Origin of the sequence: Ralstonia sp. AU12-08, assembly GCF_000442475.1 — a bacterium.
GTDB classification, from domain to species: Bacteria; Pseudomonadota; Gammaproteobacteria; order Burkholderiales; family Burkholderiaceae; genus Ralstonia; species Ralstonia insidiosa.
On the sequence record NZ_ASZV01000018.1, the window covers coordinates 57672 to 104243 of the forward strand.

Annotated in this window: 44 protein-coding genes and 2 tRNA genes (1 of these 46 cut by a window edge); 19 read left to right on the top strand and 27 right to left on the bottom strand. The window is 63.1% G+C overall.

Translation table 11 applies throughout. The features are described from left to right. Positions 1 to 70, bottom strand: partial view of an efflux RND transporter periplasmic adaptor subunit gene (locus C404_RS41050; RefSeq protein WP_021194598.1) — the beginning only. It extends 1160 nt beyond the left edge of the window; the window shows 70 of its 1230 coding nt (coding positions 1-70); it begins with the start codon at positions 68 to 70; its stop codon lies off the left edge, out of view. A 196-nt stretch (positions 71 to 266) separates the two neighbouring features. Between C404_RS41050 and hpnD the strand changes: the two genes are divergently transcribed. Continuing rightward, positions 267 to 1100, top strand: a complete 834-nt coding sequence (gene hpnD, locus C404_RS41055; RefSeq protein ID WP_021194599.1) for a presqualene diphosphate synthase HpnD — start codon at positions 267 to 269, stop codon at positions 1098 to 1100. On the opposite strand, the gene C404_RS41060 is transcribed toward hpnD, so the two are convergent. The 3 genes from C404_RS41060 to C404_RS0129860 form a co-directional block, all read right to left on the bottom strand. Beyond that, on the bottom strand, positions 1101 to 2303 hold the full coding sequence (locus C404_RS41060) for a DUF1501 domain-containing protein (RefSeq protein WP_021194600.1): 1203 nt from the start codon (positions 2301 to 2303) through the stop codon (positions 1101 to 1103). Positions 2304 to 2328: 25 nt separating this feature from the next. Further along, on the bottom strand, positions 2329 to 3945 hold the full coding sequence (locus tag C404_RS41065) for a DUF1800 domain-containing protein (RefSeq protein WP_021194601.1): 1617 nt from the start codon (positions 3943 to 3945) through the stop codon (positions 2329 to 2331). Between the two features lie 80 nt (positions 3946 to 4025). After that, positions 4026 to 4490, bottom strand: a complete 465-nt coding sequence (locus C404_RS0129860) for a hypothetical protein (protein ID WP_235180646.1) — start codon at positions 4488 to 4490, stop codon at positions 4026 to 4028. Positions 4491 to 4676: 186 nt separating this feature from the next. On the opposite strand from C404_RS0129860, the gene ompR reads away from it, so the two are divergent. The 4 genes from ompR (at position 4677) to C404_RS41085 (ending at position 8219) form a co-directional block, all read left to right on the top strand. Next, positions 4677 to 5399 (top strand): osmolarity response regulator transcription factor OmpR, encoded by a 723-nt coding sequence (ompR, locus tag C404_RS41070; protein WP_004627064.1) that lies wholly within the window; start codon positions 4677 to 4679, stop codon positions 5397 to 5399. Between the two features lie 34 nt (positions 5400 to 5433). Beyond that, positions 5434 to 6795, top strand: a complete 1362-nt coding sequence (locus tag C404_RS41075) for an ATP-binding protein (RefSeq protein WP_021194603.1) — start codon at positions 5434 to 5436, stop codon at positions 6793 to 6795. Positions 6796 to 7071: 276 nt separating this feature from the next. Then, positions 7072 to 7620: a peroxiredoxin gene (locus tag C404_RS41080; protein WP_021194604.1), complete on the top strand. Its 549-nt coding sequence runs from the start codon at positions 7072 to 7074 to the stop codon at positions 7618 to 7620. An 80-nt stretch (positions 7621 to 7700) separates the two neighbouring features. Further along, complete coding sequence (locus C404_RS41085; RefSeq protein WP_021194605.1) at positions 7701 to 8219, top strand: carboxymuconolactone decarboxylase family protein; 519 nt, start codon at positions 7701 to 7703, stop codon at positions 8217 to 8219. Between the two features lie 72 nt (positions 8220 to 8291). Here C404_RS41085 and ispF read toward each other — a convergent pair whose 3' ends face one another. Further along, positions 8292 to 8798: a 2-C-methyl-D-erythritol 2,4-cyclodiphosphate synthase gene (ispF, locus tag C404_RS41090; RefSeq protein WP_021194606.1), complete on the bottom strand. Its 507-nt coding sequence runs from the start codon at positions 8796 to 8798 to the stop codon at positions 8292 to 8294. Next, on the bottom strand, positions 8795 to 9562 hold the full coding sequence (ispD, locus tag C404_RS41095; RefSeq protein ID WP_021194607.1) for a 2-C-methyl-D-erythritol 4-phosphate cytidylyltransferase: 768 nt from the start codon (positions 9560 to 9562) through the stop codon (positions 8795 to 8797). Before ispD ends, ispF begins: the two co-directional genes overlap by 4 nt. A 457-nt stretch (positions 9563 to 10019) precedes the next feature. Here ispD and mfd point away from each other — a divergent pair, with 457 nt between their 5' ends. The 3 genes from mfd to serB all read left to right on the top strand — a co-directional run bounded on the left by mfd (position 10020) and on the right by serB (position 15634). Next, positions 10020 to 13451, top strand: a complete 3432-nt coding sequence (mfd, locus tag C404_RS41100; protein WP_021194608.1) for a transcription-repair coupling factor — start codon at positions 10020 to 10022, stop codon at positions 13449 to 13451. A 38-nt stretch (positions 13452 to 13489) separates the two neighbouring features. Beyond that, the gene (gene argE / locus C404_RS41105; protein WP_021194609.1) at positions 13490 to 14674 is read left to right on the top strand and encodes an acetylornithine deacetylase; all 1185 of its coding nucleotides are present in this window, start codon (positions 13490 to 13492) and stop codon (positions 14672 to 14674) included. Positions 14675 to 14776: 102 nt separating this feature from the next. Beyond that, positions 14777 to 15634, top strand: coding sequence for a phosphoserine phosphatase SerB (serB, locus tag C404_RS41110; RefSeq protein ID WP_021194610.1), 858 nt, complete (start codon positions 14777 to 14779; stop codon positions 15632 to 15634). Between the two features lie 83 nt (positions 15635 to 15717). On the opposite strand, the gene C404_RS41115 is transcribed toward serB, so the two are convergent. From C404_RS41115 to phaC, 9 genes are all read right to left on the bottom strand, one after another. Then, a complete protein-coding gene (locus C404_RS41115; RefSeq protein WP_021194611.1) occupies positions 15718 to 16929 on the bottom strand; it encodes a cystathionine beta-lyase in 1212 nt (403 codons plus the stop codon). Positions 16930 to 17002: 73 nt separating this feature from the next. Continuing rightward, positions 17003 to 17752 (bottom strand): hypothetical protein, encoded by a 750-nt coding sequence (locus tag C404_RS41120; RefSeq protein ID WP_031329279.1) that lies wholly within the window; start codon positions 17750 to 17752, stop codon positions 17003 to 17005. Continuing rightward, entirely contained in the window at positions 17727 to 18911 is a 1185-nt protein-coding gene (gene bktB, locus C404_RS41125) for a beta-ketothiolase BktB (RefSeq protein ID WP_021194613.1), read from the bottom strand. The genes C404_RS41120 and bktB overlap by 26 nt, the downstream gene beginning before the upstream one ends. A 99-nt stretch (positions 18912 to 19010) precedes the next feature. Further along, positions 19011 to 20372 (bottom strand): 30S ribosomal protein S12 methylthiotransferase RimO, encoded by a 1362-nt coding sequence (gene rimO, locus C404_RS41130; protein ID WP_031329281.1) that lies wholly within the window; start codon positions 20370 to 20372, stop codon positions 19011 to 19013. 84 nt (positions 20373 to 20456) lie between these two features. Next, entirely contained in the window at positions 20457 to 21437 is a 981-nt protein-coding gene (locus C404_RS41135; protein WP_031329282.1) for a tRNA dihydrouridine synthase, read from the bottom strand. A 210-nt stretch (positions 21438 to 21647) separates the two neighbouring features. Next, complete coding sequence (gene phaR, locus C404_RS41140; RefSeq protein ID WP_021194616.1) at positions 21648 to 22202, bottom strand: polyhydroxyalkanoate synthesis repressor PhaR; 555 nt, start codon at positions 22200 to 22202, stop codon at positions 21648 to 21650. 406 nt (positions 22203 to 22608) lie between these two features. Further along, complete coding sequence (locus tag C404_RS41145) at positions 22609 to 23349, bottom strand: 3-ketoacyl-ACP reductase (protein ID WP_021194617.1); 741 nt, start codon at positions 23347 to 23349, stop codon at positions 22609 to 22611. Positions 23350 to 23460: 111 nt separating this feature from the next. Then, on the bottom strand, positions 23461 to 24642 hold the full coding sequence (locus C404_RS41150; RefSeq protein WP_021194618.1) for an acetyl-CoA C-acetyltransferase: 1182 nt from the start codon (positions 24640 to 24642) through the stop codon (positions 23461 to 23463). A gap of 86 nt (positions 24643 to 24728) precedes the next feature. Then, positions 24729 to 26525 carry a class I poly(R)-hydroxyalkanoic acid synthase gene (phaC, locus tag C404_RS41155; protein ID WP_031329283.1) on the bottom strand — a complete coding sequence of 599 codons (1797 nt, stop codon included), beginning with the start codon at positions 26523 to 26525 and terminating at the stop codon, positions 24729 to 24731. A 266-nt stretch (positions 26526 to 26791) separates the two neighbouring features. On the opposite strand from phaC, the gene C404_RS41160 reads away from it, so the two are divergent. Continuing rightward, positions 26792 to 27004 (top strand): hypothetical protein, encoded by a 213-nt coding sequence (locus C404_RS41160; RefSeq protein WP_021194620.1) that lies wholly within the window; start codon positions 26792 to 26794, stop codon positions 27002 to 27004. A gap of 12 nt (positions 27005 to 27016) precedes the next feature. Here the strand turns inward: C404_RS41160 and pgeF are convergent, their stop codons facing one another. Both pgeF and C404_RS41170 read right to left on the bottom strand, forming a co-directional pair. Continuing rightward, a complete protein-coding gene (gene pgeF, locus C404_RS41165; RefSeq protein WP_021194621.1) occupies positions 27017 to 27826 on the bottom strand; it encodes a peptidoglycan editing factor PgeF in 810 nt (269 codons plus the stop codon). Continuing rightward, positions 27810 to 28922 (bottom strand): RluA family pseudouridine synthase, encoded by a 1113-nt coding sequence (locus tag C404_RS41170; RefSeq protein WP_021194622.1) that lies wholly within the window; start codon positions 28920 to 28922, stop codon positions 27810 to 27812. Before C404_RS41170 ends, pgeF begins: the two co-directional genes overlap by 17 nt. A 15-nt stretch (positions 28923 to 28937) precedes the next feature. On the opposite strand from C404_RS41170, the gene C404_RS41175 reads away from it, so the two are divergent. Continuing rightward, positions 28938 to 29783: an outer membrane protein assembly factor BamD gene (locus C404_RS41175; protein ID WP_031329284.1), complete on the top strand. Its 846-nt coding sequence runs from the start codon at positions 28938 to 28940 to the stop codon at positions 29781 to 29783. Positions 29784 to 29854: 71 nt separating this feature from the next. Here the strand turns inward: C404_RS41175 and C404_RS41180 are convergent, their stop codons facing one another. The 3 genes from C404_RS41180 to C404_RS0129865 all read right to left on the bottom strand — a co-directional run bounded on the left by C404_RS41180 (position 29855) and on the right by C404_RS0129865 (position 33052). After that, the gene (locus C404_RS41180; protein WP_021194624.1) at positions 29855 to 31972 is read right to left on the bottom strand and encodes an ATP-dependent DNA helicase; all 2118 of its coding nucleotides are present in this window, start codon (positions 31970 to 31972) and stop codon (positions 29855 to 29857) included. A 75-nt stretch (positions 31973 to 32047) separates the two neighbouring features. After that, a complete protein-coding gene (locus C404_RS41185) occupies positions 32048 to 32251 on the bottom strand; it encodes a DUF465 domain-containing protein (protein WP_021194625.1) in 204 nt (67 codons plus the stop codon). A gap of 36 nt (positions 32252 to 32287) precedes the next feature. Continuing rightward, positions 32288 to 33052 (bottom strand): hypothetical protein, encoded by a 765-nt coding sequence (locus tag C404_RS0129865; protein ID WP_031329286.1) that lies wholly within the window; start codon positions 33050 to 33052, stop codon positions 32288 to 32290. Between the two features lie 110 nt (positions 33053 to 33162). Between C404_RS0129865 and C404_RS41190 the strand changes: the two genes are divergently transcribed. Together C404_RS41190 and C404_RS41195 are read left to right on the top strand one after the other, a co-directional pair. Beyond that, positions 33163 to 35499: a Tex family protein gene (locus C404_RS41190; RefSeq protein ID WP_021194627.1), complete on the top strand. Its 2337-nt coding sequence runs from the start codon at positions 33163 to 33165 to the stop codon at positions 35497 to 35499. A gap of 201 nt (positions 35500 to 35700) precedes the next feature. Beyond that, positions 35701 to 36141, top strand: coding sequence for a hypothetical protein (locus tag C404_RS41195; RefSeq protein WP_021194628.1), 441 nt, complete (start codon positions 35701 to 35703; stop codon positions 36139 to 36141). Between the two features lie 82 nt (positions 36142 to 36223). Here C404_RS41195 and C404_RS41200 read toward each other — a convergent pair whose 3' ends face one another. After that, positions 36224 to 38128 carry a potassium transporter Kup gene (locus tag C404_RS41200; RefSeq protein WP_031329288.1) on the bottom strand — a complete coding sequence of 635 codons (1905 nt, stop codon included), beginning with the start codon at positions 38126 to 38128 and terminating at the stop codon, positions 36224 to 36226. A 395-nt stretch (positions 38129 to 38523) separates the two neighbouring features. Here C404_RS41200 and C404_RS0129870 point away from each other — a divergent pair, with 395 nt between their 5' ends. Further along, positions 38524 to 38763: a hypothetical protein gene (locus C404_RS0129870; protein WP_031329289.1), complete on the top strand. Its 240-nt coding sequence runs from the start codon at positions 38524 to 38526 to the stop codon at positions 38761 to 38763. Positions 38764 to 38780: 17 nt separating this feature from the next. Here the strand turns inward: C404_RS0129870 and C404_RS41205 are convergent, their stop codons facing one another. Next, positions 38781 to 39815, bottom strand: a complete 1035-nt coding sequence (locus C404_RS41205; protein ID WP_031329290.1) for a quinone-dependent dihydroorotate dehydrogenase — start codon at positions 39813 to 39815, stop codon at positions 38781 to 38783. A 233-nt stretch (positions 39816 to 40048) separates the two neighbouring features. On the opposite strand from C404_RS41205, the gene C404_RS41210 reads away from it, so the two are divergent. From C404_RS41210 to C404_RS41230, 5 genes are all read left to right on the top strand, one after another. Continuing rightward, positions 40049 to 40125 (top strand) — tRNA-Met (locus C404_RS41210). A gap of 29 nt (positions 40126 to 40154) precedes the next feature. After that, positions 40155 to 40231, top strand: a tRNA-Met gene (locus C404_RS41215). Positions 40232 to 40427: 196 nt separating this feature from the next. After that, complete coding sequence (locus tag C404_RS41220) at positions 40428 to 41015, top strand: NUDIX hydrolase (RefSeq protein ID WP_021194632.1); 588 nt, start codon at positions 40428 to 40430, stop codon at positions 41013 to 41015. A 25-nt stretch (positions 41016 to 41040) separates the two neighbouring features. Continuing rightward, positions 41041 to 41787 carry a leucyl/phenylalanyl-tRNA--protein transferase gene (aat, locus tag C404_RS41225; protein WP_021194633.1) on the top strand — a complete coding sequence of 249 codons (747 nt, stop codon included), beginning with the start codon at positions 41041 to 41043 and terminating at the stop codon, positions 41785 to 41787. Further along, entirely contained in the window at positions 41774 to 42535 is a 762-nt protein-coding gene (locus tag C404_RS41230) for an arginyltransferase (protein WP_031329291.1), read from the top strand. The genes aat and C404_RS41230 overlap by 14 nt, the downstream gene beginning before the upstream one ends. A 3-nt stretch (positions 42536 to 42538) precedes the next feature. On the opposite strand, the gene C404_RS60455 is transcribed toward C404_RS41230, so the two are convergent. The 5 genes from C404_RS60455 to C404_RS41250 all read right to left on the bottom strand — a co-directional run bounded on the left by C404_RS60455 (position 42539) and on the right by C404_RS41250 (position 45548). Then, a complete protein-coding gene (locus C404_RS60455; RefSeq protein WP_167313478.1) occupies positions 42539 to 42706 on the bottom strand; it encodes a hypothetical protein in 168 nt (55 codons plus the stop codon). A 14-nt stretch (positions 42707 to 42720) separates the two neighbouring features. Further along, positions 42721 to 43035, bottom strand: coding sequence for a TM2 domain-containing protein (locus C404_RS41235; RefSeq protein ID WP_021194635.1), 315 nt, complete (start codon positions 43033 to 43035; stop codon positions 42721 to 42723). A 69-nt stretch (positions 43036 to 43104) separates the two neighbouring features. Then, positions 43105 to 43386, bottom strand: coding sequence for a hypothetical protein (locus tag C404_RS41240; RefSeq protein ID WP_021194636.1), 282 nt, complete (start codon positions 43384 to 43386; stop codon positions 43105 to 43107). Then, complete coding sequence (locus tag C404_RS41245; protein WP_021194637.1) at positions 43383 to 44792, bottom strand: LutB/LldF family L-lactate oxidation iron-sulfur protein; 1410 nt, start codon at positions 44790 to 44792, stop codon at positions 43383 to 43385. Before C404_RS41245 ends, C404_RS41240 begins: the two co-directional genes overlap by 4 nt. 30 nt (positions 44793 to 44822) lie before the next feature. Beyond that, positions 44823 to 45548 carry a (Fe-S)-binding protein gene (locus C404_RS41250; RefSeq protein ID WP_021194638.1) on the bottom strand — a complete coding sequence of 242 codons (726 nt, stop codon included), beginning with the start codon at positions 45546 to 45548 and terminating at the stop codon, positions 44823 to 44825. 240 nt (positions 45549 to 45788) lie between these two features. Here C404_RS41250 and C404_RS41255 point away from each other — a divergent pair. After that, positions 45789 to 46572 (top strand): IclR family transcriptional regulator (locus tag C404_RS41255; protein ID WP_021194639.1); only part of this gene is annotated, 784 nt, incomplete at its 3' end.

Below are 46572 nucleotides of genomic sequence, written 5' to 3' on the forward strand. Positions count from 1 at the left end.
CAAGCGTGTCGGAGGAACCGGTGGAGTCGGAATGCAGGTACGACGGATACATCGCAGGCACGGCGGGCATGACACGCTCTCAGTAAATAACTGACCGGTCAGTAATATACCCACGGCAATGCGCAGGGTCAACGACACGGCGTGGTCTGATTGACTTTTATTGCTGACCGCTTGGCAGCGGCCTCTCGCATGCTGCACTGCAGCGCCATGTAGAATGGCCGCCCAGCTTATCTTCCGACATCACGTCCACCGCGACGGCCTCTCCCGTGACCCCCGACGACTACTGCGCCGACAAGGCCGCCCCGCCCGGCAGCGATGTGTACTACAGCGTATTGTTTCTGACGCCCGAGCGCCGCCGCGCGACCATCGCGCTGGAAGCCGTGCGCCGTGAACTGGAAGATGCCGTGCGTGATGCGACCGACCCGGCCGTCGTGCAAACAAAGCTGCAATGGTGGCGCCTGGAGTTGGCCCGACTATTCGAAGGACGCCCCGAACACCCCGCCACCAAGGCGCTGCAACCGCACCTGTCAGCCTATGACATTGGCGCAGTGCACCTGGGCGAACTGCTGGCAGGCGTAGAGGCCGACGCCATGCAGAACCGCTACCTGGACTGGCCCAACCTGCGTCGCCATGGCGATCAGGTAGCCGGTGTGGCGGGCCGACTGGCTGCACGCATCGCCGGCCACACGCATGCGCGCACGCTGGAATTCGCACGGCTGCTGTCGCTGGCCGAGCAGTTGGTCCACTTCATTCGCAACCTGGGGGAAGACGTGCGCCACAACCGCGTCTACGTTCCCGTGGACGAACTGCAGCGCTTCAACGTACCGGCGGCCGACCTGTTCAACCGCCGCTATGCAGAGGGCTTCAAGCCGCTGATGGCGTTCCAGGCCGAGCGTGCCCGCACGACCTACAAGGAAGCCCTGGCCGCATTGCCCGCTGAAGACCGCCGCGCCCAGCGCTCAGCGCTGATCCGCGGCGTGCTGGCCATGCGGCTGCTCGATGAGGTGGAGGCGGACGGCTTCCAGGTGCTCACGCAGCGCACCGACCTCACGCCGCTGCGCAAGCTATGGCTGGCCTGGAAGACACAAATCCGCGGCTGATCAGGCCTTGATGAGGTCGAGCGGGGCGAACCGCCCGGCAAGCACGGACTGGGAATCCATTCCCCACCAGCGCTCCAGCACCGTCGCGTAAAGCGAGCGGAAATCGACCGATGGATCGAGATTGCCGCCGCCATCCAGCCGCTCCAGCATCGGCCCCTGCCCGGCCAGTCCACCCTTCACACGACCGCCTGCCACGAAATGCGCAGCGGCGGTGCCATGGTCCGTGCCATTGTTCAGGTTCTCACGTGGGCGGCGACCGAACTCGGAATACGTCACGATCAGCGTGTCGTTCCAGCGCCCCAATTCCGTGAGCGCGCTCTTGAGCGAGGCAATGCCATCGCCCAACTGTTTCAGCAGATTCGCCTGCGTGCCCTGCTGGTTCGTATGCGTATCAAAGCTGCCCAGCGACAGGCACACCACGGCCACATCGGCCCCGCCATGTCCGGGCGCGGCCACCACCTGCATCGCCGCCTTGATCGAGTTGCCGAAGCCGCCATCCGGGAAGTGCGTCTGGAACGCAAACTTGCCCGCCTTCGGACGCAGCCCGTCGGCCGCTTTGACGATATCCGCCTCGACTTTCAGCACGTGCTCAAGCGTGGCATTGCCCATGGCGTGAGACGGCATCGCCAGCTTCGCGTCGTTGAGGAACGCGTCCGGATTGGCCAGCGCCACCGCCCGGGAGCCGCCATCGAGCGGGCCAAGATCCGCAGTGCCAATGATCACACCGTCCGCACCGAACGAAGCCGGCACCGGCCGTGCAGCAAACGCGCGCGTCAACCAGCCTTCTCGCAGGTATTGATCCGAGCGCGACGCCGTATCCCAGATCTCGATCGAGCGAAAATGCGAAAGATTCGGCTGCGGATACGACAGCCCCTGCACCACCGACAGCTCACCCGCCTGCCACAGCGGCATCATCCCCTGCAAAGACGGGTGCAGGCCGTAGCGGTCATCGAGTTGCAGCACCTGCTCGCGCTTGATGGCGATACGCGGGCGCAGCGCGTAGTACTGCGCACTGGTGTACGGCACGACAGTGTTCAAGCCGTCGTTGCCGCCCTTGAGCTCAATGAGAATCAGCAGATTGCCGTAGCCCTTGCGCCCGCCCTGATCCCGCTGCCCCTGCGCAAAGACAACGCCAGGGATGCCAGATGCGGCGCCACCAAGGCCGAGCATGGCGCCAGCCTTCAGAAAATCGCGACGTTCCATGATGTGTGCTCCTGCAGAGATGGCGTTACTTCAATTGGTAGGCGGGGTCCATCATCAGCGTGCGCAGGTACGCGGTACCAGCCAGCTTGACGGGGATGGGTGCGGTGGGCTCGATCGGCAGCACAGCGCGCTGGATCGAAATGCGCGGCCCAAGCTGCGGCGGGTCATCCCCATCCGCCCCAAACTGCGCCAGCCACTTGGCCGAGTTGAACGACACCATCGTCTGCGACTGGGCCAGCTTGAAGCGCCCCTCCTGGCCCATGCCCTTGAGCGCCTGCCCCAAGCCCTGCACGGCGCCGCCTTCCTTCAGGTCTGCACGCATGGCCGCCACCATCACGCCGGGCTTCTGCTGCTGGGCCTGCTGTGCCGGCGCCTTCATCTCGGTCGAACGGAACAACTGATCGAGAAACTGCTTGCGCCCCAGCAGCGTGGTCGAATTGATCCACGCATCGCCGCCCGGCCAGCCCTTCACGTTGGGCGGTGCCATCAGGTTCTGCCCAAGCTGGGCAGACTTGATCGCGAACGGCGTCGGGTCGGAGTACTGCACGTTGAATTCCTTGAGCGTGCCGACAATCATCTCCACCGGAGACTTCACCAGCGTCGCGCGCGTCTGCGGTGCCCAGAAGGCCGGCGTCATGAACAGCTCGCGCAGGGCAACCTTGATGTCGTAGCCGCTTGAGCGGAACGCATCGGCCACCCGCTGCACTTGCGCCGCGTCCGGGTCAGGTGAAACGAACTCGCGCCACAGCTTGGTCGCAATGAAGGTGGCCGTCTCGGGGCGGGACAGCAGGATGTCGAGCATCTGGTCGCCGTCGTAATCGCCGCCCTGGCCGAACACAGTCTTCACGCCAGTGTCGTGGATCTGCGGGCGCCAGAGGTAGGCAAAGTCGTGATCACGGTCGATGCTCCAGCCCGTGTAAGCACGCGCGGCTTCCTTGATGTCCTGCTCGGTGTAGTGGCCCTCGCCCAGCGTGAAGAGCTCCATCACCTCGCGGGCGAAGTTCTCGTTCGGCTTGCCCTTGCGGCTCTCGGCGCCATCCAGGTAGATCAGCATCGCCGGGTCTTTGCCGATGGCGTGCAGCATCGTGCCAAAGTTGCCGACCGCGTCCTGGCGCAGCAGCACGTTCTGCCGGTACATCAACTGCGCAAACGGCACCTTCTGCGTACTGGACACGAAGTGGTTGTGCCAGAACAGCGTCATGCGCTCGGTCAGCGGCGACGGCGTCTTGATCATCTCGCCCATCCACCAGGCACGCAGTTCCAGCTCGTGCGCAGCGTTCTTCTGGCGCGCGGCCTTGCGGGCGTCTTCGTCGGGCAGCTTGTTGTAGGGGATGATCGGTTCGTCGACCCACGTCGGCGGCGGCGTAGTGGCAACCTTGCCCGTCTGGGCGAGCACGCGGTCGATGGCCTCGCGGTGCGTCAATCCGGCGTACGTATCCAGTTCGCTCTCAGACGGCGAAAAACCGATACGGGTGAGGAAATAGCGCGCGTCTTCGCGGTCCAGGCGCTGCTCGTCTGCAGCGGGTGCCACGGGCCGCTTACTGTGGCGATGCGGCTTGTCCTGCGTCGCCGCCTGCGCGGGTGGAAGTGAAAGAACGCCAGCGGCTGCCAGCGCCAAGAAAATCGTGCCACGTACTCGCATGTCGGTCCCCCGAGTCGACCCTACTGCCCCTTTGCTGCTTTTGCCGGGGCAGCGACTACGCGCCGTTCCTCGGCCCTTACCTAGCCGCCACGGTGATAGATGTCCCGCGTGACGTCATAGATGTTCTGACGCAACTGCTTGCGTTCCTCGGGTGACAGCTTGCGCTGCGGGGGTGGCGACGACCGGCCGTCGTTCTCGGCTCGGCGGTTTTCCATGGCGGCGGCACGGCGACGGCGTTCATCCGCCTCGTTACCGCGCGCCCCACCTTGGTTCCCGCCCTTGTGCGGCGCGGCGGCCTCGAAAAAGTTGCCGCCGTTGAATCGACCGAACCCGTTTCCGCCGCCAAATCCACTGGGGGGCGCATTGTGCGGCCCACGTGCCTGTGCCGGCAGATACGCCAGGCAGAGGGCGGCAGCACACGCCGTCAGCGCCAAGCGCTGCCGGAAACTTGCTGATCGATCCGTCAAAAGAGAGAGAGAAGCCACGTCCATGTTGCTGGAAACCGATGCGCCATGCATCATTGCGCGACAATCGATATCAGGCAACCGCATTGCACGCCAGTCCCCTTTATGGGGGTCAACATTATTTGACCCCATCTAAGGAACCGCCAAGGCAGTGTAGCCGTGCCTCCTACAGACTGTTCGTGTGGCCCGGTAAATAATGTAACCGTCTGTTTCAATTGGGGTTCTGCCGCGCCACGAGCCTCTGTTTTTGTCGTTACCATTAGCGCCATGGAAAATTCTGGTCAAAAGATTCTCGTCGTCGACGACGATCCCCGCCTGCGCGATCTGCTGCGCCGCTACCTCGGGGAGCAGGGCTTCACCGTGCTGGTGGCGGAAAACGCCACCGCCATGAACAAACTCTGGCTGCGTGAGCGCTTCGACCTGCTCGTGCTCGACCTCATGATGCCGGGAGAAGATGGCCTGTCGATCTGCCGTCGCCTGCGCGGCGCGAACGATCAGACGCCCATCATCATGCTTACCGCCAAGGGCGAAGACGTGGATCGCATTGTCGGCCTCGAAATGGGCGCCGACGATTATCTGCCCAAGCCCTTCAACCCGCGCGAACTGATTGCACGCATTCACGCCGTACTGCGCCGCCGTGGGCCCGCCGAGATTCCGGGTGCGCCGTCGGAAACGCCCGAAACCTTCGCCTTTGGCGATTTCGTGCTGAACCTGGCCACGCGTACGCTCAAGAAGAACGACGAAGAGATCACGCTCACGACGGGCGAATTCTCCGTGCTCAAGGTGTTTGCGCGCCATCCGCGCCAACCCCTATCGCGCGAAAAGCTCATGGAAATGGCGCGCGGCCGTGAATACGAAGTCTTCGACCGCAGCCTGGACGTGCAGATCTCGCGCCTACGCAAGCTGATCGAGCCTGACGCCAGCAACCCGCGCTTCATCCAGACGGTCTGGGGCCTGGGCTACGTGTTCATTCCTGATGGTGCCAAGTAAGGGCGCCAAGTAACCCCTCTCTTCCGCAACCGACTTGCGCATTCCGCGTCCGGCCGCGCTGCGGCATCTGTTGATCAGTGTGTTTGGTTCGCTGTTCTGGCGAACCTTCATGCTGATCGCTCTGCTCATTGCGATCTCGCTGGGCGTCTGGTTCCAGAGCTTCCGCATTTTCGAGCGTGAACCACGCGCGCAGCAGATCGCCATGCAGGTGGTCAGCGTGGTCAAGCTCACGCGGGCGGCGCTGCTGTATTCCGACCCGGCGCGCCGGCGCTTCCTGCTGTTGGACCTCGTGCAAAACGAAGGCATCAAGGTCTACCCGCGTGAGAAGGAAGACGAGTACCGCGAGCCGCACACCAACCCCTATCTGACGCAACTCGTCCAGCAGGAAATCCGCAACCGGCTGGGCGCCGAAACGGTGATCGCCACGGCGGTCAACGATATTCCGGGCGTGTGGGTGAGCTTCCAGATCGAAGGCGATGACTACTGGGTTGCCATCAGCCCGGATCGTTTCGAGCACGTACCGGGGCTGCAATGGCTGTGGTGGTCGATGGCGGCATTGGTGCTGTCCGTGCTGGGCGCGGCATTCATCACCTCGCGCGTGAACCAGCCGCTCAAGCGTCTGGCCGACACGGCGCGTGCCATCAGCGCGGGCGACGACCCGAAAGCACTGCCGGAAGCCGGTGGCACCGAAGTGGCGCAAGCGAATCACAGCTTCAACCAGATGGTGCGCGACCTCAAACAGCTCGAGGCCGACCGCGCCGTCATGCTGGCCGGTATCTCGCACGACTTGCGCACGCCGCTCACACGCTTGCGGCTGGAAACTGAGATGAGCCCCGTCGACGAACAAACGCGCGAGCTGATGGTGGCCGACATCGAGCAGATGGACGCCATCATCGGTCAGTTCCTCGACTACGCGCGCCCTTCCAGTGAGATGCAGGAAGAGGTGGATCTGACCGAACTCGTGCGCGACACGGCACCGGTGTATTCGGCGCACGACGACATCGATCTCACGCTCAAGCTCGCACCGCAGGCCATCGCCCGCTGCAACCGGATGGAAACGCAGCGCATTCTCGACAACCTGATTGAGAACGCACGCCGGTACGGCAAGACGCCCGGCACCGGCCGCGCCGACATCACGGTTAGCACCGTGCTGCAGAACAACGAGGTGGTGTTGTGCGTGGCCGATCGCGGCGCCGGTGTGCCCGTCGATCAGCTTGGGCTGCTCACGCGACCGTTCTACCGGCTCGAATCTGCCCGCAGCGAGGCCAAGGGGGCCGGGCTCGGCATGTCGATCGTCAATCGCATCCTGCAGCGCAGCGGCGGTCGGCTGGTGCTGGAGAACCGCACACCACCGGAAACCGGGCTGGTCGTCAGCGCCTGCTACACGCGCTACTGATCCGCGCCGCTCAGGCACACCCCCTGCTTCTCACGGCTGTCATGCCCGGCGACTAGCGTGGTCGAATCAGCATGCCCTGCGTATCTGCTATGACGGCCGTTGAGATTATCAACTAGCCGGTTACGAGATCGTCAACCATACTCCAGCCGGCAGGCTGCGCTCTCCCGCCGCCGCGTTCTTCGTCTCTCCGTTCCCCTTCTCCCCGTTGCCGGGCCGGCGGCGAGAGTCTGCGTTTGCAAGCTCTGTTTCCCCACTGCACAACTTCAGGAGGCGCTCATGAAGACCATTGGTGACAAGCTCGAACCGTTCAAGGTCGTCGGCGTCAAGCCGGGGTTCAATCATCACGAGGAAGGCGGCCAGTCGGCGTTCGAAGACATCACCGAGACCTCGTTCCCCGGCAAGTGGAAGGTCATCTACTTCTATCCGAAAGACTTCACCTTCGTCTGCCCGACCGAGATCGTCGCCTTCGCCAAACTCAACGGCGATTTCGAAGACCGCGACACCGTGGTGCTGGGCGGCTCGACTGACAACGAGTTCGTCAAGCTCGCATGGCGCCGCGAGCACAAAGACCTCGACAAGCTCAACCAGTGGTCCTTTGCCGACACGACCGGCGCCCTGATTGATCAGCTCGGCGTACGCGAACATGAGGCCGGCGTTGCATTGCGTGCAACGTTTATCGTCGACCCGGACAACGTCATCCAGCACGTGTCGGTCAACAACCTAAACGTGGGCCGTAACCCGGATGAAGTCCTGCGCATTCTCGATGGCCTGCAGACCGACGAACTGTGCCCGTGCAACCGCGCGGTTGGCGGTGCCACGCTGTAATCGCCACGCAAGGCACGCCGAATCGAAGCCCGCCTTGCGCGGGCTTTCCTTTTTCCAGCCACCGCCGATAGGAGCAGCCGATGGAATTCCTGCAGACGATAAAAGGCTTGATACCCGACTACGCCAAGGACATCCGCCTGAATGTAGACGGCACGATCGCGCGGTCTTCACTCGAGGGCACGGATGCGGTGGGCGTGGCGCTCGCGGCAGCCTTTGCCGCGAAGAGCAAGGTGCTGACCGAAATCATCCGCAATGCCGGCGTGCTGTCGCCCGAGGAGACGACTGGCGTGCTCACCGCGGCGGCGCTCATGGGGATGAACAACACGTGGTATCCGTTTGTTGAGATGGCCGACGACGCCGACCTGAAAACACAGCGCGCCGAACTCCGCATGAACGCCTACAGCAGCCACGGCGGCATCGACAGACGGCGCTTTGAACTGTATGCCCTGGCAGCGTCCATCGTCGGCAAATGCCACTTCTGCGTGAGCTCCCACTACAAGCTGCTCAGGGAGCTGGGCATGAGCACGCAGCAATTGCGCGACGTTGGGCGCATCGCTTCGGTCATCAACGCGGCAGCCATCGTGATTGCGGCCGAATAGACCATCACGCTCCACAAACGAAAACGGCAGCGCCGGAGCAATCCGGGCTGCCGTTTTTCGTCAAGCGACACTTCAGTCTTGATCGGCGGCTTCCGCGCGATAGATCAGCACCACGGCCTGCGCGACGATGCCCTCTTCCTTGCCTTCGAAGCCGAGCTTCTCGTTGGTCTTGGCCTTGACGTTACAGCGCTCGGGCGCAATGCCGAGGTCTTCTGCCAGGTTGGCAACCATGCCCGGCACGTGCGGTGCGAGCTTCGGCTTCTGTGCGATGACGGTGGCGTCGACATTGCCCACGGCATAGCCAGCCTTGCGCACACGCTGCATGGCTTCACGCAGGAGCACGCGGCTGTCGGCACCCGCAAAGGCGGGATCGGTGTCAGGAAAGTGGCGGCCGATATCGCCCAGGCCAGCGGCACCGAACAGCGCGTCTGTAATGGCGTGCAGCAACGCATCGGCATCGGAATGGCCGAGCAGCCCGCGCGTGTGAGGAATGTCCACGCCGCCGAGAATCAGCTTGCGGCCTTCTACCAAGGCGTGTACGTCGTAGCCCTGGCCAATGCGGATATCCATCCAGTTCATGCTTGCGATGCCTTGTGAGGTTTGTCTTGTGCGTGCTGCGTGAGGATGGCCTCGGCCAGCGCGAAATCGTCGGGGTACGTCACCTTGAAGTTGCGCAGCGCGCCGGGCACCAGCAACGGCTTGTGGTCAGCCGCCTCAATGGCACTGGCCTCATCGGTAACGATGCGTTGTTGCGCCAGTGCCTCGCGCAACGCGCGCTCCAACAGGCCAAGTGGAAACATCTGCGGTGTTTGCGCTTGCCACAGGCCATCACGCTGTACCGTGGCACCGATGTGCTGCTCGGCGTCTGCACGCTTGAGCGTATCGGCCACTGGCAGCGCGAGGATGCCACCGACGGCCTGCGAGCCCTCACCCTCCACCGCGGCGACCAACCGCGCAATCAGCGCAGGTGTCAGACCTGGGCGGGCGGCATCGTGCACGAGCACCCAATCGTCGTCGTGCGCACCCAGCCCGCGCAACGCTGCCAGCCCATGCATGACCGACGCGTGGCGCGAATCACCGCCGCAATCCACTTCGACTAGCTTGGGTGCATCGAAACCGCCATCGGGAAAACGCTGCACGAGCGGTTGTGCGCCCGGCGTCGTCACGATCAACACAGAATCGATCTCGGGGCTTCCCAGAAAGGCTTGTGCGGTGTGCCACAACATCGGCCGTCTGGCGATCACCTGATATTGCTTGGGCAAATCGCCGCCGGCGCGCGAGCCGGTGCCGGCTGAGGGAATCAGCGCAAAACGGCGTCGGCCTGGGCGGGAAGGTTCGGACATGGAGTGCAAGAGATCAGCGTGGATGCGGCGTTTGCACGGTTTTTGAGCCGTCACCAGCATGTAATTCGCGCGGATTTTATAATAGCGGCCAGTGTTAGGGCCTGTCGTCACGAGAAACGTGCGCGCGTTGACCCGAGCCGGGGCCAGCTACGCGAAGGGCAACGCCGCAAAGGGTCATTCCCTTTGCAAGGTGCCCGACAAAGTAGATGGCCCCCGAATTTTGGAAAATGCAGGGTCAACCCGGAGGGCAAGGGTAATTTGGGCCGCACGGCGTCGTTGCGGCCGGCTTGCTTGGAGTGACCAAGCGGCGCCGCCCACGCCTAGCCCTGCGACCCAAATTAGCCTTGCGCGCGCACGTTTCTCGTGACGACAGGCCCTATGACACCCCGCCTGCAAACGCCGGCGGGGTGTCGTGCTTTGCCTTGCCGACCGGTCCTACAAGAACCCGACGTCTCCCATGTCCGATTTCTCGCTTTCTGCCCTGCCCGCCGTCAAACCGGGGGCGCGCTTCGTATTCAGCGGCCTGCAAGGCGCGGCAGATGCCCTGCTGCTCGCACGGTACCTGGAGCAGCATCGCGCTGCCGTACCCATGCTGGCGGTAGTTTGTGCCAACGCCGTTGACGCCCAGCGCCTGGCGGAAGAGCTGCGCTGGTTTGCCCCGCAAGCGCGCGTAAAGCTGCTGCCGGACTGGGAAACGCTGCCGTACGACAACTTCTCGCCGCACCAGGACTTGATCTCCGAACGGTTGGCCACGCTGCATGACCTGCAGAACGGCGCGTGCGACATCCTGCTTGTGCCGGCATCGACGGCATTGCAGCGCATCGCGCCGCCGTCGTTCCTGGCGGCCTACACGTTCTTCTTCAAGAAGGGCGAAAAGCTCGACGAGGCTGCGCTCAAAGCGCAGTTCACGCTGGCCGGCTACGAGCACGTCAGCGCCGTCATGCGCCCCGGCGAATACTCTGTGCGCGGCGGCCTGATCGACCTGTTCCCGATGGGCTCGCCGCTGCCGTATCGGCTCGACCTATTCGGCGACGAGATCGAGACCATCCGCTCGTTCGACCCCGACACGCAGCGCAGTCTCTACCCCGTAAACGAAGTGCGCCTGCTACCGGGCCGCGAGTTCCCGATGGACGAGGCCTCGCGCACCGCCTTCCGCGGACGCTGGCGCGAGGTGTTCGAAGGCGACCCGACGCGCTCGCCCATCTACAAAGACATCGGCAACGGCGTGCCCTCGGCCGGTATCGAGTACTACCTGCCGCTGTTCTTTGAAGAGACCGCCACGCTGTTCGACTATCTGCCGAGCGCCACGCATCTGGCCTTCATTGGCGACATCGAAGCCGCCGTGCGCCGCTTCTGGGCCGACACCACCCAGCGCTATAACTTCATGCGCCACGACCGCGAACGGCCGTTGCTGGAGCCCGGCGCGTTGTATCTGGATGAGGAAGCGTTCTTCGTGGCGGCCAAGCCGCATGCACGTCTGGTGTTGCGCGCCGAGCCTGGCGATGCACCGCTCTCGCTGCCGCTGCCCAATGTCGCCGTCAACCGCCGCGCAGAAGACCCGCTGGTCAACCTCGAAGCGTTCCTGATGCGCAGCAACTGCCGCGTGATGATCTGCGCAGAATCCGCCGGCCGCCGCGAAACGCTCGCGCAGATGTTCGCCGCCAGCGGTTTGCATCCGGAAGGCGTGGCCGACTATGCCGACCTGATAAGCGGCGACGCCAAATTCGTGTTGGGCGTGGCACCGCTGTACCAAGGTTTTATCCTCGGAGATGAGCGCATCGCCATCATCACCGAGACCGAGCTGTACGCGCAGACCACGCGCCGCGCCGGCCGCCGCAAGCAGGAACAGGCCACCGCCGTCGATGCCATGGTGCGCGACCTGGCCGAACTGAAGATCGGTGACCCAGTGGTGCACAGCGAACATGGCATCGGCCGCTACCAAGGGCTCATCTCCATCGACATGGGCAACGGCGAGGAGGAGTTCCTCCACCTCGACTACGACAAGGGCAACAAGCTCTACGTGCCGGTGCACCAGTTGCATGTGATCTCGCGCTACTCCGGCGCCGATCCGGAAACCGCGCCGCTGCATTCGCTCGGCTCCGGCCAGTGGGAGAAGGCCAAGCGCAAGGCTGCGCAGCAGATTCGCGACACGGCGGCAGAGCTGCTGAACCTGTACGCGCGCCGCGCGTTGCGCCAGGGCTTTGCCTTCCCGCTCACGCCCGAGGACTACGTCAAATTTGCCGAGAGCTTCGGCTTTGAAGAAACGCCCGACCAGGCCGCTGCCATCGCCGCCGTCATCGCCGACATGACCTCGGGCAAGCCGATGGACCGCCTCGTCTGCGGCGACGTCGGTTTCGGCAAAACAGAAGTCGCCCTGCGCGCCGCGTTCGTGGCGGTGATGGGCGGCAAGCAGGTCGCCATCCTCGCGCCGACCACGCTGCTGGCCGAGCAGCACTACCAGACACTGGTCGACCGCTTTGCCGACTGGCCCGTGCGCATTGCCGAGATTTCGCGCTTCAAGAACAAAAAGGAAATCGACGGTGCCATCGAGGCCATCAACGCCGGCACCATCGACATCGTGATCGGCACGCACAAGCTGCTTTCGCCGGACGTCAAGTTCGATCGACTCGGCCTCGTCATCATCGACGAAGAACACCGCTTTGGCGTGCGCCAGAAGGAAGCGCTCAAGACGTTGCGCGCCGAGGTGGACGTGCTCACGCTCACGGCGACGCCGATCCCGCGCACGCTGGGCATGGCGCTGGAAGGCCTGCGCGATTTCTCGGTGATTGCCACCGCGCCGCAAAAGCGCCTGGCCATCAAGACCTTCCTGCGCCGCGAAGAAGACGGCGTGCTGCGCGAGGCCATCCTGCGTGAGCTGAAACGCGGCGGGCAGGTCTACTTCCTGCACAACGAAGTCGAGACCATCGAGAACAAGCGTGCCAAGCTGGAAGAGCTGATTCCGGAAGCGCGCGTGGTGGTCGCCCATGGCCAGATGCACGAGCGCGAACTCGAGCGCGTGATGCGCGATTTCGTGGCCCAGCGTGCCAACATCCTGCTGTGCACGACCATCATCGAAACCGGCATCGACGTGCCAACCGCCAACACGATCCTGATCCACCGCGCCGACAAGTTCGGCCTGGCGCAGCTGCACCAGTTGCGCGGCCGCGTCGGACGCTCGCACCACCAGGCGTATGCGTATCTGCTGGCACATGACCTGGACGGCCTGACCAAGCAGGCGCAGCGCCGGTTGGAAGCCATTCAGCAGATGGAAGAACTGGGTTCAGGCTTCTACCTGGCGATGCACGATCTGGAAATTCGCGGCGCTGGCGAGGTACTGGGCGACAAGCAGTCGGGCGAGATTTCCGAGATCGGCTTCCAGCTCTATACCGACATGCTCAACCAGGCGGTGAAGTCGCTCAAGGCAGGCAAGGAGCCCGACCTGATGGCGCCGCTGGCCGCCACCACCGAGATCAACCTCGGCACACCTGCCCTGCTGCCGCAGGACTATTGCGGCGACGTGCAGGAACGCCTGTCGCTCTACAAGCGCCTGGCCAACTGCGAGAGCGGCGAGACCATCGACAACATCCAGGAAGAGCTGATCGACCGCTTCGGCAAGCTGCCACCACAGGCACAGTCGCTCATCGAAACGCACCGCTTGCGCATAGCTGCCGTGCCGCTGGGCATCCGCAAGATCGACAAGGGCGCGGAGGCGGTCACGCTGCACTTCATACCCAACCCGCCGGTGGATGCGATCAAGATCATCGACCTCGTGCAGAAGAACCGGCAGATCAAGCTTGCCGGCCAAGACCGCCTGCGCATCGAGAACATCCCCGCTGAGACCGCCGCGCTGGCGCAGACGATTCGCCATGCCATGCGGCAATTGAGCTGATGCGCTAGCATCGCCGAATCAAAAGATAAGGACACACCATGAGCACCGCTCTCTCTACGCTCGACTGGGCCCGCAAGCTGGTCAGTTTTGACACTACCAGCCGCGGCTCCAACCTCGCCCTGATCGAAACCGTGCGCGACTACCTGCGCGGCGTCGGCCTTGAATCGCACCTCTCGCATAACGACGAGGGCAACAAGGCCAACCTGTTCGCCACCATTCCGGCGGCGGACGGCAGCGTACAAGGCGGCATCGCGCTGTCAGGCCATACCGATGTGGTGCCGGTCGACGGCCAGAAATGGGACAGCGATCCGTTTAACTCGGAAGTGCGCGACGGCAAGCTGTACGGGCGCGGCACGTGTGACATGAAGGGCTTCATCGCGTCATCGCTCGCGCTGGTGCCGTCGCTGCTGCAGGCCAAGCTGCGCGAGCCGGTGCACCTGGCGCTGTCGTACGACGAAGAAGTCGGCTGCGTTGGCGCGCCGCGCATGATCGAAGACCTGATCGCGCGCGGCATCAAGCCTGCCGGCTGCATCGTCGGCGAGCCCACCTCCATGCGCCCCATCGTTGCGCACAAGGGCATCAATGCTTACCGCTGCCGCGTGCATGGCCGCGCCGCGCATTCGTCGCTCACGCCACAGGGGGTGAACGCCATTGAGTACGCCGCGCGCATCATCTGCTTCGTGCGCGATCTGGCCGATGAATTCCGCGCTCAGGGTCCGTTTGATGAGGCGTTTGACGTGCCGTTCACCACGTCGTCCACAGGGCTGATCAACGGTGGAATCGCGCTCAACACGATCCCCGCACTGTGCGAATTCGTGTTCGAGTTCCGCAACCTGCCGGGCGTGGATGCACCCGCCATCCGCGCGCGCGTGGAGCGCTACGTGCGCGAAACCATCGAGCCCGCCATGCAGCGCGAGCACCCGGACGCCCGCATCGAACTGGCCGAGATTGCCGCTGCACCGTCGCTGGATGCCTCCGAGCAGGCCGCCATCACGCAGCTCGTGCGCGTGCTGACCGAAGACAACGACAAGCGCAAGGTTGCCTACGGCACCGAGGCCGGCTTGTTCCAGCGCGCCGGCATTCCGGCCGTGCTGTGCGGCCCCGGCAACATTGAGCAGGCGCACAAGGCCAACGAATACGTGGAGCTGGCCCAGCTCGACGCCTGCGATCGCTTCCTCGCCAAGGTCGCCCACAGCCTGACGGCGGAGACGGCCTCCGCCTGAAATTTGTGCTGCGCACGCCTCACCTTTTGGTGGGGCGCATTCCTACCGGGGGCTTCGCTACAATAGCGCGCTTCCCCGGCGCATCCTTCCTCCCGTCCTCCCATGCCTGTCGTCCTGCAAAGCCTGTCGCCGCTGTCTACCGGCGATATCGAGTCCGTCCGCAGCCTGTTCGGCACCGCCGCCTTTGAAATGCGCGCGCCCAACGTTGCCGCCATCGAATGGGTGCACGAGTTGCCCAGCGAATTACGCGTCCAGCTCGACGCCATCTGCGCCAACCTGAAGCTGGACTACGCGTGGATTCCCGACGAATGGACGTTCGGTGATTTCCGCGTGCTGGCGATGGACATGGACTCCACGCTCATCACCATCGAGTGCATCGACGAGATTGCCGACTTCTGCGGGCTCAAGCCGCAGGTGGCCGCCATCACCGAAGCGTCGATGCGCGGTGAGATCAAGGATTTCAACGAGAGCCTGACGCGCCGTGTCGAGCTGCTCAAGGACCTGGATGCGAGCGTGCTGGAACGCGTCTACAACGAGCGTCTGCAACTCTCCCTGGGCGCAGAAAAGATGCTCAAGGCCGTGCAGGCCATGGGCATCCGCACGCTGCTGGTGTCGGGTGGTTTCGAGTTCTTCACCTCGCGCCTGCAAGAGCGCCTGGGGCTCGACCGCACGCGCGCCAATACGCTGGAGATCGTGGACGGCAAACTGACCGGCCGCGTGCTCGGCGAGATCGTCAATGCCGACGTGAAGGCGCAGACGCTCAAGGCGTTCTGCGAGGACATGGGCGTGACGCCGCATAACGCCATCGCCATGGGCGACGGCTCGAACGACTTGAAGATGATGGGTGTCGCCGGTTTATCGGTGGCGTTCCGTGCCAAGCCTATCGTGCAGGCGCAGGCCGACGTGGCGTTCAACGTTGTCGGCTTGGATGGGTTGCTGAATCTCTTCCCGCAGCAGTAAGGCACCAACCACCGGTTGAAGAAATCAAAACGGGGCGCAACCTGTGCGCCCCGCTCATCGCCCTGAAGGCTGCCCCGACCAGATCAAGCCCGCAGGTGCGTCTCCATCGCCTGCTTCAGATCGGCGATCAAATCGCGCGGGTCTTCCAGGCCGATATACAGGCGCACGAAACCACCCGCGTTCTCCCAATCGGCCGGCGGCCAGGCCGTAGCCGTGCGCATCGACGGGATGTTGTACGGCAGTGCCAGGCTGTTCGCCCCGCCCCACGAAAAGCCGATCGCAAAGTAACGCAGCGCCTCGATAAAAGCATCGATCTGCGCCTGCGAGTAACGCTCGTGCAGCACGATAGAAAACAGGCCGCTGGCACCGGTAAAGTCGCGCCTCCAGTTCTCATGGCCCGGGCAATCAGGCAGCGCCGGGTGCAGCACGCGCACGACCTCGGGCCGCTCGGCCAGCCATTCGGCCACTTCACGCGCATGGGCATCGTGCGCAGCCAAGCGCGTCGGCAAGCTCGGCAGGCCGCGCAGTACGAAATAGCAGTCGTCCGCCGAGACCCCCCAGCCCATGCGCATCCGCGTGGCCAGCAGCTTGTGGTGCAGCGCCTCGTCGTTGGTGATGGCAGCGCCCATGAGCACGTCGCTGCCGCCAGACTGGTACTTGGTCAGCGCCTGCACGGAGATGTCGATGCCGTGCGCAAACGGCTGGTAGTACACGCCGCCGCTCCAGGTGTTGTCGATCGCCGTGATGGCACCTGCCGCACGAGCCACCTCGGCAATGGCTGTGCAGTCGGGGACTTCCATCGTCACCGAACCCGGTGCTTCCAGCCACACCAGCTTGGTGTTGTGACGGATCAGGTCAGCAATACCGGCGCCGATCATCGGGTCGTAGTAGCGCACGGTGATGCCGAACTGGCGTGCCATCCATTCGCCATGGTCGCGGTTCGGACCGTAGGCATTGTCTGGGATCAGCACGTCGTCGCCAGACTTGATGAGCGCGAAGTACACCAGCGAAATCGCCGCCAGGCCCGAGGGCAGCAGCAGCGCATGCGAACCGCCTTCGATCTGCGCCAGCGCCTGGCAAAGCGCGTCGGAGGTCGGCGTGGCATGCAGGCCGTAACGCCAGTGCACCACACTGCCGCTACCGAAAGCACGCATATCGGCGAGGTTCTTGAACACCACGGTCGAGGCGCGATGCGTAGCGTGCGAGAACGCGGCAAAACCCGGCGGGACATTCAGGTCCGGATGCACAGCCAGGGTTGCGGGAAACTTGGGCGGGAGCTTGGTATCGTCGTTCACGAAAGATTCCTGGTGAGTGGCGTACGTGCAGCCGATCTGGCAGATTGGTGCTGCGGGCAACTGACCCGGCAGCTTACCAGTGCGCGCTGGATCGCGCGGGATTGACTGGCGGCAGCACCGGTGCCGGGGCGATCTGCCCAGGTGCGGCGGGCACCAGTGGCCTGGCTGGCGTCACTGCATTACTGTTGGCGGAGGCATCGTACGGAGGGATCACCACCACGGCGACCGGCCGCAACACAAACGGCAGCGTACTGCCGCCGTGTGCGACATCCGTCCAGGTGCCATGCACGATGCCGTGCGTGTCGATGGCGCCTTCCCATGTGCCGGTGACGTTCGTACCGTCGTCGGACTCTTCCATCAGGAAGCCGCCGTTTTCATATTCGCCAGTCACGAGGCGCACGCCCGGCCCTTTGCCCGCTGTGTACTCGCCGTGGACGCTGTCGATCTCACCGGGCTTGCGGCCGAGGCGCATGTGGATCGGCACATCACCGATGACACCGGTATAGACGGGATATTTCGCGTAGTCGGGCTGGGGCTGCAGCACCTGAGGTTGGGCCGTCTGGGCGGAGAACCCATTACCGGCCTTGGCAGCACGTCGCTTGTCGCCATCCGCGATGGCACGGTTCAGACCGAGGTCGCCCGGCTGCACGTTGGCGCCGCCGGTCGACACGTCATAGCCGTTGTTGGCAGCCGGCGTCTGGGCAGACGCCGTTGTCACACCTACGGCGCCCAGGGCCAGCACCAGCGCGAGCAACGCGCCGGCCGGCCCAGTCGGGCGCGCAATCAGAAGAAAGCGTTCAGATGCGTTCGAACACCGCCGCAATGCCTTGTCCTCCACCAATACACATGGTCACCAGTGCGTAGCGACCACCAATGCGCTGCAGCTCGTGCAGCGCCTTCACCGTAATCAGGGCGCCCGTTGCGCCGATCGGATGGCCGAGCGAGATGCCCGAGCCGTTCGGGTTGACCTTGGCTGGGTCCAAGCCCAGTTCCTTCGTCACGGCGCAAGCCTGCGCGGCAAACGCCTCGTTGGCTTCGATCACGTCCAGATCCTTGACCGACAGGCCGGCACGCTCCAGCGCGCGGCGCGTCGCCGGCACCGGGCCGATCCCCATGATCTTCGGATCAACGCCAGCATGGCCGTACGACACCAGGCGCGCCAGCGGCTTCAGACCACGCGCCTCGGCCACCGAACGCTCCATCAGCACCAGTGCCGCGCCGGCATCGTTCAGGCCCGAGGCATTGCCCGCCGTAACCGTGCCGTTTTCCTTGGCGAAAACCGGCTTGAGCTTGGTCATGTCGTCGATGGTCGCGTCGTGGCGGACGTGCTCATCGGTATCGAACTGGATGTCGCCCTTGCGTGACTTGATCGTCACCGGAACGATCTGGTCCTTGAAGTAGCCGGCCTGGATGGCGCGCGAGGCACGCTGGTGCGATTCCAGCGCGGTCTGATCTTGCTGCTCGCGGCTGATGCCGAATTCGCGGGCGACGTTTTCCGCCGTCACCCCCATGTGGATGGTGTGGAACGGGTCGTGCAGCGCGCCGAGCATCATGTCGACCATCTTGGCATCGCCCATGCGCGAGCCCCAGCGGGCCGCGGGTGCCAGGTACGGCGCGCGGCTCATGCTCTCGGCACCACCGGCGATAGCGATATCGGCGTCACCCAGCAGAACGGTCTGCGCAGCGTTCACCACTGCCTGCAGACCGGAGCCGCACAGGCGGTTGACGTTGAATGCGGGCGTTTCAGCCGACACGCCGCCGTTCACAGCCGCCACGCGAGAGAGGTACATGTCGCGGGGCTCGGTGTTGATGACGTGGCCGAACACCACGTGGCCGACCTCTTCGCCCTTCACACCGGCACGGGCCAGTGCCTCGCGCACGACCAATGCACCCAGTTCGCACGGCGCCACATCCTTCAGGCTGCCGCCAAACGTCCCGATTGCGGTACGAACGCCGCTGACCACCACCACTTCACGTGCCATTGCTGTCTCCATGCAATTGAAAAATGAATGGCGGTCAGTATAAACGCACGACCGTTCGCAAAATTTTAGGTAAAACTACGTAAGCTCACCTGGCCGGCCTCAAACTTCGCCCCACAGGTCGTGGCCGTCGGCGCCGGTGATCTTGACCGACACGAAATCGCCAGCCTTGTAGCGCTTGTAAGGCTTGGACGGCGGCGCGATGTAGACCAGACCGTCAATCTCCGGCGCATCTGCCGACGAGCGGCCGATACCACCTTCCTGATTCACCTCGTCCACCAGCACGCGCAGCGATTTGCCGACTTTGCGCTGCAGACGGCGGGCCGACACACGCTCCGCCACTTCCATGAAGCGCGCGCGGCGCTCTTCACGCACCTCATCGGGCAGCGCGCCCGGCAGGTCGTTGGCGGTCGCACCTTCCACCGGCGAGTAGGCGAAGCAGCCCACGCGGTCCAGTTCGGCTTCGGCGATGAAGTCGAGCAGCGTTTGAAACTCTTCTTCCGTCTCCCCCGGGAAACCGGCAATGAACGTGCTGCGGATGGTCAGCTCCGGGCACACCTCGCGCCAGGCACGGATGCGATCGAGCGTTTTCTCTGCATTGGCCGGGCGCTTCATGCGCTTGAGCACGTCCGGGTGGGCGTGCTGCAGCGGCACGTCAAGGTACGGCAGCACCTTGCCTTCGGCCATCAGCGGCATCACTTCGTCCACGCTCGGGTATGGGTACACATAGTGCAGGCGCACCCAGGCGCCGTATTGCGAAGCCAGTTCGCCCAGCGCAGCTACCAGCTCGGTCATGCGCGTCTTGAGCGGTCGGCCATTCCAGAAGCCCGTGCGGAACTTGACGTCAACACCGTAGGCGCTGGTGTCCTGCGAGATGACCAGCAGTTCCTTCACGCCGGCCTTCAACAGGTTTTCTGCCTCCAGCATCACTTCCGCCACCGGGCGCGAGACCAGGTCGCCGCGCATCGACGGGATGATGCAGAAGCTGCAGCGGTGGTTGCAGCCCTCGGAAATCTTCAGATATGCGTAATGCTTGGGCGTGAGCTTGATGCCTTGCGGCGGCACGAGGTCGATGAACGGATCGTGCGGCTTGGGCAAGTGCGTGTGCACCGCTTCCATCACTTCGCCCAGCGCATGCGGGCCGGTCACGGCCAGCACCTTCGGGTGCACGCTGGTGATGATGTCCTGGCCCGCAGCGTCCTTCTTGGCGCCCAGGCAGCCCGTGACGATCACCTTGCCATTCTCGGCCAGCGCTTCGCCAATGGCATCCAGGCTTTCCTGCACTGCCTCGTCGATGAAACCGCAGGTGTTGACGACCACCAGGTCCGCCCCGCCGTACGTGCCGGAAATCTCGTACCCCTCCGCGCGGAGCTGGGTAATGATTTGCTCGGAATCGACCAAAGCCTTTGGACAACCAAGCGAAACGAAGCCAACTTTCGGGCTCTGGGTACTAACGTCGGACATGGGGACAACCTGATGTGGGGAGTATTTGTGCCGCGCGTTTGACACGTACTTGGTATGTACATGAGCGCCGCGCGGATACGCATTTTACCCTGCCGGAGCCGTCTGCCGGCCACCCTGATGCAGCGCGTGCTCAATCACGCGTTGGATTTCCATCGGGTCCTGCAGGCGCCGGATGGCATCGTGCAACTCGGCCGCCTGCGGCCACGTCCGTTTCAGGTAGCCGAGCCATAGCTTGACCCGGCCATGCTCGTGCTTCGACAAGATGCGCGCGTGCAGCTTCTTCAGATAGTCGGCAAGAAAACCCAGCACAATCGGCCATTCTGCGGCGGAGGGGTCCGGCTCCATCCGCCCGCGAATACGCTGAGCCAGGAACGGATCGGACACGGCACCGCGGCCAATCATCACGTCATCGCAACCGCTGACGGCGCGGCAGCGCTCCCAATCGCCCACGGTCCAGACTTCGCCATTCGCAATGACGGGCACGGGCACGGCATCCGCGATACGCGCAATCCACTCCCAATGGGCTGGCGGGCGATAGCCATGATCGCGCGTGCGGGCATGCACAACCAGCGACGCCGCACCACCTTCTGCCAAGGCGGTCGCACACTCGATCGCGCGCGACGTATCGGAAACACCCAGGCGCATCTTGGCCGTCACCGCAATGTTCTGCGGGACAGCGGCCCGCACCGCCGCCACGATCGTGTGCAGCACTTCCGGCGTATCAAGCAGCATGGCACCGCCGCCGTGCCGATTCACCACTTTGGCCGGACAGCCGAAGTTCAGGTCGATCCCGTGCGGTGACAAAGTCGCGGCGTACGCGGCGTTCCGGGCAAGCCATTCCGGGTCGCTGCCCAGAAACTGAACGACCATCGGCGTGCCGCTGGCGGTGTAGCCGCCGTTGGCGATTTCGGGCGTCTCGCGCTCGTAGGTGCGCAGGGGCAGCAAGGAGCCTGTCACCCTGACAAACTCGGAGACACATCCATCGAAGCCACCGGCGCGGGTCAGCGTGTCACGCATGACGAAATCCGCGACGCCCTCCATCGGGGCAAGCAACAAGCGGCTCATGCGAAAGCGGCCAACCGGTCAATGTGCCGGAAGCTGGGGTTGAACATGGGAATAACCGAAGCGGGAATCGAGATTTTGAGGTGATGCGCAAAGCGCACGCATCAGCCTCTGAGGCCGCGCATTTTACCCTGTCGCCTCATTCCCATCGCCCCCCCAAAAAAAAAGGCGAACCGCCGCGCGATTCGCCTTTGTCCGCCAAGCTGGCCCGACTTACTTCTTCTCGGGCGGCTGGTTGAACGGGAACGTCCCGAACATGTTCTTGGCCTGGCTCTGCATCTGCTCCTGCATCTGCACGAACAGGTTTTTGCTCTGCTCGATGTAGTTGCTCATCATGCCTTGCATCATCGGCCCCTGCATGTTCATGAACTGCGACCACATGTCGGGGTTGAAGCTGTTGCCGCTGTAGAGATCCTTCGAGTTCTCGGCCAGCTTGCTCTGGATATCGACGAACGCCTGGATGTTCTTTTCCAGGTACGTGCCCATCATCCCCTGCATGGCATTGCCGTAGAAACGGATGATCTGCGCAAGCATCGAGCCGGAGAACATCGGCACGCCGCCGGTTTCCTCTTCCAGGATGATCTGCAGCAGGATGCTGCGGGTCAGATCTTCGCCGGACTTCGCGTCAACCACGCGAAATTCCTCGGTCTCCATCACGAGCTGCTTGACGTCTGCGAGCGTGATGTAAGTGCTGGTCTGGGTGTCGTAGAGCCGGCGGTTAGGATATTTCTTGATCAGCCGTTCGGTGCCCTTCTTGCTGGTGGCCATCATGCCTTTCCGTGTTGGCGATGCTGCTGCGGTGCAGCCGATGCAGTGCGAAATGACTGCACCAAGCGGTGCAGCAAAATACGCGGTTGCCCGGCTATTCCGATCTGCGTAGGAATGTGGCAACGCAGATGCATCCGGTTATGATCGGACGCCCCGTGTCTCCCTGCGGAGCGCCTCCGTGATTGGATTCTATGCGGATCGCCATGCAAAGAAAAGGCGACCTCCCCCGGTAAAAACCCGCAGCATTTTGATACGGTTGATGCACCCAAATGCGTATCGAAGCGCAACGCGAATACGCTGCTGCGACGCACTTGAGCATCGCAGCACCGAATGGGTAAAAACAGGTTGCGGGGGAAAAATTGCTGCGCCCATGCTGCAGCAAGACCGCAGCATGGGCGTTTGAAGGTCAGCCCATGTGCAGGCCGCCGTTGAGGGAGAAGTCAGCGCCGGTGGAGAAGCCCGACTCTTCGGACGCCAGCCATGCGCAGATCGAAGCGATTTCCGTCGGCTCACCCAGGCGCTTAACCGGGATCGTACCGACGATCTTATCGAGCACATCCTGACGAATCGCTTTCACCATGTCGGTCGCGATATAGCCTGGCGACACGGTATTCACCGTCACGCCCTTGGTCGCCACTTCCTGCGCCAGTGCCATCGTGAAGCCGTGCAGGCCAGCCTTGGCCGTCGAGTAGTTGGTCTGGCCAAACTGCCCCTTCTGACCATTCACCGACGAGATGTTGATGACGCGACCCCAGCCACGATCCACCATGCCGTCGATCACCTGCTTGGTCACGTTGAACAGCGACGTGAGGTTGGTGTCGATCACAGCGTCCCAGTCAGCGCGGGTCATCTTGCGGAACACCACGTCGCGCGTGATGCCGGCGTTGTTGACGAGGACATCCACCTCGCCCACTTCAGCCTTGACCTTGTCGAACGCGGCCTTGGTCGATTCCCAATCGCCGACGTTGCCTTCTGACGGAACGAAATCAAAGCCCAGCGCCTTCTGCTGCTCGAGCCATTTTGCCTTGCGCGGCGAATTCGGGCCGCAACCTGCGACGACGATGAAGCCGTCGCGCGCCAAGCGCTGGCAAATCGCCGTTCCGATGCCGCCCATGCCGCCGGTGACGTATGCAATGCGTTTGGTCATGTCCACTCCTAGTCCTTGTTATTGGAACCGCCCGAGTTTTTCTCAAGCGGAGATGCTTCGGATCGGCGCACACCGCTTTCGTTCAGCGCGCGCCGATAACACTACAAAGATTTACGGACGCTCGACTGCCAGCGCCACGCCCATGCCGCCACCAATACACAGCGAGGCCAGGCCCTTCTTCGCATCGCGCTTCTGCATTTCGTGCAGCAGCGTGACCAGAATGCGGCAGCCCGACGCGCCGATGGGGTGACCAATGGCAATCGCGCCGCCATTGACGTTCACCTTGGACGTATCCCAGCCCATCTGCTGATGCACGGCCAGTGCCTGCGCGGCAAACGCCTCGTTGATCTCCATCAGGTCCAGATCGTTCACCGACCAGCCGGCGCGCGACAGGCAACGCTTGGACGCCGGCACCGGGCCCATGCCCATCACTTTCGGGTCCAGGCCAGCGCTGGCGTAGGCACGAATGGTGGCCAGCGGGGTCAGGCCCAGTTCCTTGGCCTTGGCCGCAGACATCACGACCACAGCAGCAGCGCCATCGTTCAGGCCCGAAGCATTGGCCGCCGTAACGGTGCCAGCCTTGTCGAAGGCGGGCTTCAGGCCAGCCATCGAGTCCAGCGTCGCGCCGTGGCGAACGAATTCGTCCTGCGCGAAAGCGATCGGATCCCCCTTGCGCTGCGGGATCAGGATCGGAACGATTTCGTCGTTGAAGCGGCCCGACTTCTGCGCGGCTTCTGCCTTGTTCTGCGAGGCCACGGCAAACTCGTCCTGCGCCTCGCGCGTGATGCCGTATTCCTTGGCGACGTTCTCAGCGGTGATGCCCATGTGGTACTGGTTGTAGACGTCCCACAGGCCGTCCACAATCATCGAGTCGATGAGCTTCGCGTCGCCCATCCGGAAACCGTCACGCGAACCCGGCAGTACGTGCGGTGCGGCGGACATGTTCTCCTGGCCGCCGGCCACAACAATATCCGCGTCGCCTGCAATGATGGCGTTGGCCGCCAGCATCACGGCCTTCAGGCCCGAGCCGCACACCTTGTTGATGGTCATGCCCGGCACCATGTTGGGCAGCCCGGCCTTGATGACGGCCTGGCGCGCCGGGTTCTGGCCCGAGCCGGCGGTCAGCACCTGCCCCATGATGACTTCGCTCACCTGGTCCGGCGAAACCTTCGCACGCGAGAGCGCCTCGCGAATCACGGTTGCACCCAGATCCGGGGCGGCGATCTTCGCCAGCGAACCACCAAACTTGCCTACAGCGGTACGAACCGCCGATACGATCACAACATCGGTCATTTGCTTACCTTCCACAGTCGAAAGAGAGTCGGGGACACCGTCGGTGGCCGCAGCCGCGACGGCAACGGGGGATCATGCGCGCGATCTTACGCTTTCTGTTTGACGTAACGGCCGGGTGCGGGCTCGATCTCCGAGTAGTCCGCATTGCCATAGCGTTTGGGGGCGGCCTTTTGTGCGCCAGCGTGTGACGCTAGCCAAGCCGACCAGTCGGGCCACCAGCTGCCCGGGTGCTCTTTGGCGCCCTCGAACCACGCATCGGCGGTCTCGGGCAGTTTGGTATTGATCCAGTGCGAACGCTTGTTGGCCGCGGGCGGGTTGATGACGCCAGCGATATGACCCGAGGCACCCAGCACGAAGCGCCGTTTGCCCTTGAGCAGCGGCACCGACGCATATGCGGATTGCCACGGGACGATATGGTCCTCGCGTGAGCCGTAGATGTAGACCGGCGCATCGATCTTGCCGAGGTCGACAGGCGTGCCGCCCACCGTCAGCTTGCCCGGCTCCTTCAGGTCGTTCTGCAAGTACGTATGGCGCAGATACCAGCAGTACCACGGCCCCGGCAGGTTGGTCGAATCGCCGTTCCAGTACAGCAGGTCGAACGGTGCGGGCGTCTTACCCTTCAGATAGTTCTCGACCACGTAGTTCCAGACCAGATCGTTCGGGCGCAGGAACGAGAAGGTGTTTGCCAACTCCACGCCGCGTAGCAAACCAGGGCCAGTCGGAGCATTTGCGCCGATGGTCTGCTCGCGCATCTCCACCTGGGCTTGATCGACGAAGACGTCAAGGATGCCGGTGTCGGTAAAGTCCAGCAGCGTCGTCAGCAGTGTCAAGCTCGCTGCCGGGTGCTCGCCACGCGCGGCCAGAACGGCCAGTGCCGTGGAGAGAATCGTGCCGCCCACACAGAAGCCCAGTACGTTGATCTGGTCCTGCGCCGAGATCTCACGTGCCACGCGAATGGCCTCAATCGCGCCGCCCTCGATGTAGTCCTCCCAGGTGCGCGAGGCCATGCTGATATCGGGGTTGCGCCACGACACCAAGAACACCGTGTTGCCCTGCTCCACCGCATAGCGCACCAGTGAATTGGCGGGCTGCAAATCGAGGATGTAGTACTTGTTGATGCAAGGCGGCACGAGCAGCAGCGGCTTGGCATAGACCTTGGCCGTCAGCGGCTTGTACTGGATGAGCTGGAAGTAATCGTTCTCGAAAACGACCGCGCCTTCGCTGTTGGCCACGTTGCGGCCGATCTCGAACGCCGTCTCGTCGGTCTGCGAAATCTTGCCGCGCTCCATGTCCTGCAGCATGTTCAGGATGCCGGTACGCAGCGATTCGCCGCGCGATTCGAGCAGTTGCTTCTGCGCCTCGGGGTTCGTCGCAAGGAAATTGGACGGCGACATGGCGGCCGTCCATTGCGACACGGCAAAACGCACGCGCTCACGGGTCTTGGCGTCGGCCTGCACGGCATCGGCCATTTCCATCAGCGTACGGGCGTTGAGCACGTAGAAGGCTGCGGCATAGCCGTAGAGCGGGCTCTTGCGCCAGGCCTCGTTAGAAAAACGGCGATCGGACGGTGCAACAGCATCGGCGCTATCGCCGGTGCTCATATGGCGCCAGATCTGAAGCCACTCCTCGAGGTATTTCTGCTGGATTTCAGCCAGACGCTCCGGCGGGATCAGTGCGAAGGGCACGGCGCCCTCGCCCATCATCTGAGCGCCATTGAACTGGCCAAGGCCGGGAGCGGCAGCGCCTGGCTGCGCGAATGCGCCAGCGTAGGCCTGCCATTGCTTGAACTGCTCAGCCCATTGCGCCGGATCCGGCAAGCCCTGCCAGGGGGCTTGGGTGTGGGCGCTAGATGCTTTGGAAGATGCGGATTGACGCGTTGCCATAGTGCCCTCATGCATGCGATACGCGCCGTTCCGGGTGGTTATGCGGCGCAAATCGCAGTATTCCGGGGCATTGTTGCCTTGCCGTTTCAAGGCTGTCAATCGGAGTTGACCGATGATTGCCTGTAAACCGTGATCCAGTAAGGGTTTTGCCGAATCCGCCTGGGCGCGGCGTGCTTGAATGGCTAAGCACGGTGGCGGGCTATGGTCCAGCCGATGCAATTTCGTGCGAGACTGCCCCATTGCGCAAACGCCGGGCGCCTTCCGCCATGTATATCGTCGCCATTGGCTGGCTTTACGTTGTCCTGATGATGTCCTTGACTGAGCAATCGTGGATTGCCGGCATCGGCACATTCATCCTGTACGGCGTGGCGCCGCTGTCGCTCTTCTTGTGGATTGTCGACTCGCCGGCACGCAAGCGGCGCAGACGAGCGCGGGAAGCAGAGAATGACGCCGCCGCATCCAGCGACGGCGCCAACTGACGTCAATCAACGTTATTCCGCGCGCCAGATCAGGGTGGCCATGCGGCCAGTCGTGCGCTCCCGGCGATACGAGTAGAAGCGATCGGCGTCCGTCATCGTGCACAAGCCGCCACCGTACACATCCGTACAACCGACACGTGCCAGCCTCAGCCGGGCCAGCGCATAGAGATCGGCGAAGAACTTTCCTTCCGACACGCCCTTCACGAATGCCGCTTCGGTAGCCGGCAATTCATCCGGCTGAGCCGCATCGATGAAGGCTTGCCGCACTTCCGCGCCAACCTCGAAGCATGATGGGCCGATCGCAGGGCCCAGCCATGCCAGCCATGTCGGATCAGCCTCCTGACCGCAGGCACGCAGCCGTTGCATCATCGCGTCGACCGTGCGCTCAATCACGCCACCGCACAGCCCACGCCAACCGGCATGCGCCGCCCCGACCGTCACGCCACGCGCGTCGCTTAGCAGCACAGGCAGGCAATCGGCCGTCATGACCACACAAACGCGATCGCGCCAAGACGCCACTGCGGCATCAGCCACCACCGGTGCCGACACGTTGGTGAGTTGATCCAGGTCCGCCACGCCAGTGCCGTGCACCTGCTCCATCCACACCGGCTCAGCAGGCACGGCGGCACGCAGGATGCGGCGATTCTGTTCGACGGCATCCGGCGTATCGCCCACGTGTCGGCCCAGATTCAGGCCACCCGGCAGGCCGCCGGCCAGACCGTAAGGGCCGGTGCTGACACCACCCAGCCGCGTGGTCGCCAGCGCCTTGACGCGTGGATGTGCCGGCCAGTCGGGGATGATCCAATCAGTTGAAATCGACATCGGGGTCCAGGTCCAGGGCTTCCATCAGCTCTGCGAAATCGTCGGGCACCTCGGCCGTCCAATGGACCGACTTGCCAGATGCAGGGTGTACGAGCCCAAGGCGCACCGCGTGCAGCGCCTGCCGCGCAAACGGCACCGGCAACTGCGCCTTGATCGTCTGCGGTTTGCCGCGACGGAAGTTACGCGTGTAGACCGGATCGCCCAGCAACGGGTGCCCCTCGGACTCAAAATGCACGCGAATCTGATGCGTACGGCCGGTCTCAAGCTGGCAGCGCACCAGCGACACCTGCGCACGCCCCAGGTCCACCACGTCAAGTGTCTTGAAATGCGTACGCGCCTGCTTACCGCTGGCCGTCTCGATGATGGCCATGCGGGTGCGGTCGCGAGGATCACGGCCGATCGGCGCATCGATGGTGGCCTCTTCTGGCGTTTCACCCCAGACCAGCGCCAGATAGGTCCGCTTGACCGTGCGCGCTTGCAACTGACGCACGAGATCGGTCTGTGCAGGCAGCGTGCGGGCGACGACCATCAGGCCGGAGGTTTCTTTATCGAGACGGTGCACGATGCCAGCGCGCGGCAATTGAGCGGCATCGGGATAACGATGCAGCAAGCCGTTGAGCACCGTGCCGTTCCAGTTGCCTGCAGCCGGGTGCACAACCAGGCCGGCCGGCTTGTTGATGACGAGCAGCGTGTCATCTTCGTAGACGACATCTAGGTCGATCGGCTCGGCCACGAAGGCGTTCTCATCGGCCGCGCGTTGTGGCACGACCTCGATGCGAGCGCCGCCGGATACCGCCGCGCGCGGGCGCACCGCCGCGCCATCCATGCGCACGGCACCGGCGTCGATCCATTGCTGCAGGCGGCTGCGCGAGTAATCGGGCAGCAGCTTGGCCAGCGCCTTATCCAGGCGCTCTCCGTGCAGAACTTCAGGAACCTCCACGACGATCGGCTCAGCCGCCTCTGCGCCACCGACGGCAGGCAGATCGAGTGCCTCATCATCAAGCGCGTCTTCGGTTTCTTGCGAAGTGATGGAAACGTCAGCCGCTGCGTCGTCTGACGCGGGGCTTGGGCTATAATCCTTGATGCGATTTTTCATTGAGAAAAGGTGCCCATGTCGGTCACGAGCGTAAAGCAGGCGCGTTTTGGAGTACGAATCCGCGCACAAATCGGAGCAGTGTTGGCGGTAGGGTTTGCATGCCTGACCATTTCGGCCTGCGGCATCCTGCCAGAACAGCAAGACGAAACGGCTGGCTGGTCAGCCAACAAATTATATTCTGAAGCGAAGGAATCGCTCGATGGCGGCGACTACGCCAAGGCCGTCAAGTACTACGAAAAGCTCGAAAGCCGCTATCCGTTCGGCCCGTTTGCTCAGCAAGCGCAGATCGAAACCGCCTACGCCAACTACAAGGATGGCGAAACTGCTGCTGCACTGGCTGCGGTTGATCGCTTCATCCAGTTGCACCCGAACCACCCCAGCGTCGATTACGCCTACTACCTCAAGGGCCTGATCAACTTCAACGACAACCTGGGCTGGCTTGGCCGCTTCTCGAACCAAGATCTGAGCGAACGCGACCCCAAGGCAGCGCGCGCCGCCTACGACGCGTTCAAGACGCTGATCACGCGCTTCCCGAACAGCAAGTACACGCCGGATGCGACCGCACGCATGCAGTACATCGTGAACGCGATGGCCGAGCATGAAGTGGGCGCTGCACGCTACTACTATCGCCGTGGCGCTTACCTTGCCGCAGTCAACCGCGCACAGGACGCCATCAAGGATTACGACCGCGCCCCGGCAGTTGAGGAAGCGCTGTACATCATGATGAAGTCGTACGAAGCGCTGGGCATGAAGGACATGCGCGACGACACCGAGCGCATCATCAAGCAGAACTACCCGAGCAGCGATTTCCTCGCCTTCGGTCAGCGCAAGAAAGACAAGCCGTGGTACCAGATGTGGTAAGCAAGGCTTGAACAGCAGTAAAAAGCCCGGTCTGGTTTGGCCGGGCTTTTTATTTGTGCGTCACGTCGATGTCAGTCTGAACTGGCGTCTGTTGGCGGCGTATCCGGCTGCAGCGAGCGCAGAAAACCCGCTGCCGTGTCGGCCTCGCGCGTGCGCTTGAACGGCGGCAGGCTCTGCCAGATCTGCCGGCCGTAGTTCTTCTCCACCAGGCGCGGGTCGCAGATCATCAGCACACCGCGATCGGTCTCGGAGCGAATCAACCGCCCTGCTCCTTGCTTGAGCGTGATGACGGCGTGCGGCAACTGGTGCACGGCGAATGGGCTCAAGCCCTTTTTTTCCAGTGCTTCCATACGCGCACTCAGCACTGGGTCGTCGGGCGGCGCAAACGGCAGCTTGTCGATCACCACCAGCGACAACGCCTCGCCACGCACGTCCACGCCCTCCCAGAAACTCTGGCTGCCGATCAGCACGGCATTGCCGAGCGTGCGAAAACGATCGAGCAACTCGGTGCGGCTGGCCTGCCCCTGCACAAGCAGTGGAAAATCCCAGCCGCGCTGGGCAAACTCATCGGCCAGACGTTCGGCTGCCCGGTTAACGGCACGCAGCGTTGTGCACAGCACGAAGGTCTTGCCGCCCGCTGCCTCGATCATCGGTAAGGCAGCATCTAGCACGGCATCCGTAAAGCGCGGATCGCTCGGTTGCGGCAGATCACGCGGCACATAGAGCAAGCCCTGCGACGCATAGTCGAATGGGCTGTCCAGCGTCATCGACTGATCTCGATTCAGCCCAAGCTGTGCTGCGTAGTGCGTGAAGTTGCCACGCACCGACAGCGTGGCGGAGGTGAAGATCCATGCGCGCGGCTGGCCCGCACGCTGGCGCGAGAAGATCGGCGCGATGGACAGCGGCGTCAGATGCAGCTGCACAGAATTGGCAAACACCTCGACCCAGCGCACGCGCTCATCGAACGGCGCGGTTTCCACCGTCTCACCCTCTTCGTTCTTCACCACGGGCGGCGGCTTGGGGTTGGCCCATGCATCCAGCTGGTCGCACAGCGCGGCGGCGCGGCGATGGCATTGCTCGATGGTCTCGGCACGTTCGGCCTGAGCCTCCAACGCGCCTGTGAAATCCGACAGCGCTTGCTCCAGCTTCGGCAGCACCTCGTAGAACGGCTTGGCCGTCGCCTGATCGTTGTCGATCTGCTTGATGGATAGGCGCGCGCCGTCCTGACGGAATACCAGGCGCAAATCACGTGCAGCGCGCTCCAGCGGCGCGGCAATGGCAACCCAGTCCACGGCATCACGCGCATGCGACAGGCCCTCGGCCACGGCATCGCGTGCCAGTTCCAGAATCTGGTTGGTCGAAATCGTCTCGCCAAAGAACAGCGTGGCAGTTTCGGGCAACTGGTGCGCTTCGTCGAAGATGATCGTGTTGGCCGCCGGCAGCAACTCGGCCATCCCCGTGTCCTTCAGCATCACGTCTGCAAAGAACAGGTGATGGTTCACCACCACCACATCGGCCTGCTGCGCCTCCTTGCGGGCACGCATGACGAAGCAATCCTTGTAGTACGCGCAATCGGAGCCGAGGCAGTTGTCGCGCGTGGACGTAACGAGGTTCCACACCGGTGCGTTCTCGGGCACGGTGGACATCTCGGCCTTGTCGCCCGTCTTCGTGGTCTTCAGGAAGAGATTGATCTGGCGCAGCCACGCGGCATCCTGACGCGAAGACAGACGCCCGTTCTGTGACGTGCGTTCCAGGTGGTAATGGCAGACGTAGTTCGCGCGCCCCTTGAGCAATGCCACCGACACTGGCGCATTCAGCGCCTTGCGCACCGTCGGGATGTCACGCAGGAAGAGTTGATCCTGCAGGTTCTTCGTCCCCGTGGACACGATCACCTTGCCGCCCCACAGCATCGCCGGAACTAGGTACGCGTAGGTCTTGCCCGTGCCCGTGCCGGCTTCGACGATGAGCGAATCGGCGGCCTCGATGGCATTGGCCACCGCCTGCGCCATCGTCAGTTGCGAGCTGCGCGGCCGATACGAGTCGATACCTTTGGCCAGCGTGCCGTCGTCGGCAAAGAGCGTCGCCAGTTCAGCATGATGGGCATCGACAGGGACGGCTGCGGAAGCAGAGGTGTCGCCAGCCGCATCGGAATCATTCGGCGGCGCGGTCTGGGGGACAAGCGAAGTCAACGGAGAAAAGTCCCTGGGGGCAAATGAAGGAAGCCGCACGTGCTGGCGGCTTCTCAGAATTGGGATGGGCGATGCTCAGGCGGGCACGTCCGGTTCAAGCTGTAACTGTAGCAGCGTGATCGCGTCCTTGAGTTTCAACTTGCGCTTCTTGAGCCGCCGCAGTTGCAACTCGTCGTGATCGATTTCCGACGCCAGCTTGTCAATCAGGAAATCGAGATCGCGATGCTCGATCTGCAATTCGATGATGCGACGTGAGATCGTGTTCAGATCGCTGTCCATCACTTCCTCCCGGGACACCCGTCCACGCTTCAAAGTTTAGAACCCCAGCGGGCTCGCGTTATTGTTGTTTTGTTCGTTGCGGCGCTTGGTCTGCTCGCGGCGCTCTTCCAGTTCCTTCTGACGCTGCGCGGCGTCCTGCTGCTTCTCCTGGAACTGCTTGACGTTCTCCGCTCGCTTGGCGGCGTTGGCGGCGCCCTGCTCTTGCGCGGCCTTGAGCTTGGCATCGTGCTCCGCCTGCTTCTGAGCGTTCGCCTGTGCGTTGGCTGCACGTTGTGGCGCTTCAGCCTGGCGCTGCGCTTCGTTCAGGCGCTGCTGTTCCTGCTTGTTCTGGAAGTCGGTGCGGTTCTTCTGCTCAGCAGCTTCGCGCTGCGGACGCTCGGCGTTGTATTGGGCCTCGCGAATGGCGCGATCCTGATCGCGACGCGCAGCGCGGTCGGCGCGCTCGGCTTCATCCAGCGCCAGCTCGCGCTCACGGATGGTGTGGAGTTCCGTGCGGCGCACATCCTTGGCCTTGTCGATGCAGCGCGTGACGAAGAACTTGTCGTAACAGGCGCGCTCGGTCTGCGCATAGCGGTATTCAGCCCACGCTTTGGCACTGGTGATGCGATCGTGCTCTGCGCCGAAATCCGGCGGCGTGGCAGACACGGCTGGGGTCGACGCAGGGGTTGACGCGGCGGCCGGCTGAGATTGGCTCCACGCCGGCGCGGTACAGAGCGCGGCAAGCAGCAGAACCAGGCGGGAAACACGGCGCGCACCAGCGCGATGATGGGCAGAAAACGGGAGCGTAGGCATAACTTGCATTTTATCACCGCGCCTGTGCGGCAAACGTCGCGTGGGGCGCGCAATCAGCACCGGAACAGATTGTGCCTTATGGCAAAATGCGCGGCTTCCCATCGCACTCTCTGGAAGCAATGACCGATTCCGTGTTGCAGAAGATCGTCTCCCGCATTGCCGTTGAACTGGCGGTCAAGCCGCATCAGGTTGCCGCCGCCGTGCAACTGCTGGACGAAGGCGCCACCGTGCCCTTCATCGCACGTTACCGTAAGGAAGTGACGGACAACCTGGACGACACGCAACTGCGCAACCTGGAAGAGCGCCTGCTGTATCTGCGCGAGCTGGAAGACCGCCGCGCGGCGATCCTGGCTTCCATTGAAGAGCAAGGCAAGCTGACCGACCCGCTGCGCGCGGCCATCGAAGCGGCCGAAACCAAGCAGGTGCTGGAAGACCTCTACCTGCCCTACAAGCCAAAGCGCCGCACGCGCGCCCAGATCGCTCGCGAATGTGGCCTGGAGCCGCTGGCGCAGGCACTGCTGGCTGACCCGACGTTGGATCCGCAAGTCGAAGCCGCCAAGTTCGTCAACGGCAACCCGACCGCTGATGGCGGCGTGCCCGACGTGAAGGCCGCGCTGGACGGCGCGCGCGACATCCTCTCCGAACAATTTGGCGAAACCGCCGAGCTGCTGGGCAAGGTGCGCGAGCACCTGTGGAGCCAGGGCCTGGTCTCGTCGACGGTGGTGGAAGGCAAGGAAAGCGCCGAGGAAGAGAAATTCCGCGATTACTACGCGTATAGCGAACCGATCCGCAACGTGCCGTCGCACCGCGCGCTGGCGCTGTTCCGCGGTCGCAATGCGGGCGTGCTGTTCGTGAAGCTGGGTCTGGGCGAAGAGCAGGACGCGATGAGCCCGCACCCGTGCGAAATCATGATCGCCCGCCATGTCGGCATCGAAAACAAGGGCCGCGCGGCGGACAAGTGGCTGTCGGACGTGTGCCGCTGGTGCTGGCGCGTCAAGGTGCAGCCGCATATCGAGACCGAACTGCTGACGCAGTTGCGCGAGTCGGCCGAAGCCGAGGCTATCAAGATCTTCGGCCGCAACCTGCATGACTTGTTGCTGGCAGCACCCGCTGGCCCGAAGGCCGTGATGGGCGTGGACCCGGGTATCCGCACGGGCTGCAAGATTGCCGTGGTTGACCACACCGGCAAGCTGCTGGAAACCGCCACGATCTACCCGCACGAGCCGCGCCGCGACTGGAACGGTTCGCTCGCGACGATGGCGCGTCTGGCCAAGCAGCACAACGTGGCGCTGGTCTCCATCGGCAACGGCACCGCCAGCCGCGAGACCGACAAGCTCGTGCAAGACCTGATGCGCAACATGCCCGAACTCAAGCTGACCAAGATCGTGGTGAGCGAGGCCGGCGCGTCGGTGTACTCGGCATCGGAACTGGCAGCCAAGGAATTCCCGGAGCTGGACGTGTCGCTGCGCGGCGCAGTGTCAATCGCCCGTCGCCTGCAAGACCCGCTGGCCGAACTCGTGAAAATCGATCCGAAGTCGATCGGCGTCGGCCAGTACCAGCACGACGTGAACCAGCGCGAACTGGCCCGCGCACTGGACGCCATCGTCGAGGATTGCGTGAACGCGGTCGGCGTGGACGTGAACACGGCCTCTGCCCCGCTGCTGGCGCGTGTGTCGGGCCTGAACTCGATCCTCGCCAAGCACATCGTCGAATACCGTGACGCCAACGGCGCGTTTACCAACCGCGATGCGCTCAAGAAGGTGCCGCGCCTCGGTGACAAGACGTTCGAGCAGGCCGCCGGCTTCCTGCGCATCAATGACGGCGACAACCCGCTCGACCGCTCGTCGGTCCACCCGGAAGCGTATCCGGTGGTCAAGCGCATTCTGGACAGCATCAAGAAAGGCATCGGCGACGTGCTCGGCAACCGCGAAGCCCTGCGCGGCCTGACCGCCCGCGAGTTCACCGACGAGAAGTTCGGCCTACCGACCGTGGTGGACATCCTGTCCGAGCTGGAAAAGCCCGGGCGCGACCCGCGCCCCGAGTTCAAGACGGCCACGTTCCAGGACGGCGTGGAAGATATCAAGGACCTGCAGCCCGGGATGGTGCTCGAAGGCGTGGTGACGAACGTGGCCGCCTTTGGCGCGTTTATCGACATCGGCGTGCATCAGGATGGGCTGGTACACGTGTCGGCGCTGTCGACCAAGTTCGTGCGCGACCCGCACGAGGTGGTCAAGCCCGGCCAGATCGTCAAGGTCAAGGTGATGGAGGTGGATGTGAAGCGCAACCGTATCGGCCTGACGATGCGTCTGTCGGACGAGCCGGGCCAGACGCCGGCGCGCACCGGCGGCGGCGATCGCCCGAACGGCGGCGGCAATCGCCAAGGGGGTCAGCAACGCCGTGAGGCAGCACCGGCTGGTGGCGCGATGGCAGCCGCCTTCGCCAAGCTCAAGCGCTAAGACGCGTTCTGCTGGCTAGAACCCGCCCGGTCTTCGGACCCGGCGGGTTTTTCTTTGGCGCGAAGCCACCCACGCGGAGCACGTTACAAGTCCTTACGTGCGTGGAACTTTTCTAACACTCGCGCGTCGTCGGCCCGTCTTTCCGGCCCGTTAAGGAGGCACAGGCACACACCGCGCCTGGCACCCACGAGGAGAAACACCATGAAGACGAGCCACACCCTGATCGCCGTTCTGCTTGCTGTTGCTGGTACCGCTGCCTTCGCTCAGACCAACCCGGTCACACAGGTACAGCAAGACAATCAGCAGATCCACCAGGACAACCGCGACATCCGTCACGACAACCGCGATATCCGCCGCGACCGTGCAGACATCAGCGCAGACAAGGCCGCCCTGGCTGACGAGCGTGCTGAACGCAACGCCGCTCAACGCCGCGAAGACCGCGATCTGGCCAACGGCAACGTCAAGGGTGCTGAATACTGGAACAAACAGCGTGCGCAAGACCAGCACCAAGTCAACGCCGACCGCCGCGATCTGCACCAAGACCGCAAAGACCTGCACGCCGACGTCAAGGACCGCAACCACGACGTGCACGCACGCAACCACGAAGTGCGCAAACGCGACCACGACGCTTCGAAGATCTAAGATCTAACTCCAGCGTCGCCCCAAACAAAACGGCCCGTGCATCTCTCCGCACGGGCCGTTTTGTCTTTCAGTGACGCGGGTCTTAAATCTCGACCTTGGTCCCCAGCTCCACCACGCGGTTAGCGGGGATATGGAAGAAGTCCGAAGGCTTGGCGCCGTTCTGATGCATCCACGCAAACAGGCGCTCGCGCCACATCGACATCCCCGGCAGCTTGGACGGCACCACCGATTCACGCGCGATAAAGAATGACGTATCCATCAGTTCGCAGCGCGTGCCGATCTGCGGCTGGCCAAGTTCGAGCACGCGGTACACGTCCGGCGTTTCCTTGAAGCCATATTCGGCCTTGACGATGTAGATGCCGCCGCCTAGATCGCGCACGGTCACGCGGTGCTTGTCATCCACGTACGGAATGTCGCGCGTGACGAAGCTGATGAAGATCACGCGCTCGTGCAGCACGCGGTTGTGCTTCAGGTTATGCAGCAGCGACACAGGCACAAAGTCGGTATTGCCAGTCAGGAACACCGCCGTGCCTTCCACGCGATGCGGCGGATGGGCCATCAGGCCTGCCAGGAATGGCTCCAGCGGAATGCCGTCTTCCAGGCTGCGCGCGCGCAGCAGCTTCTTGCCCTTGTACCAGGTCATCAGCAGGAAGAACACGCCAGCACCCAGCATCAGCGGGAACCAGCCGCCGTCACGAATCTTCAGCAGGTTGGCCGCAAAGAACGCCAGGTCGACCACCAGGAAGCCCAGGATCACCAGCGTCACCAGCACCGTGTTCCAGCGCCACACCGAGCGCATCACCACCGCCGCCAGCACCGTGGTGATGACCATCGTGGTCGTCACGGCAATACCATAGGCCGCAGCCAGGTTGTCGGACTTCTTGAACGCCAGCACCACGCCAATCACCAGAATCAGCAGCATCCAGTTGACCATCGGCACGTAGATCTGGCCGATCTCGGCTTCCGACGTATAACGGATACGCATGCGCGGCACGAAACCCAGCTGAATCGCTTGGCTCGTCAGCGAGAACGCGCCCGAAATCACCGCCTGCGAGGCGATGACGGTTGCCGCTGCGGCCAGCACCACCATCGGCAGTTGCAGCGCCTCCGGCACGGAGCGGTAGAACGGGTTCTCGATCGTGCTCGGATCGGTCAGCATCATGGCGCCCTGGCCGAAGTAGTTCAGCAGCAGGCTCGGTGCGACGATAAAGAACCAGCCCCAGCGGATCGGGCGCGCACCGAAGTGGCCCATATCTGCGTACAGCGCCTCGGCGCCGGTCAGCACCAGAAACACGGAGCCCAGCACGATGAACGCCTGCAGCGCGTGGTCATGCAGGAACGAAATCGCATACATCGGGTTGATGGCCACCAGAATCTGGGGGGCCTTCACCAAGTTCATCAGGCCCAGCGCCGCCAATGCAGCAAACCACACCAGCATCACGGGCCCAAACAGCTTGCCGACCACCGATGTTCCGCTGCGCTGGATCAGGAACAGCGCTGTCAGGATCACCAGGGTGATCGGCAACACAAACGGCGACAGCGCGGGCGCCGCGATCTCCAGGCCCTCCATGGCTGAGAGTACAGAGATGGCCGGCGTGATCACCGCATCGCCATAGAACATGCACGCCCCGAAAACGCCAAGCATCATCAGCAGCGACATGCGCTTGGAATTCGGATTGGCCGTGCGCAGCGACAGCGCCATCAGAGCCAGGATGCCACCTTCGCCGTTGTTGTCGGCGCGCATGACGAACAGTACGTACTTGAGCGACACCACGATCACCATCGCCCAGAAGAGCATCGAAATGATGCCGAGTACCGCGGTGTTGGAGAACGGAATGCCGTGCTCCGGATTGAACGCTTCCTTGAGCGAGTACAGTGGGCTGGTCCCGATGTCGCCGAACACCACACCGACCGCACCGATCACCATGGCACGCAGGTTGACGTTGGTCTTGGGGGGGACCCCTGCTGCTGTAAGAGCTTGACTCATGCGCTTGTAAATCGGCCGAAGTACTGGCCGCTCAAAAAATAGTGCAATGCACAATGAGGGCGGATTGTACCCTGCGTCTTTCTTACGCCAACCCCTCAAACGGGCAATCGTTGCCGCGCTGCATCAGGACAAATCCCCCCTTGCCATTGGCGTTTTGGAGGCGATTGCAGCAAATCACACCGGCAAACAGCCGTTTGACATGTGCAACGGAAACCCGCGCAAAGCCAAGCGCTACGCACCTTGTTGCCGGGTCAGGCGTGCTGTACCGCACATAGTCAAACGTAGGACAGCAGCGGACAGAACTTTGTAGGAGAATGACCGACAAAGCTGAATTGCAAATTCCTTTGCCAGACCGCCCGGACGGCGGCGCGGCACTCCCTGAACAAGGTCGGGCCTTGTCTTATTCATCCATCCGCATCTGGGGACGCACGCAAACCGCATTGGCCGCACTGATCGTGCTGCTGGTCGTGGCTGGGGTGTTGTTCGCCATTCCCCGCGTGATCCTGCCCTGGGCGCAGTCGGCATTCGAGCAGCGTCTCGATCCGGCGGTGTGGGCGGACTACACCGGCCCGTACGACATGGCGGCGGCCGTAGTGGCCGTCAGCGCCATCGTCATCTACCTGACCCGGCGCTAGGGCCGGTTGACAAGGTTTTAACGCGCCAGCGCGCGGGCACACTCCGCCACCAGCGACGGACCGCGATAGATCAACCCGGTATAGAGCTGCACAAGCTGTGCGCCAGCGTCGATCTTTTCGCGCGCGTGCTCGCCCGCCAAGATGCCGCCCACGCCGATGATCGGTACAGCATCGCCCAGCAAACCACGCAACGCGCGAATCACTCGCGTCGATCCTTCACGTACCGGCTGACCCGACAGGCCGCCCGCCTCTTCCGCATGCGTTAAACCAGTCACGGCTTCGCGGCTGATCGTCGTATTGGTGGCGATCACGCCATCCATCTTGTGGCGCAGCAAGGCATCGGCCACATTGGCGATCTGGTCGTCGTCGAGGTCCGGTGCGATCTTCAGTGCCACCGGCACGTAGCGCTTGTGCTGATCAGCCAGTCGCTGCTGTGCATCGCGCAACGTACCGAGCAGGCTGTCGAGTTCGCTCGCGCCCTGGAGCTGGCGCAGGTTCTTCGTATTCGGCGACGAGATGTTCACCGTCACGTAGCTGGCGTGCGGGTACACGCGCTCCAGGCAATGCAGGTAATCGTCGACGGCGCGGTCGATCGGGGTATCAGCGTTCTTGCCGATGTTCAGGCCGAGCACGCCACCTGCCTCACGCCACTTCGATGCCTTCACGTTATTGATGAACGCATCGACGCCGCCATTGTTGAAGCCCATGCGGTTGATCAGCGCGTTCGCGGCCGGCAAGCGGAACATGCGTGGGCGCGGGTTGCCTGGCTGTGCGCGCGGCGTGACCGTACCCACCTCGATAAAGCCGAAGCCGAGCGCGCCAAGCGCATCAATATAGGCGCCGTCCTTGTCTAGGCCGGCAGCCAACCCAACCGGGTTCGGAAACGTCACGCCCATCACCGTGCGCGGTTGCGGCGCAATGCGCGCGCCAATGCAACTGGAGAATCCCATCGCATGCGCCCGCTTGAGCTGGTTCAACGTAAAGTGGTGCGCGTCTTCGGGGTCCATCGAAAACAGCAACGGGCGGGCAAGCGGGTACAGGGCGTTGAGCACGATCAGAGTCTGGAGAAGAACGCGAAAGGCCGCATTGTAAACGCGGCGGACGCACTGCCATGCATCGTGTGCGCCGCATTCGAACGCCACGATGTTCGATGAGTCTAAGTACCAAGTGTGGATTGACGTTGCAGGCACATCGCACGCGCATCACGCACCACCAAGATGCCGATTGCACGAGAAAGATGTTGCGTCGCCGCAGGGATTTCGATATAGTCTCGTTCTTCGACGGACGCGGGGTGGAGCAGTCTGGCAGCTCGTCGGGCTCATAACCCGAAGGTCGCAGGTTCAAATCCTGCCCCCGCAACCAGCCAGAAAGTCGAACGTGTTTTATACGGACGCGGGGTGGAGCAGTCTGGCAGCTCGTCGGGCTCATAACCCGAAGGTCGCAGGTTCAAATCCTGCCCCCGCAACCAACGACAAAAGTCGAACGGCTCGCTCCAAGACCTGGGCCGATAAAAAAACACCGCAGCAAAGCCCGCACTAGCGGGCTTTTTGCTTTTCTACGCGCTGCCGCATTCCACAAGTCAGTCGATACCCCGCCCCACACGGGGCCGCGCCACCTCGGTGATACACTGAGATATTCCACCTGCCTGAGTGCTCATGGTTCCCATGAAATTCTGTTCCAACTGCGGCCAGCCTGTCGTCTCGCGCATTCCCGCCGGCGATAACCGACTGCGCGACGTTTGCGATCACTGCAATACGATTCACTACGTGAATCCGCGCAACGTGGTCGGCACCGTGCCCGTGTGGAACGATCAGGTCCTGCTGTGCAAGCGCGCCATCGAGCCGCGCTACGGTTTCTGGACCTTGCCCGCGGGCTTCATGGAAATTGGTGAGACCACCGCGCAAGCCGCCGAGCGCGAAACGCAGGAAGAAGCCGGCGCCCGCATCGAGATCGGTGAACTGTATTCGGTGCTGAACGTGCCGCACGTGCACCAGGTGCACCTGTTTTACCTGGCCAAACTGAGCGATCTCGATTTCGCGCCGGGCGAAGAAAGCCTGGAAGTCGCGCTCTTCAATGAAGCCGACATCCCCTGGGACGACCTCGCCTTCCCGACCGTCATCCATACGCTTCGCTGCTTCTTTGCCGACCGCGCTGCAGGCAAACTGACCGACGGCAGCTTCCGCCTCCACACGCTGGACATCCACAAGCCAATGCGCTCGGCCACGGTCGACACACCGGCCACGACGTCGTAATCCAGCCTCGACACTTCTCCGCATCATGATCGCCTGGCTGGATCCGCACGATCCCTTTCCGCCGGTCGATCGCGCGCTCGGACCCGAATCCGAAGCACCTGGACTGCTCGCAGCCAGCGCAGACCTTTCCCCGCAGCGGCTGCTGATTGCGTATCGGCAAGGCATCTTCCCGTGGTACGCGCAGGGCCAGCCCGTGCTGTGGTGGAGCACCGACCCGCGCATGGTGCTATGCCCGGAAGACTTTCGTGTATCGGCCACCTTCCGCAAGACACTGCGCCGTGTGCTTGACAATCCAACCTGGGAAGTTCGCATCGACCACGCCTTCCGCGAAACGATGGTCGACTGTGCCACCACCGCACGCCCCGGCCAGCACGGTACGTGGATCACCGAGGACGTGATCCAGGCGTATACCGCTCTGCACCGCCGCGGCTATGCCCACAGTGTCGAGACCTGGTATGCCGGCAAGCGTGTGGGCGGTCTGTACGGCGTGTCGTTGGGCCGCATGTTCTACGGTGAATCCATGTTCGCCCACCGTACCGACGCCTCGAAAATCGCCTTGGCAGCACTGTGCGCCTTCCTCGGCAGTCAGGGCGTCGCGATGATAGACTGCCAGCAGGAGACCGAACATCTGGCGTCGCTGGGAGGAGCCCCGGTGCCGCGCGCAGCGTTTCTCGCGCATGTGCGGGAAGCGGCCAATGCGCCGGCCATCGTGCCGTGGCACTTCGACAAATCCGTGCTTCGTCGATGGACCGTGCGCAATGAGCAAGCTTAAGGAACTTCCTCTCTCGGCATTGCAGTTCTATGCCACCGCGCCTTACGCATGCAGCTACCTGGATGGCCGCTTGGCGCGCTCGCAGGTCGCCACACCGGCGCACCTGATCAATGCGGATGTCTACTCGAAGCTTGTGCGCGCCGGATTCCGGCGCAGCGGCATCTTCACATATCGCCCCCACTGTGACGACTGCCATGCGTGCACGCCCTGTCGCGTCGTGGTCGATCAGTTTTCGCCTTCGCGCACGCAACGTCGCGCGGCGGAGCGCCATCAGTCGCTCGAGGCGTTGGTCGCCCCGCTCACCTATGTCGAAGAGCACTACCAGCTCTACCTGCTTTACCAATCCGTCCGCCATGCAGGCGGCGGCATGGACCACGACAGCCGCGACCAATACGAGCAGTTCCTGCTGCAAAGCCGGGTGAATTCGCGTCTAGTGGAGTTTCGCGAGCCGCCCGAATCGCCATCGGCGGGCAAGCTGCGCATGGTGAGCATGATTGACGTGCTGGAAGACGGCCTGTCATCCGTCTACACGTTCTATGACCCGATGGAACACAAAGCGAGCTACGGAACGTACAACGTGCTCTGGCAGATCGCCCAGGCGCAGGCGCTGGACCTGCCCTACGTCTACCTCGGCTACTGGATCGAACAGAGCCGCAAGATGGCCTACAAGGCCTTGTTCCAGCCGCTGGAGCTGCTGGTCAATGGGGAGTGGCGGCGGTTTGAGGACGTGGCACCGGCCACGGAGTGAAACTCAGCGAGACGTCCGCTCAATCCCAGCATCGATCACGCCATATGCGCTGATATTGGAACTCTGGCTGTATTGCTCGCGCGAGGTCGTGCAACCTGCCAGCGCGGCACCCACGCACACTAACCCCGCTGCCCACAGCACGGCACGTTTCCACCCAGTCATTCGGTTCATAGGATCAACTCCTCTCAGGGCGTGGCCGTCAGCCGCTCGGCCAGCACCGTGTTGTACGCGCGGATCATCCCCGGGATCAGGAACACGTCCACCAGAACCCACAGCCCGCCGATGACAGCCAGCACCCAGCCGGCCGTATTGCCCATATCGCGAAACGCCAGCCAGGTTCCGCCAATGTTGGCGACCGCCTGCGCAATGCCACTGCCCGGCCGCTTCACGTAGAAACGATGTGCCCCCAGAAAGCCCAGCAGGAACCACCAGAGGTAAGCGACGCCCGCGGTCTTCTTCTGGGCGTCGTACAGCATGATTTCGCGGGCAGTTTCGTTCATAGGGGCGGCAAACGTGTCGGTTTTCGATCAGACAGTCACGCGACTCGTGCGTTCCATGTCTCGTATCGATTACATGCCGGCGAGCTTGGCTTCAGCCTTGTCGGCCCATAAGCGCATCTCGGCCAACAGCGAGGCCGGCGAGAACGAGCAACTCTCTTCACTGAACGACACGGCCATGTCCAACCGCTGCAGCATCGACTGGCGTACCTGATCGTATGCCGGCGGCAGCACTGCCAGCGGCGCGAGTGTGGCCTCATCGCGCCAGTGCTTGAGCAAGCGCGGAATGTCGGGCGACTGCGCGTGGCGATCCAGCGCGTCACGCAGCGTTTGCAGGGATTCAGTAGCGGTCATGCACGCGCCCTCTTCTCACGATACAGCTCACGGAATGTCTTACCGGCGGGCGCCGGCATGTCTCGTGTATCCGTCCAGCCCTTGCCGACCGGCAGCGAATGGATCAGCTTCTTGTCGCCGCCCATCCAGCGCAGCACACGCGCCGCAACCCACGTACCCGCCGAGTACAGCGCCGGCCGCCGCGCCATGAAGCCCCATACACGCAAACCGAAACGCTCGGATTGCGGACGCAGTTCGCGCTCCATCTGCTTCTCGCGCAGCGTGCGCAGCAGGTCCGACAAGGGAATCGATGCCGGGCAGACACGATTGCATTCGCCGCACAGCGTGGCAGCCTGCGGCAAATCGAGCGCATTGGACAAACCGACATAGCTCGGCGTCAGCACACTGCCCATCGGGCCTGGATACACCCAGCCATACGCGTGCCCACCGATCTTCTGATAGACCGGGCAATGGTTCATGCACGCGCCGCAACGAATACAGCGCAGCATCTCCTGGAACTCACCGCCAATCAGGCCACTGCGTCCACCATCGACGATGACGAAGTACATGTGCTCTGGGCCGTCTTTCTCGCCGGGCGCGCGCGGGCCGGTCAACAACGAGAAGTAGTTCGAGATGGCCTGCCCCGTGGCCGAGCGCGGCAACAGACGCATCACGGTCGCCAGATCTTCGAGCGTCGGCAGCACCTTCTCGATACCCGTCACGGCAACGTGCACGCGCGGCATGATCGTGCACATGCCTTCGTTGCCTTCGTTGGTGACGATGGCCACCGAGCCCGTCTCGGCAATGATGAAGTTACCGCCCGTCACGCCCATGTCGGCGGACAGAAACTCAGGCCGCAGCACTTCACGCGCCTCGCGCGTCATCTCCGGAATATCGGTCAGGCGCGGCTTGTTGTGCGTCTTGGCAAAGAGGTCGGCAATCTCCTCCTTATCCTTGTGCACCACCGGCGCAATGATGTGCGACGGCGGCTCGCTGTCGTTGATCTGAAGGATGTATTCACCCAGATCCGTTTCGATACTTTGCACGCCCATCTCGCCGAGCACCTGGTTCAGGCGCATCTCCTCAGTCACCATCGACTTGCTCTTGATGACCTTCTTCACCTCGTGCTTGCGGGCGATTTCCGCCACCAAGCGAGCGGCATCGGCCGTCGTTTCGGCAAAGAGCACCTTGGCGCCACGGCGCGTAGCCTCGGCCTCGAACGTGGCGAGCCAGACATCGAGGTTCTCCAGCGCGCGGTTGCGACGCTCTTTCAACGCCTCGCGCGTGGCCTGGAAATCAATCTCCTGGATGGCCGCCGCGCGTGCGGTGACGAACTTGGTCGAGAGCTTGGTCAGGTTCTGCTGCAGGCGCTTGTCGGCAAGCTTCTGCCCGGCGCGCGCCTTGAATTCCATGCTGCGGACTTGCATGCGATTGCGTCTCCGTCGTGTTTTTGGTGCTCAGGCGTCGCCGGCAAGGACCTGCGCGATATGCAGCACACGCGTGTTCGTATCGCCTGTGCGGCGCAGTCGGCCTTCGATGTTGAGCATGCACCCAACGTCGCCAAGCACCACGGCATCAGCGCCGCTGGCCTTGATGTTGGCGCACTTCTCGTCGGCGATGGCGGTGGAGATGTCACCGTACTTGATCGAGAACGTGCCGCCGAAGCCGCAACACGCCTCGCACGCCGGCATCTCAGTCAGTTGCACGCCGGGTAGTTTGCCGAGCAGCTCGCGCGGCTGTGTCTTTACACCCAGCTCGCGCAGGCCCGAGCAGGAATCGTGATACGTGACGTGGCCCTTGAACTCGGAATCAAGCGATTCGATACGCGCGACGTTGACAAGGAAATCGGTCAGTTCGTGCACGCGGGGGGCGAGGCGCTCATAGCGGCCGGCAAGCTCCGGATCATCGCGAAAAAGGTCGGCGTACCCCTTGCGGATCATGCCGCCGCACGAGCCGGACGGGATGACCACGTAGTCGAACTGTTCGAACTCCTTGAGCGTTTTCTCTGCCAAGTCGCGTGCCAGCGGGCGATCACCCGAGTTGTAGGCCGGTTGGCCGCAGCACGTCTGGGCGGGCGGCACTACCACGTCGTAACCGGCCTTTTCCAGCAGCTTGAGCACCGAAAAACCGATGTCGGGCCGCATCAGATCAACCAGGCAAGTGACGAACAGTCCTACGCGCATGGGGAGTCTCTTGTGTTCTTGGAAGCCGCCATTATGCGCCCGACGCCCAGCCAGCGCGGGTTTTCAGGCAATGAACTTCTTCATGCCGATGGTGAGTGCGCTTCACGATGCCCCCTCAAGCACAACGCAAGCGCGACCGAGAATGCCCTCGAAAATATCCGGAATCACGTATCCGGATGGTGCGCATTTTCACATCGTGGGATAAAATTTTGCATCGCATCCGCACCCATTCCTGCACCCATGGCAGAAGCAGACAAGGACCCCGGCAAGACGTCCATCCAGGTCATCGAACGCATGATGATGCTGCTTGACGCGCTGGCCGAACACGCTGACCCAGTCAGCCTGAAAGCGCTGTCCGCCAGCACCGGCTTGCACCCATCCACCGCGCACCGCATCCTGAACGACATGGTGGCTTGCCGCTTTGTCGATCGCTCCGACCCCGGCAGCTATCGCCTCGGCATGCGCCTGTTGGAGCTTGGCAATCTGGTCAAGGCCCGCCTGTCGGTACGTGAAGCTGCGCTGACGCCCATGCGCGCGCTGCACCGCCTGACAGGTCAGACCGTCAACCTTTCCGTACGCCAGGGCGATGAAATCGTCTACATCGAACGCGCCTACTCGGAGCGCTCGGGCATGCAGGTCGTGCGCGCCATCGGCGGCCGTGCGCCGCTGCATCTGACCTCGGTCGGCAAGCTGTTCCTGGCTGCCGATGAGATCGGCCGCGTGCGAGCCTATGCCACGCGCACCGGCCTGTCTGGCCATACGCGTACGTCGATTACCGATCTACCCAAGCTTGAGCGCGAACTGAACTGGGTACGCACCAACGGTTACGCACGTGACAACGAAGAGCTGGAACTGGGCGTGCGCTGTATCGCTGCAGGCATCTACGATGATTCTCGCCGGCTGGTGGCGGGCCTGTCGCTGTCCGCACCGGCAGACCGGCTGCAGGACAGCTGGCTCGACAACCTCAAGGACACCGCCCTGCAAATCTCCAAGGGTATGGGCTACACCTATGACGAGGAGCCGG

What these genes read in the sequence shown, in the direction of transcription:
- ispF (WP_021194606.1), bottom strand. Translation starts at nt 8,798, where the DNA reads ATGAACTGGATGGATATCCGCATTGGCCAGGGCTACGACGTACACGCC.
- C404_RS41195 (WP_021194628.1), top strand. Translation starts at nt 35,701, where the DNA reads ATGAAGACGAGCCACACCCTGATCGCCGTTCTGCTTGCTGTTGCTGGT.
- C404_RS41145 (WP_021194617.1), bottom strand. Translation starts at nt 23,349, where the DNA reads ATGACCAAACGCATTGCATACGTCACCGGCGGCATGGGCGGCATCGGA.
- argE (WP_021194609.1), top strand. Translation starts at nt 13,490, where the DNA reads ATGAGCACCGCTCTCTCTACGCTCGACTGGGCCCGCAAGCTGGTCAGT.
- C404_RS41170 (WP_021194622.1), bottom strand. Translation starts at nt 28,922, where the DNA reads ATGAAAAATCGCATCAAGGATTATAGCCCAAGCCCCGCGTCAGACGAC.
- C404_RS41160 (WP_021194620.1), top strand. Translation starts at nt 26,792, where the DNA reads ATGTATATCGTCGCCATTGGCTGGCTTTACGTTGTCCTGATGATGTCC.
- pgeF (WP_021194621.1), bottom strand. Translation starts at nt 27,826, where the DNA reads ATGTCGATTTCAACTGATTGGATCATCCCCGACTGGCCGGCACATCCA.
- mfd (WP_021194608.1), top strand. Translation starts at nt 10,020, where the DNA reads ATGTCCGATTTCTCGCTTTCTGCCCTGCCCGCCGTCAAACCGGGGGCG.
- bktB (WP_021194613.1), bottom strand. Translation starts at nt 18,911, where the DNA reads ATGGCACGTGAAGTGGTGGTGGTCAGCGGCGTTCGTACCGCAATCGGG.
- C404_RS41060 (WP_021194600.1), bottom strand. Translation starts at nt 2,303, where the DNA reads ATGGAACGTCGCGATTTTCTGAAGGCTGGCGCCATGCTCGGCCTTGGT.
- phaC (WP_031329283.1), bottom strand. Translation starts at nt 26,525, where the DNA reads ATGGCAACGCGTCAATCCGCATCTTCCAAAGCATCTAGCGCCCACACC.
- rimO (WP_031329281.1), bottom strand. Translation starts at nt 20,372, where the DNA reads ATGTCCGACGTTAGTACCCAGAGCCCGAAAGTTGGCTTCGTTTCGCTT.
- C404_RS41250 (WP_021194638.1), bottom strand. Translation starts at nt 45,548, where the DNA reads ATGCGCGTAGGACTGTTCGTCACTTGCCTGGTTGATCTGATGCGGCCC.
- C404_RS41220 (WP_021194632.1), top strand. Translation starts at nt 40,428, where the DNA reads ATGAAATTCTGTTCCAACTGCGGCCAGCCTGTCGTCTCGCGCATTCCC.
- C404_RS41185 (WP_021194625.1), bottom strand. Translation starts at nt 32,251, where the DNA reads ATGGACAGCGATCTGAACACGATCTCACGTCGCATCATCGAATTGCAG.
- C404_RS41240 (WP_021194636.1), bottom strand. Translation starts at nt 43,386, where the DNA reads ATGACCGCTACTGAATCCCTGCAAACGCTGCGTGACGCGCTGGATCGC.
- C404_RS41190 (WP_021194627.1), top strand. Translation starts at nt 33,163, where the DNA reads ATGACCGATTCCGTGTTGCAGAAGATCGTCTCCCGCATTGCCGTTGAA.
- C404_RS41135 (WP_031329282.1), bottom strand. Translation starts at nt 21,437, where the DNA reads ATGAGCCGCTTGTTGCTTGCCCCGATGGAGGGCGTCGCGGATTTCGTC.
- aat (WP_021194633.1), top strand. Translation starts at nt 41,041, where the DNA reads ATGATCGCCTGGCTGGATCCGCACGATCCCTTTCCGCCGGTCGATCGC.
- C404_RS41245 (WP_021194637.1), bottom strand. Translation starts at nt 44,792, where the DNA reads ATGCAAGTCCGCAGCATGGAATTCAAGGCGCGCGCCGGGCAGAAGCTT.
- C404_RS41175 (WP_031329284.1), top strand. Translation starts at nt 28,938, where the DNA reads ATGTCGGTCACGAGCGTAAAGCAGGCGCGTTTTGGAGTACGAATCCGC.
- C404_RS41085 (WP_021194605.1), top strand. Translation starts at nt 7,701, where the DNA reads ATGGAATTCCTGCAGACGATAAAAGGCTTGATACCCGACTACGCCAAG.
- C404_RS41235 (WP_021194635.1), bottom strand. Translation starts at nt 43,035, where the DNA reads ATGAACGAAACTGCCCGCGAAATCATGCTGTACGACGCCCAGAAGAAG.
- C404_RS0129865 (WP_031329286.1), bottom strand. Translation starts at nt 33,052, where the DNA reads ATGCAAGTTATGCCTACGCTCCCGTTTTCTGCCCATCATCGCGCTGGT.
- C404_RS60455 (WP_167313478.1), bottom strand. Translation starts at nt 42,706, where the DNA reads ATGAACCGAATGACTGGGTGGAAACGTGCCGTGCTGTGGGCAGCGGGG.
- ompR (WP_004627064.1), top strand. Translation starts at nt 4,677, where the DNA reads ATGGAAAATTCTGGTCAAAAGATTCTCGTCGTCGACGACGATCCCCGC.
- serB (WP_021194610.1), top strand. Translation starts at nt 14,777, where the DNA reads ATGCCTGTCGTCCTGCAAAGCCTGTCGCCGCTGTCTACCGGCGATATC.
- C404_RS41200 (WP_031329288.1), bottom strand. Translation starts at nt 38,128, where the DNA reads ATGAGTCAAGCTCTTACAGCAGCAGGGGTCCCCCCCAAGACCAACGTC.
- ispD (WP_021194607.1), bottom strand. Translation starts at nt 9,562, where the DNA reads ATGTCCGAACCTTCCCGCCCAGGCCGACGCCGTTTTGCGCTGATTCCC.
- C404_RS41080 (WP_021194604.1), top strand. Translation starts at nt 7,072, where the DNA reads ATGAAGACCATTGGTGACAAGCTCGAACCGTTCAAGGTCGTCGGCGTC.
- C404_RS41065 (WP_021194601.1), bottom strand. Translation starts at nt 3,945, where the DNA reads ATGCGAGTACGTGGCACGATTTTCTTGGCGCTGGCAGCCGCTGGCGTT.
- C404_RS41150 (WP_021194618.1), bottom strand. Translation starts at nt 24,642, where the DNA reads ATGACCGATGTTGTGATCGTATCGGCGGTTCGTACCGCTGTAGGCAAG.
- phaR (WP_021194616.1), bottom strand. Translation starts at nt 22,202, where the DNA reads ATGGCCACCAGCAAGAAGGGCACCGAACGGCTGATCAAGAAATATCCT.
- C404_RS41230 (WP_031329291.1), top strand. Translation starts at nt 41,774, where the DNA reads ATGAGCAAGCTTAAGGAACTTCCTCTCTCGGCATTGCAGTTCTATGCC.